Genomic DNA, 56,711 nt, shown 5'->3' on the forward strand with positions numbered 1-56,711 from the left:
CTAGGGTGAGGGGACGTACAACCCACACCACGGCGCCCTGGCGCCCCGGAGGTTCACCATGAACGCCAAGAACACCATTCTGGCCCTGTCTGCCCTGCTGCTCACGACCCCCACCACCCTCGCCCAGGGCCTCTCGACCCTGCGGATCATGGCGCCCGCCAGCCCCGGCGGCGGCTGGGACCAGACCAGCCGCGCCATCCAGACCGTCATGCAGGACGAGGGCATCGTCAAGCCCGTGACGGTATTCAACGTGCCCGGCGCGGGCGGCACCATCGGCCTGGCACAGCTGTACAACGCCAAGGGCGACGGCAGCCAGATGATGACCATGGGCCTCGTGATGGTCGGCGCGATCCTCACGAACTCCAGCAAGGTGGATCTGAGCCGCGTGACCCCCCTGGCCCGCCTGACCGGCGAGTACGAGGTGCTGGTCGTTCCCGCCAGCAGCCCCTACAAAACCATGAAGGACTTCGCCGCTGCGTGGAAGGCCAACCCCGGTCTGGCCGTGGCGGGCGGCAGCGCGGGCGGCACCGACCACATCCTGCTGGGCCTGCTGGCCAAGTCGGTGGGCGTGGATACCAAGAAAATGAACTACGTGCCCTTCAGCGGCGGCGGCGAGGCCCTCGCGGCCGTGCTGGGCAACCAGGTCGCGGGCGCCATTGCCGGGTACGGGGAGTTCGAGGCGCAGATCAAGGCCGGGAAACTTCGCCTGATCGGGATCTCCTCGGCCAAGCGCCAGGCGGGCATCGACGGCCCCACCTTCAAGGAGCAGGGCTTCAATGTCGAGCTGGCTAACTGGCGCGGTGTGGTCGCCGCCCCCGGCGTGAGCACGGCCGACAAGGACGCCATGATCGCCGCGCTGGACAAGATGCACGCCACCAAGGCCTGGCAGGACACCCTCAAGACCCGCAACTGGACCGACCTGTACATGAGCGGCAGCAAGTACTCGCTGTTCCTGAAGCTCGAAGCGGCCCGCGTGAAGGGCGTGCTGACGGACATCGGCCTGGTGAAGTAAGCCCGGCTTTCAGGGGCGGCGCGACCCGGCAGCCGGTCGCGCCGCTCCCTGTGATGCGCTGCGTCCACCGTCCTGACCCCGCGGCGAGCTGAGCCGTTCCGAGGAGTGTCCCCGATGTACGATCCGTCCATGTCCTCTTCACCCCCGCGCGTCCGGCCGGGTGTCAGCGTGCCCGACCTGCTGGTCGCGCTGGGCATCACCGTGATCGGCGTGCTGCTGCTGGTCGGCACGCTGAGCATTCCCTTCGGCATCAATGCGGTGGTGGGGCCGCGCGTGTTCCCGCTGATCGTGGGCAGCGGCACCCTGCTGCTGGGCCTGATCATGACCGCCCTGACCCTGCGCGGCGACCGTGCCGAACCGAGCGCCGAGGAGGATACTGATCCGGACGCGCCCGTCGATCTGTCGAGCCCCGGTGTCATTCTGGGCGGCTTCCTGCTGGGCAGCGTGCTGCTCGCCCCGCTGGGCTTCGTGATCGGCACGGCCATCATGTACTTCTCGGTGGCCTTCGCCTTCGGGGAGCGCCGCTACGGCCTGATGGCGTTGGTCTCGCTGATCGTGGCGCTCGTGACCTACGTGGTGTTCACGCGCGGCCTGGGCCTGACGTTGCCCGCTGGCCTGTTGAAAGGAATCCTGTAATGGACGCCCTGCATTCCCTGATGGCCGGGTTCGGCACCGCCCTGAGCCCTCTGAACCTGCTGTGGGCCCTGATCGGCGTGACGCTGGGCACCCTGGTCGGCGTGCTGCCCGGCATCGGACCGGCGCTGACCGTGGCGCTGCTGCTGCCCGTGACCGCAAAACTGCCGCCGGTCGGCGCGTTCATCATGTTCGCCGGGATCTACTACGGCGGCATGTTCGGTGGCAGCACCACCTCTATTCTGCTGAACACGCCGGGCGAATCGGCGAGCATCATCACCGCGCTGGAGGGCAACAAGATGGCGCGCAAGGGCCGCGCCGCCGCCGCGCTGGCCACCGCCGCCATCGGCTCGTTCATCGCGGGCACCATCGGCACCGTCCTGCTGACCTTCTTCGCGCCTGCGATTGCCGACGTGGCCGTGCAGATTCCGCCCAGCGCCAAGTTCGCGCTGATCATGCTGGCCTTCGTGACCATCAGCGCCACCTTCGGCGGCTCCCCGCTGCGCGGCCTGATCAGCCTGTTCTTCGGCCTGAGCATCGGCCTGATCGGCACGGACCTTCAGAGCGGCCAGGCACGCTTCACCCTGGGACGCCCGGAACTGCTCGACGGCATCGACTTCATCACCGTGGTCATCGGCCTGTTCGCCATCGGCGAGACGCTCTATGTCGCCAGCCGCTACCGCAAGACCCAGGACGTCATCAAACTGGAGGGCGGAGCCAGCATGACCCGCCAGGACTGGCGGCGCTCGTGGGGGCCGTGGCTGCGCGGCACGGCGCTGGGCTTTCCCTTCGGCGCGATTCCCGCCGGCGGCGCGGAGATCCCCACCTTCCTGAGCTATACGCTGGAAAAACGCCTCAGCAAGCACCCTGAGGAATTCGGCAAGGGCGCCATCGAGGGCGTGGCCGGGCCGGAAGCCGCGAACAACGCCTCGGCGGCCGGGGTGCTGGTGCCGCTGCTCACGCTGGGCCTGCCCACCAGCGCCACTGCCGCAATCCTGCTCGCCGCGTTCCAGCAGTACGGCCTGCAACCCGGCCCGCTGCTGTTCCTCACGAACGGCGACCTGGTGTGGGGGCTGATCGCCTCGCTGTACATCGGGAATGTCATGCTGCTGCTGCTCAACCTGCCGCTCGCGCCCATCTGGGCCCGGCTGCTGCTGATTCCCCGCCCGTTCCTGTATGCCGGGATCCTGGTGTTTAGCACGGTCGGCGTGTACTCGCTGAACAACAGCGTGTTCGACCTGTTCCTACTGGCCCTGTTCGGCGTGATCGGATACGGCATGCGCCGCTTCGACTTCCCGGTGACGCCCGCCATCATCGGCGTGGTGCTCGGGCCGACCGCCGAGACCTTCTTCCGCACGGCCTTGCAGCAGAGCAACGGTGACTTCACGATCTTCCTGCGTAGTCCCCTGACCGTGTTCATCCTGTTCATCGTGCTGCTCGCGCTGGTCGTGCCGCCGGTGCTGCGGGCGAGGGCACGGCGAATGGCGACACCTGCATAACACCGGGAATGACGCAATCGAGGCCGGACAGTTAATGTCCGGCCTCTTCTGCTGCCGGTCTCAGTCCTTCAATGCCGTCCACGCCGCCTGCACTCCGGCTCCACGCTCGAAGCTGGCTCCCAGTCCCTCGAAGGCGTCCTCCATGATCCCGGCGATGGCCAGGGCGTCGTAGCGGTCGGCGTAGCCCATGGTGCTCACGCGGAAGACGGTGTCCTCGTGGGGGGCCTGGCCGGGCAGGGCGCGCTGGCCCATCGCGGCGAGGCGGGCGGCGACCTGTCGGCCTGTGATTCCGGCGGGAGGCGTGAGCACGGCCACGGCGGGGCTGGTGCGCGGCGCCCAGGCGGGTGCGCCCAGGGCGGTGCCAGCGGCGATCAGGGCGTCGGTCTTGCGGCGCTGTTCGGCCCACAGCACGTCCAGCGGTACGGCCAGCAGGCGCTCCAGGGCGGTGCTCAGCGCGTAGATCAGGTTGATCGCCGGGGTCTGCGGGGTGTTTCCGGCCTTCTGTCCGGCGAGTTCGCGAGTCATGTCGAGGTAGAAGCCCTTCTCCGGGTTCCGGATCATGCGCTCCTGCACCTGTGGGCTGAACAGCACGAAGCCCAGGCCGGGCGGCGTGGCGGTGCCCTTCTGGCTGCCGGACACGATCACGTCCACGCCCCACGCGGCAGGCCGCAATTCCGCCACCCCGTAGGAGGTGATGCAGTCCGCGATGATGATGAGGTCCGGATTCTGTGCGCGGGCCGCCTGCGCGATGGCCTGGAGGTCGTGCAGCGCCCCGGTGCTCGTCTCGCTGTGCGTGATCAGCAGGGTGTGCGCGTCCCTGGCAGCGTCCGCGACCTCCTGCGGGTCGAGCACCTCGCCCCACGGCCGGGCCACGATCTGCGTGTCGTAGCCGAAGCGGCCGGCCATCTCGCCCCAGCGTTCGCTGAACTTGCCGGCTTGGGCGTTCACGACCTTCGCGCCGGGCGGTGTGGTGCTGATCAGCGCGCCCTCGAAGGCTCCGGTGCCGGACGTGGTGGTGATCACGGCGTCGTAGGGGTCGCCCAGCAGCTGCGTGAGCTGCGCGCGGGCCTCCATCAGCTTGGCGATGCCCTCCTTCGCGCGGTGGTGCATCTGCGGCTGTGCGAGTTGCAGCAGCACGTCCGGCGCGACCTCGACCGGGCCGGGCGCGATCAGGCGGGCGCGGTTCAGGGGGGTGTAGTCGGGCACCTGGGTTGGATCGGGGGCCAGGGTGGGCGCGGGCGCGATCTGGGTCATGCTTCCAGGGTAGTCCCCCGACGGTTCAAGGGGCGGCAGGCATCTGAACCACTGCAACCACAGTTTCCAGATATTCCTAGAAAGTCGTACGCTTCTGGCATAGATGGTTCTTTGCAGTTCATCGAGCGGGCGGGCGTGATGCTGGAGATGATCGGCATGCCGCGCATCTCCGGGCGCGTGCTGGGCGCGCTGCTGTGCGGGCCGCCGGGCGGGCACACGGCGGCCGAGCTGAGCACCCAGCTCCAGTCGAGCCGCGCGGGCGTGGGCACTGGGCTGAAGCACCTGACCCTGATGGAGCTGATCGAGCACGCCCCGAACCCCGGCGAGCGCGCCGACCGCTTCCGCATGCGGCCGAACGCCTGGGCGATCCTGACGGAACAGGGCAACCGCAAACTGGAGACCCTCGTGCAACTCGCGGACGAGGGTCTGGCCGCCCTGCCGCCGGGCGGCGATTCCGGGCCACTGCGCGAGATGGCGGCCTTCTACCGACTGTGGCTGGAGCTGTTTCCGAGCGTGCTGGCCGAATGGCACCGCGTCAAGGAGAGGACATGAACGCCATCGAGATCACGGGCCTAGGCAAGGAGTACGCGCCGGGCGTGGGACTGCACCCCATGACCCTGACCGTGCCCACCGGGGAGATCTTCGGGTTTCTGGGGCCGAACGGGGCGGGCAAGACAACGACCATCCGCACGTTGTTGGGCTTCCTGCGCCCTTCAGCTGGCGCGGCCACCATCCTCGGGCATGACGTCTGGACGCAGCGGGAGGCGGTGCACGCCCGCGTGGGCTACCTGCCGGGCGAGGTTCACCTGCGCCGCGAGTGGACGGCCGGTGAGCTGCTCCGGCGCACGGCATTTCTGCGCGGCAGTGTCGACACGGCATACGGAGTGGACGTGGCCCGGCGCCTAGAGCTCGACCTGACCCGCCGGGTCGGCACCCTCAGCAAGGGCAACCGGCAGAAGGTGGGCCTGACCGTGGCCCTGATGACCCGCGCGGACATGCTGATCCTCGACGAGCCCACCGACGGCCTCGATCCGCTGGCGCAGGAGACGGTGCTGGAACTGCTGCGCGAGGCGCGGGAGGAGGGCCGCACGGTGTTCCTGTCGAGCCATGTTCTGACCGAAGTGGAGCGCGTGGCCGACCGGGTAGGCATCATCCGCGCCGGTGACCTGATCCGGGTGGATGACCTTTCGACCCTGAAGGCCAGCCTGCCGCAGCGCCTTAGCGTGCGCTTCGCCGGGCCCCCTCGGCCCGATCTGACTACGCTGCCCGGTCTGTCGGACGTGACCGTGACCGGCACCGAGCTTCGCGGCCTGTGGCGCGGCACGCCCGACGACCTGATCCGAGCGCTGTCCACCGAGTCGCTGGCCGCCTTCAGCCTCACGCCGTCCACCCTGGAGGACGCCTTCCTGGACGAATACCGCAGCGGGGGAAGCCATGTGGCCTGAGGTGCTGCGGCAGGGACTGGCCGACCACCGCCGCTCGTGGCTGGGCTGGGCAGGGGGCCTGCTCGCCTACGCACTGCTGGTGCTCGCCTTCTACCCCACCGTGAAGAACGACCCGAGCGTGAACGAGATCGTCCAGAACCTCCCGGACGCGTTGAAAGCACTGTTCGGCACGGACTTCACCAGCCCGGCAGGGTATGTAGGCGGCCGGCTGTTCAGCCTGATGCCGGTGCTGCTGTCGGTGTACGCGGGCCTGACCGGCGCGGCCATGATCGCCGGGGACGAGGCGCGCGGCCTGCTGGAAGGGCCGCTGGCGCAGCCGGTATCCCGCGGCGCCCTGCTGCTGGGGCGCACGTTGACGCTGTTGATCCTGCTGCTCGCCCTGGGCAGCGTGCTGTTCGTGGGCACGTGGGGGTTCGGGCAGGCATTCCAGGCTCCCCTGCCAGCCGGGCGGGTGCTGGACACGGCCGCACTCCACACGCTGGGCGCGTGGGTCTTCGGGGCGCTGGCCCTCGCCTTGGGCGCCGCCACGGGCCGGGCGGGGCTCGCGGCGGCAGCCGGGGCAGGCCTCGGCGTCGGCCTGCTGGTGCTGCACACCCTGAGCGCCCAGGTGGCCGCCCTGCGCGATCTGGCCTGGCTGAACCCGTGGACGGTGCCGCTGCGCGATTCCCCGCTCCTGCACGCAGTGAGCGTGACGCCGCTGCTCGTGCCCCTGCTGGTCGGTCTTGCGCTGGCCTGGGGCTCGCTTCCATTCCTGAACCGGCGCGATGTCGGTCGCTGAGCTTCACCCCCTTTAGGAACACTGCCGTCAGGGAACCGCAAGAGCCAGAGATGAAGAGTGGATGAATGCCGCCCCGCGTCTCCGGTCGCCTCGCCCTGCTGGCTGCCCTGCTGGGCGTGGTCACGCCCGCGCAGGCCGACACCGTGGGCGTGACCGGCGTGACGGCCGCCGCACTGGCTGGACGGCCGTGGCCGCCCGCAGCGAACGCCCAGGTCACGGACGCCCTGACCTTCGCGCAGGTCGTGCAACAGGATTTCCAGGCATGTGGTCAGGACGCCCAGCCGGACCCCCGCCTGAATGTCCTGGCGGGACGACTGCTGCGCGGCAACAGACTCGACCGCGCGGCCTTCCAGGCGGAAGGCATGCCGGTCAAGTCGGCCGGAATGATCGTGGTGCCGAAACTGACGAGCTGGGAGAGGGTGCGGGACTCGCTGGCGAACCAGTGCGGGAACCGCGTGGGCTACCCGCGCTACGGCGTGGCGGTGGACGGCACCCGCGCCGCCCTGGTGTACGCCCGGCCCGCCGAACTCGACCTGTCGGCCCGGCAGGCGTGGAACGAGGCTGTGCTGCGTGGCCTGAACGAAGCCCGCCGCGAGGGGCAGCGCTGTGGCGACACCCTCTACCCCGGCACCGGTCCGCTGACCTGGGACGCGACCCTGACGCGCGCGGCCACGCAGCAGGTCACAGATCTCCCCAAGGTGAACTACCGGGGGCACATCAACCCCGTGACCGGCAGCACGCCGCCCATGCGCGCCCGAGCGGCCGGCTGGATCGACCCGGAGGTCGCCGAAACCCTCGCGTACGACGCCCTGACCCCCGAGGAGGCCGTGCAGACGCTGCTGGCCAGCCCCGCGCACTGCACGATCATCATGGAGCCGCGCTGGACGCACGTGGGAATGGACGTGAACAACGGCACCGGCACGTCGATCTTCACCACGTACTGGGCGCAGGTGTACGGGCGGTAAAGGGCGCCCCGGCCGCCCAGCGGTAGGCTCGGGCCATGCGAATCGTGATCGTGGGCGGCGTGGCCGCAGGAATGAGTGCCGCCAGCCGCGCGCAGCGGTTCAACCAGCGAGCGGACATCGTGGTATTAGACCGGGGCGACTGGGTCAGTTACGGCGCCTGCGGCCTGCCATACGTGCTGGGCGGCGACGTGGACGGGTTCGAGTCGCTGGTCGCCCGCACGCCGGAGCAGATGCGGGCGCGCGGCATCGGCGTCCGGCTGCGCAGCGAGGTCACGGGCATCGACGCGAAGGCCGCAACCCTGACCGTGCTCGACCGGGACGCGGGCCACACCGTCACCGAACCCTACGACCGCCTGCTGCTCGCCACGGGCGTCTCGGCGGTCGTGCCGGATTGGGCGAAGACCGAATTGAGCGGCGTCCACGTCCTGAAGGACATCCCGGACGGTCAGGCCATCGAGGCCAGCCTGAAGGGGGCTAGGCGGGCGTGCATCATCGGCGCCGGATATATCGGGCTGGAACTGGCCGAGAACCTGCGCGCCCGTGGGCTGAGCGTGGTGCTGCTGGAGAAGGGGCCGGAAGTCGCGGGCCGCATCCTGGACGTGGGCTACCAGCGGCGCATCCGGCAGGAGATCGAGGAACACGAGGTGGATGTCCGCTGCGCCACGACCGTGACCGGCCTGACCGGCAAGGGGGGCCGCGTGACCGGTGTACAGACCGACAGCGGGCTGGTGCGGGCGGATGTGGTGATCGTCGCCGTGGGCGTGAAGCCCAGCACAGCGCTCGCGAAGGCGGCCGGGGCCCGGATCGGCAAGACCGGCGCGGTGGCCGTGAATGCCCGGCAGGAGACCAGCGTGGACGGCATCTACGCCGCCGGCGACAACACCGAGGCGACGCACCGGGTCACCCGGCGCCGGGTGCACATTCCGCTGGGCCTGACCGCCAACCGCATGGGCCGCGTGGCCGGCGTGAACATGGCGGGTGGCGACGCGACCTTTCCCGGCATCCTGGGCACCGGCATCTTCAAGACCTTCTCGCTGGGCGTGGCCCGCACCGGCCTCACCCAGGCCGACGCCGACACCCTGGGCCTGAAGGCACACTCGGTGGACGTGAGCAGCACCGATCACGCCGGGTACTATGCCGACGCCCGACCCGTGCACGTGCGCCTGACCGCCGAGCGGGGAACCGGCCGCCTGCTGGGCACGCAGATCGTCGCGCACAACCACCTGTCGGCCAAGCGGGTGGACGTGGTCGCGGCCCTCCTGCAACAGCGGGCCACGGTGCAGGATCTGTTCGACTGCGACCTCGCGTACGCCCCGCCCTTCTCCAGCGTGTGGGATGTGCTGCTGGTCGCCGCCGACCGCCTGCACCGCGAGATTCGCGGGCACTGAAGCAGCCATGCCCGCCAAAGCATCTGTCTACGTGCCAGCCGACACGTACAGTCGCTCCTGCGGTAGCCTCGCACCCATGAACGATCCGTCTGCCGCCGTGACCGTAGCCTACCAGGGAAACCCCGGCTCGTATGGCGAGATCGCTGCCCTGAACGCCGTGCCCGGCGCGACAACCACGCGCGGCTACCCCACCTTCCACGAGGTCGCTCAGGCCGTCGAATCCGGCGAGGCCGGGTACGGTGTGCTGCCCGTCGAGAACTCGTTGATGGGCGCCATCCACCAGTCCATCGACCTGTTGAGCGAAACCGACCTGCACGTCACCGGCGAGGTCGTCGTGCGCGTCTCGCACTGCCTGATGGCGCTGCCCGGCGTGACCCTGGAGGAAATCCGCCGCGTTGCCAGCCAGCAACCCGCGCTGGATCAGTGCACCGTCCTGATCCGCAAACACGGCTGGCAACCCGTCGCCGCGCACGACACCGCCGGCAGCGCCAAGAACCTCGCGCAGAGCGGCGAGCGTGATCTGGCCGCCATCGCCAGCAGCCGCGCGGCCGAGCTGTACGGCCTGAACATCCTCCAAAGCAACATTGAGGACGAACCGTTCAACTTCACGCGCTTCATGATCCTGCACCGCCACGAACCGACGCCGTCGAGCGCGCCGCACAAGACCAGTCTGGTGTTCGCCGTGCGCCACACGCCCGGCTTCCTGGTCGAGACGTTGAACGAGTTGCGCGGCCTGAACCTGTCCCGGATCGAGAGCCGCCCCCGCCGTGACCGCGCGTGGAGTTACCTGATGTACGTGGACATCGAGGGCGACGCCCGTGACCCCAAGGTGGCCCAGGCGCTGGCAGGAGTGCTCCGAAAGGCCAGTTACGCGAAGATCATCGGCTCGTACCCGATGGCATTGGAAACGGTTGGGTAGGAGCCGGAGCCCGCACCCAACCGTTCAGACGGCCCGCCGCTCTACTTGACCGAAACGGCCACTTTGAACACGGCTGGAATGTTCGAGGAGTTCTTTCCAGCGATGTAAAGGTTCTGTCCATCCGAGAATAGGTTGGCGTAGGCCGGAAGTCCGCTGATCTTGGCGGGCGCCGTAGCCCAGACGTCCTTCAAAAGGTCGTAGATGTAGATGGAATCGCCTTGCAGGATATACAGATCGTCGCCCAGCACGGCTGTGTAGGCACTGTTATATTCGGAAGCAACCGTGAAAGGCGTGTCGGAGAGCGGAGTCCAGGTGCTGGTGGTGGCGGAGAAGTAGGCCATCTTCTTCGTCGCGCCCTCGCCGCCCAGAGCGTAGATTCGATCCTTGTAAACGGCCATCTGGCTTCTGTTGGTTGCGTACAGATAATTGGGAGCCGTGAACCATGAATCCTGAGCAATACTGTAGTATTTGAAAAGATTGCTGGGCGTTCGACCACCCAGGTAGTAAAGGTTGCCATTATAGTAGGTCACGCCAGCCTCGCCCGCATTGTCCTGGGCCGTACTCGGATAGTTGATGTTCGTCCAGACATTCGACGAGGCCGTGTATTTGGTGGCACCGTTGGCGATATAGAAGATATTGACACCGTCGCTCACCAGCTTGCTGCTGTAGCCACAGCCACAGACGTTGGCCGAGACAGCCAGCGGTGACGAGAAAGTGTTGGACGTGATGTTGTAACGGGTGAAGAACTGCGTATTCGCTGTGTTCGACCAGTTTCCGAAATAGATGCTGTTCCCGACGAGCACAGACAGCATCGGGTATGGGCCGGCATCATAGGTGCTCAGCGGCAGGCTGAGCTGAGTCGCCGTAAGCACAATGTCGTTGACTGTCTTCGTGGGTTTGGGCGTGGGATTCGGGGACGAGGTACCACATGACACTAGGCCCAACAACGCATACACAAGCAGTTTCTTCATCTCAATTCCCTCCCCAGGTGGTCGAAAAAGAATGGCTCCGTGGACGGCCGTGGACACGCTCCAGCCTCAGGAACTCACGCTAAGCGCCCTGTATCAATATCAATCCATGTATTTATTGTGCCGACAAGCATCCGGACATCTCAACCTCCTGTACATAGGCTGCGAGGGGACGAACCGGGGGGAAGTCGATCGTAGCATGTCCATTCTGGCCGCTGATGGGCTTCATTTTTACAGCCTAAGACAAGAGAGCAGCGACTCCCGAGGCCCACCGCACGCACTGGCCAAGTCCGATCAACGAGGATGCGGGCCCCCTACCGAATCAGTGGCCCGCATCCTCTCTGCAAATCATCTCAGCTCGCGCAGCGCTTCCCGCATGATCTCCAGTCCCGTCGCTGCCTCTTCCTGGGTCAGGATCAGGGGTGGACTGATGCGGATGACGGCCTCACCGCAGTCGAGATTCAGCAGGCCGCGCCGGAACATGGCCATGCTCGCCGCGTCGCGCAACTTGCCGTCGGGTCGGCCGTCCGGGGTCACGAACTCCAGACCGATGAACAGGCCCCCGCCGCGCACGTCGCCCAGGAACGGGAATTCCACCTGCATGCCCTTCAACTCGGCCATGATGAAGGCGCCCACCTCCGCGGCGTTCTGCATCAGGCTCGGGCCGCAGCCGGGGTGGGGCACCACGCCTTCCAGCAGATCCAGCGTCGCGTGCGCTGCCGCCGCCGCCACCGGGTTCCCGCCGTAGGTGCTGCCGTGTGAGCCGACCGGCCACGTCATCACGCTCTCCTTTGCCAGCATCGCGCTGATCGGCATGCCCGAGGCGATGCCCTTCGCCACCGTGACAATGTCGGGCTGCACGTTGCCGTACTGTTCGAACTGCTGGAAGGAGTACATCGTCCCCGTGCGGCCCATGCCCGCCTGCACCTCGTCGAAGATCAGCATGATGCCGTACTTGCCGCACAGGGCGCGCAATTTTGGCAGGAAATCGGCGGGCGGCACGATATACCCGCCCTCGCCCTGCATCGGCTCGATGATGATCGCCGCCACCTCGTCCGCCGGGATGATCGTCTGGAACAGCCCCTCGATGTGGTCGATGACCGCCTGACCGCAGGTGTCTGGAGTTGACCCCAGTGGAGGCCGAAACGGGTTTGGGTACGGCACGTGCGACACATTCGGCAGCAGCGGCCCGAACCCGCGTTTGTACTTCGTCTTGCTGCCGGTCAACGTGATCGCTCCGTATGTGCGCCCGTGGAACGACCCGATGGTGCTGATGATGTGCGACCGCCCCGTGTGGTTGCGGGCAAGTTTCACCGCCGCCTCCACCGCCTCCGCGCCGCTGTTCCCGAAGAACACGCGCCACTTCTCACCCGGCTTCTCCACGTGCTTCACCATGCGTTCGGCAAGGCTGGTCGTGATCTCCTGCGGGTAATCGGTGAGACAGACGTGCGTGAACTTCGTGATCTGCTCCTGCACGGCCTTCACCACGTGCGGATGCGCGTGCCCGGTCGTGGAGACCGCGATGCCCGCAAAGAAATCCAGCATGGTGTTTCCGTCCACGTCGGTGAGCCACACGCCTTCACCGTGATCCGGCACGAACGGATAGGGCCGCATGTATGAGGTCGACAGGTGCTGGGCATCGCGCTCCATGATCGCGGCGGTCTTAGGGCCAGGAAGGGAGGTCTTGAGTTCGGGCTGGCGGAGTTTGGGGAGGGTGGTCATGGAAACTCCTCTCTAAGGCATGAAATTGAATGATGAGCACGGACATCGATAAGTGGCGCTGCAGACTCTAAATCTGCGCTATGTCGCTATGGACAAGAATCAAGGGGAGCGAGCCGAGATTTAAACCGCTAAAATCTTCGAGATGTTGGTGGACACCGTGCGGTCTTTGGGAAAGATCAATGAGCATCCGAGAAAGCGTTCGCAATCCTGCCGCATTGCCTTGCAAGATGAAAACTTCATTATCTTCTCTAAAATCAATAGTCGCTCCGTCTTCCCACAACTGCTCAAATTCATTCGACATGGTTGCAGATTATCCGCCTGATAAACACTCACGCCAATAGAAAATTAGCCCACGTTGGCAAGGCCTACTTAATCTCCGCTCACCGGCACCGGCTCCTGAACCATCCCATCCGGCGCGGTGTCCGTGACCACCAGACTCTCCCCTATCCCGTGCGCGGCCCATTTGTCCTCGCGGCTGTTCAGGCGGTGTTTGGTCGCGCCGGGGCGGTTGCGGCTCTCGCTGAATTCACGGGGTTCAATGCTGATCCGCTCGCCTTCCATCAGGCCGTAGATGCCGCTCTGGCCGGGTTCCTTACGCTGCCAGTCGGCGGGCACGGCCATGTCAGGGCCGGTGTAGTCGGTGGGTTCGCTGTACGCGGCGATGTAGCCCTCGAAGTTCCGGAGGATGAGTTTCTCGGGGCTGTGCGATAGGACGTAGTTGGGCGCGACGGGGATCTTGCCGCCGCCGCCGGGCGCGTCGACGACATAGGTGGGGATGGAGTAGCCGCTGGTGTGGCCGCGCAGGCTTTCCATGATTTCCAGGCCCTTGCTAACGGTGGTGCGCAGGTGCCCGGCCCCGTGGACGAGGTCGCATTGGTAGATGTAGTACGGCCGCACGCGGATCTTGACCAGTTCCCGCAGGAGTTTCTGCATGACGACGGGGTGGTCGTTCACGCCGCGCAGCAGCACGCTCTGGTTACCAAGCGGCACGCCGGCGCGGGTGAGGCGGTCGCAGGCGTCTGCGACCTCCGGGGTGATCTCGCGGGGGTGGTTGACGTGGATGTTCATCCAGACGGGGTGGTTCTCGCTGAGCACGTCGCACAGTTCCTGGGTGACGCGCATGGGCATGAACACGGGCACGCGAGTGCCGATGCGGATGATCTCGATGTGCTCGATCTTGCGGAGTTCGGCCAGCAGGCAGCCCAGCACCTTCGGCGCCAGCGTGAGCGGGTCGCCGCCGGACAGCAGGACGTCTCGAACCTGTGGCGTGTTGCGCAGGTAGTTCAGTTGCGCCTCGTACTCGGCAGGGTTGAAGGTCTCGGCGGGATCGCCCACGATGCGGCTGCGGGTGCAGTAGCGGCAGTAACTGGCGCACTGCGTGGTGACCAGCATCAGCACCCGGTCGGGGTAGCGGTGAACCAGGCCAGGCACGGGGCTGTGCTTGTCCTCGGCCAGCGAGTCTTCCATCATGGACGTGAAGGATTCCAGTTCGTGGTGCGTGGGAATCACCTGTCGGCGGATCGGGCAGGTGGGATCGTCGGCGTCCATCAGCGAGGCGAAGTAAGGCGTGATGTCCAGGCGGAAGATGCCCTCGGCACTGGCGCCCCGGCGCTCGCTGTCGGTCAGGCGGATGACTTCCTCCAGCTCGGGCACAGTGTTGATGCGGTTTTTCAGCTGCCATTTCCAGTCGTACCACTGCTCGTCGGGCACGCCCTGCCACTTGGGGGCGCGGTGGTTCCTGGGGAGCATCTGTTGCGACCGGGTGGTCGCCTGGGGGTGCAGGGTATGGGTGCTCATAGGGCCTCCGGTGCGCCTGAGAGGGTGAATTGCTTGCCCCCATTGTCCGGTCACGGCCCCTCCGTTTTGAATGAGCAGCATGCCCTTCACATGCCACTTCCAGCGCACAGGAACCTCGCAAACGCCACTGTCGACCTTACGAATGCTAAGATGACCGGGTGCGACAGACCGGCGGCAGCCTCGATCCCCTCGACCACCGCATCCTGCAGGAACTCCAGACGGATTCCCGCCTGAGCATGCGCGAACTCGGCCGCCGCGTCGGACTCAGCGCTCCCGCCGTGACCGAACGGGTGCGCCGTCTGGAAGATGCCGGGGTAATCCTCGGCTACGGTGTGCGGGTGGCCAGCAAGCCCCTGGGCCGCACCATCACGGCGTTCATCGGCGTGCAGGACAGTGGGCGCAACGACCCCACCCTGGTGCGCTGGGCCACCAAGCACGACGGCGTGCTCGAATGCCACAGCGTGACTGGCGACAACTCCTGCATCCTGAAGGTCGCCGTGCCGGACGTGGGCGCGCTGGAAGCCATGCTGACCGACCTGATCGCCATGGGGTTCACCTGCGACACCAGCATCGTGCTGAGTACGCCGCTGGAAGGAAAGCTGCTGCTGCCGCCCAAATAACGTGCGGGCTGGCCCAGTTCACAGCTCGTCTGGGCCAGCCCGCACGTCCCCTGGATTCAGTCGGAGAGCATCAGACCGGTCACGGTGACCGAGCCCGCCCGGTCGGAGATCAGCAGCCCGGTACCGTCACTGACGAGGAAGCCCTGCCGGATGACCTTCGCCGTTCGGTCGCTCACCAGCAAGCCGTTCCGTCCGACCCTGGCGCGGTCACTGACGAGCAGGCCGTCACGGGTGACGGTCGTGGCCCGATCCGACATCATCAGGCCCGGAGTGGCACTGGCCGTACCGGCGCTGACGGCAACGAGGGTGAGGGCGACGAGGGCGGTCGTGGTCAGCTTCAGCATGGTGGTTCCTCCCGGTGGTGCGGACGTGGCGCGGCGCGCGGTGGTTGTCGTCCTTCTGGACTGAACTCTAGGTTCGGGGTCACTCAAAAACCAGGCACAGTTTTGAGCGAGTCCGAAACGCCCGCCTGTTACCCTGGGGGCACCGTGCTTGAACGCCTGATCATCGACGACCCGGACGTGATCGGGCTGCTGCTCGACCACCAGCGCACCCTGAATCTGCTGCCGTTCTTCCAGGCTCCGCACACCGTGGCCGACGCCGCCACCCATCGGGGCGTGAAGGCGAACCAGATGGCGTACTGGGTGAACCGCTACGTGCAGGCCGGCATTCTGGAGGGCGTGGGCGACGCGCCCCCCGCGCGCGGTACCCGGTCGCGTGGCCAGCTGTACCGCGTCACGGCCGCCGAGTTCGTGCTGCTGCCCGCCGGAGGCTATGCCGCCGAGGAGATCGTAGACCGCACCTACGGCCCAATGTGGGCTTCCCTGCGAGCAGCTGTCGCGCACGACACGGATCTGGTCGCGTCGCGCTGGGCGATCAGGATCTGGCTGTACCAGGATCGCCTGGTCACCCAGCAGGAAATTCCTGTGGATCTGATCGGCCAGGACATCCTGGTGCCCGAGGGCAACGCCCTGAACCTGTGGATGACGGCCCGGTTCGACGCGGCGACGTTGACGGAACTGCGCGCCGAACTGGAGGGGATCTTCAACCGGTATGCGACGCGCATCATCCGTGACCAGCCGGATCTGCCGCGCACAACCATGCACCTGGCCCTGGCCCGCAAGGTGGACTGACCCCGTGGTTCAGTTCCGTCCACCGGAGGCCAACGTGCCTCCACCTGATCCGGTGGGCCGTATCGTAGGCCATGTTGCGTGACCTTCAGGCCCTGTACGACCGTGATCTGTCGGTGCTGATCGAGGAGCTCCGCGCCTACCCGGACGAGGCGTCGCTGTGGCGGGTGGCGGGCACCATTGCCAATCCGGCGGGCACCCTGGCGCTGCACCTGATCGGGAACCTGTCGCAGTTCATCGGCGAGGATCTGGGCGGCGTGCCCTATGAGCGGGATCGTCCGGCCGAATTCTCGCGCCGTGACGTGCCGCTGGCCGACCTGGTGGCGTGGGTGACCCACGTCCGAACGCTGGTGAACCACACCCTGGAAGGGCTGGACGAGGCCCGACTGACGGCCGTCCATCCGCGCCAGCCGCCGGGCTTTCCCGAGGGCATGACCAGCGGCTATTTCCTGATTCACCTGCATGGACACCTGAACTGGCACCTGGGGCAGATCAACTACCACCGCCGACTGATCAGCTGAACTCCATCACTGGTACCGCCGCGCGACCTCTCGCCTACCTGAACCGATGCAGCGCTCAATTCCCGAGCTGACCCGGACTGCGGCCAGGGCCGCCATACCCAGCATGGCGCCGGGGCGTCCTCCACATCCCGCTCTCCGGATCGGTGGGGCCGGGTTCCCGCGCCATTCGGCACCACTCCAAGCAGCGCAGTCCCGGTTCAGCCCTGTCGGGTATGGTTCGCGTACCGGTGCAGGACATCCCAGCCCTGGCCTCCGCTCATGATCTCGCGCGCCCGGGCCACGCCGTCCCGGATCGACTCCACGGCACCCGCGGTGCGCAGGGCCGCCCCGGCGTTCAGGGCCACGATGTCCCGCTGGGCCGCTGTGCCGCCGCCGGTGAGCAGGGCGCGGGTGATCTCGGCGTTCTCGGCGGGTGTGCCGCCCACGATGGCTTCTCTGGGATGCATGTCCACACCGACCTCCTCCGGGTGCAGCTGCCGGTCGATGATCTCGCCGTCGCGCAGACCGGAGACAGTGTTCATGCCGGACACCGTGAACTCGTCCAGGCCGTCGCCGTACACGACGGTCGCTCCACCGGCCCCGAGCAGGCGCAGCACCTCGGCCAGCGTGCGGGTCAGGTCGGGGCGGAACACGCCCACGACCAGATGGGTCGCCCCGGCCGGGTTGCTCAGCGGTCCCAGGATATTGAACACCGTGCGGGAGGCCAGATCGGAGCGGACGGCCGCCGCATGCCGCAGGGCCGGGTGGTAGTTGCGGGCGAACATGAAGCCGATGCCGAGGGTGTCCACGGCGTCGGCCACGACCTCGGGACTGGCGTCAAGGTTCACGCCCAGCGCCTCCAGCACGTCCGCGCTGCCGGCCCGGCTGCTGGCGGCGCGGTTGCCGTGCTTCGCGACGGGCACGCCCGCACCAGCGACCACGAAGGCTGTCGTGGTGCTGATGTTGAAGGTGTGCGCGCCGTCGCCGCCCGTGCCGACCACGTCCAGCAGTACCGGGCGGGGCCGCACGTTCACACGCACCGCGTTTTCCCGCATGGCCTGCGCGAAGCCAGCAATCTCCGCCGGGGTTTCTCCCCGGACGCGCAGGGCGGCCAGCGCGGCCGACAGGCGGATGGAACTCATCTCGCCGGTCATGACCTCACGCATGAATGCGGCGGCGTCCTCCTGCGAGAGCTGCTCGCCGTTCATCAGGCGGGCGTGCATCATGCGGTCACCTCGCGGCGTTGGAACGCGCGCACCTCTGCCAGGAAGTTGCGGATCATGTCCATGCCCCGCTCGGTGGCGATGCTCTCCGGATGGAACTGCACGCCGTACACCGGGTACTCGCGGTGACGCAGGGCCATCACGATCTCCTCGCCAGGATCGGTCGTCCACGCGGTCGCCACGAGTTCCGGCGGCAGGTTCCGCACGATCAGCGAGTGGTAGCGGGTCACCGTGACGCCGTCCGGAACGCCGGCGAAGAGGCCGGTGCCATCGTGCCGCACGGAGCTGGTCTTGCCATGCACCGGTTGCAGGGCGCGGCCCACGGTCGCGCCGAAGGCCTCACCGATGCTCTGGTGGCCCAGGCACACGCCCAGCACCGGGTACTGGGGGCCGAGTTCACGGATCACGTCCACGCTGAGGCCCGCTTCCAGCGGCGTACACGGGCCGGGCGAGACCACGATGGCATCGGGATTCAGGGCACGTACCTCCTCAAGCGTGAAGGCGTCGTTGCGCCACACCGTCAGGTCGGCGCCCAGTTCGCCGAAATACTGCACGAGGTTGTACGTGAACGAGTCGTAGTTGTCGATCAGCAGGACGCGCAGGGGGGCCGGGGTCGCGGGTGGGTTCATCGGTTGACCTCATAGGGAAGTTGCAGTTCGTCGCCGATCACGCCCCGGATACTCCAGCGGGCGGGCGGCGTTTCCAGGAGGATCACCTCCAGGTCGTTCGGCGCGACTCCGGCGTAATCCTCCAGGGCGGCCTGAAGGGCCAGCAGGTAGGCGCGCAGGGTCTTGTCGGTGCGCCCGCTCATGAGGTGAATTTCCACGATCACGTAGGCGGCGCTGCGGTCGTCCGGGTGAATGAAGTCCGCACTGTCCAGGCCAATGAACCGGTGGTAGCGCTTGCCCTCGGGCAGTCCGAGTTCCTGCACGCTGGCGCGGTGGATGGCGTCCGAGATCTGCTGGCGCCGCGCGGTGATGAACTCAGTATGGCCGTAGATCTTGACGTGTCCCATCACAGTCCTCCCATGGTCACAGGCCCCCGGCGGCCAGCTCGACGGCGCGCATAAGGGCGGCAGCCTTGTTGCGCGTCTCCAGTTCCTCGCTGGCCGGGTCGCTGTCGGCGACGATGCCTGCGCCCGCCTGGATGTGCACGCGCCCGCCGGCGATCACCATGGTGCGCAGGGTCAGGGCCATGTCCATGCTGCCATCGAAGGCGATGTACCCGAAGCTGCCGCCGTACGGGCCGCGCCGCACGGGTTCCAGTTCGTCGATGATCTCCATGGCGCGGATCTTGGGCGCGCCGCTCACGGTTCCCATGGGCTGCACGCTCGCCAGGGCATGCAGCGGCGTCTGCCCCTCGCGGAGCTGCCCGGTCACGCTGGACACGATGTGCATCACGTGACTGTAGCGCTCGATGGTAAACGCATCCTGCACGCGCACGCTGCCGTACTCGCTGACCTTGCCGAGGTCGTTGCGACCGAGATCCACCAGCATCAGGTGCTCGGCGCGTTCCTTCTCGTCGGCGAGCAACTCGCTGGCGAGGGCGTCGTCGAGCTCAGGGGTCGCGCCGCGCGGGCGGGTACCGGCGATGGGCTTGGTCGTGACGGTTCGCCCGTCGCTGGCAAGCAGACTCTCAGGGCTGCTGGCGACCAGCGTGACCGGCCCGAGTTGCAGGTAGCCCAGGTACGGGCTGGGATTCACGCGGCGCAGCGCCCGGTACAGCGCGAACGGGTGCACGTCACCCAGATCGGCGCTGAATCGCTGGCTCGGCACCACCTGGAAGATGTCTCCGGCGCGGATGTATTCCAGGGCGCGTCCCACGGCGTCCTGGTAGCCCTGCGGCGTGAAGTTGCTGCTGAACTGAGGGGCAGGAGCGGGGTTCTGCCCCGGCACTTCGGGCAGGGGGCCACGCAGACGGCTGACCAGGGCCGCCACCTGGGCTTCTGCCTGCCGGGGCGAACCGGCCGCCGCCACCGCGATCAGGCGGTGTTTGAGGTGATCGTAGATGACCATGCCGCGCGGCGCAATGAAGCACGCGTCCGGGACATTCAGTTCGTCCGGGTTGGCGTCGGGCAGGCGCTCGTAGGCGCGGATGATGTCATACGCCGAGTACCCGACCGCGCCGCCCACGAAAGCGGGCAGGCCGGGCGGCACGGTCACCGGACGGATCGTGGCGGCGTACAGCCGGGCCAGCGGATCGGCGTCCGGCCCGTGGTGGTCGCCGAATACGCCGCTGCTGTACACCTGCCCGCCCACGTACTCGAAGCGGCCCTGCTCCCCCACGCCGATGAACGAGTAGCGGCCGAGTTTCTCGCCGGCCTCCACGCTCTCCAGCAGGAAGCTCACGGTCTCGCCCTGCGCGGCCTTCAGGTACGCGGTCACTGGGGTGTCCAGGTCGGCATTCAGTTCCGTGGCGGACAGGTGAACGGACAGGGTGGTCTGGGTCATGCGGCTCCTGGGAAACGTGGGCTGGCCCTGAGCGGCCGGTCTGGAGGCAAACGAAAACGCCCGGTGGGGTCATCCACCTGGGCGCGTCCTTGAAGGGGAATACGGCGCGTTACACCCAGGCAACCCTGGGCCACCACCACGCACCGCTCTGCAACATGCGCCGAGGATAGCGCGCCACCCCTATGTCCTCAAGGGGCCTTCAGATGCGAAGCTCTCCGTCCGCTTCCGCCGGGGTCAGTCCGGCTCCCTCGCCATCTTCCAGTGGCGCGAACAGGCGGTCGAGATCGGCGGCCGTGAGCTGGGTGGCGTCGCTCAGGCCGCCGTCCAGGACGGCGCGCGCCAGGGACGCCTTGCGGGCCTGGAGGTCGAGGATGCGCTCCTCCACGCTGCCGGCCGCGATCAGCTTGTACACGAACACCGGCTTGTCCTGCCCGATGCGGTACGCGCGGTCCGTCGCCTGATCCTCGGCCGCCGGGTTCCACCACGGGTCGTAGTGGATGACCGTGTCGGCCGCCGTGAGGTTCAGGCCCACGCCACCGGCCTTGAGGGTGATCAGGAACACGTGCGTTTTGCCCGCCTGGAAGTCGTCGATCTGCTGCTGGCGGTTCTGGGTCTGCCCGGTCAGCATGGAGTACGGAATGCCCTCGGCCTGCAGCCACGGTTCCAGGTGCCCGAGCAGCGTGGCGAAGGAACTGAAGATCAGGACGCGCCGGCCCTCCTCCAGCATCTGCGGGAGGTTGCCCTGCAACCAGTCGAACTTCGCGTTGCCCTGCACGCCGGCGGCCGCCTCCAGCTTCACGAGGCGCGGGTCGGTGACCGACTGCCGCAGCTTGAGCAGCGCATCCAGGATGGCGATGGTGCTGCGCGACAGGCCGCGCGCCCTCAGTTCCTCCTGCACGCGGCCCTGCATGGTCACGCGGACGGTCTCATACAGGTCGCGCTGGTCGCCGTCCAGGGTGACGCGCACGGGAATCTCGGTCTTGGGCGGCAGTTCCCGCGCCACGTCCCGCTTCTCGCGCCGCAGGATGAACGGCCGCACCCGCGCCGCCAGGGCCATGCGCCGCTGGGCGTCCCCGCGTTTCTCGATGGGCGTGCGGTACAGGTCGCGGAAGGTGCGCTCGTCGTGCAGCAGGCCCGGCGCGAGGAAGTTGAACTGCGACCACAGCTCGCCCAGGTGGTTCTCCAGCGGCGTGCCCGTGAGCGCCAGCCGGTAGCGGGCGTCCAGGCTGCCGGCCGCCTTGGCCGCCGCCGTCTTGCTGTTCTTGATGTTCTGCGCCTCGTCCAGGATCACCAGGTGGTACTGGAAGGCCGACAGATCCTCCAGGTCGCGTGGCAGCAGCGGGTACGTCGTCAGGATCAGGTCGTACTCCGGAATCAGCTCGAACAGCGAGCGGCGGTCCTTGCCGTGCAGGGTCAGCACGCGCAGGGAGGGCGCGAACTTCGCCGCCTCGGACTGCCAGTTGCCGATCACGGACGTCGGCGCGACCACCAGGCTGGGGCGGTCGGCCCGGCCGGACTCCTGCTCCAATAGCAGGTGCGCCAGGGTCTGCACCGTTTTCCCCAGCCCCATGTCATCGGCCAGGATGCCGCCCATGTCGTACTGGCGCAGGAATTGCAGCCACGCGAGGCCCTGGAGCTGGTAGGGGCGCAGGTCAGCGTGCAGGCCGGGTGGCGGTTCGACCGGGTCGATCCCGCCGAAGTCGCGCAGGCGGCGGCCCAGGTCGAGCAGGCGATCCGCGCCCAGCCAGCGGGCCTGCACGGCACTCTCCAGTTCGGCCAGACGGGCGGCGTCGAGCAGGGGCAGCTTCAGCGGGCCGGGCGGAAGGTCACGCAGGTTCAGTTCGACCAGCACGCTCAGGATGGCGCGGATGCGGCCCGCCGGGAGCGCCACACGGCGGCCGTCCGCGAGGGTCGCGGTGATGGTCTCGTCGTCCTGGAGCTCCTGCAGGGCCTCCGGCGTGAACAGTTCCGGCTGACGTGCAATGAGATCCGCGAGCACCGGGATCAGGCTGACCTGCTGCCCGTCGACGACGATCCCCAGATCGAGGGTGAACCAGCCGCCGGCGCTGTCGTCGGCGTGGCCGTACCAGTCGGTGATCTGCGCGAAGTTCAGCGGGAAGTCCGGGTGGATCAGGAGGGTGAAGCCCTGCGCTTCCAGATCCAGCCGACCGCCGCGCATGAAATCCGTCCAGGCCTCGTCATCGCTGAGGCCGAGCTGTTCGCCCAGATCGCCGGGCAGTGTGAACTCATCCTGGTACAGGTCTTCCAGGCGCTGGAACCCGGCGAGATGCAGGTCGCGGCTGGCGTCGCGTTCCTGCTGGGGGCGGCGGGTCACGCGGGTGAGGACGCCGTCGCGGTACAAGGTGGGGCCACTGCTGTGGGCGCCGTCTGGCACCGCCAGCCCCCCGTAGGCGTGGCGCAGTTCGGCGGCCGGGAACACGCGTGTTTCGGGTCGGCGGGCCCAGCCGTCGCGGACATACACGGTGGCCGTGCGGCCCGACAGGTGCAGTTGCGGCGTGTACGGCAGGTCCTCTTCGCGCACCTGCACGGTCTGCGGGATGGGCAGGTTCAGGCCGGAGGCCGTGATGGCGTGGGCCAGGGCCGTCGCCTGGGCGGGCGCGAGCGTCGGGCCGGACAGGAAGCGGGCGACCTGTTCTCCGCTGGCATTCACGTTCAGGCGGCCAAGCTCCGCGATGTCCGGCTGCACGGCCCAGGGGGGCGTGACCGGAAGCACCACGGCGCCCGGGGTCTGCGGAGCGCTCAGGGTCGGCGTCTGGGCTCCGCGCGCGTCGCTCGACCACGCGAGTTCGCCCGCCAGCTCGGGGCCGCGTCGCAGAAGCCGGTCGGCGCGCTCCCAGCACAGCCGGCCGGAGCTGAGCAGCGAGTCGATCAGCAGATCCCCAGCCGGGTGATCGGTCAGGGCATACAGTTCCTCGCCGTAGCGGCCCGGTTCGTGGGCGGGGGCGGTGGCCATGTCGAGCAGCCGCAGGATCCGGTCATCCCGGCGGACGAAGCCCGGCGCCGTCGACAGCGTGCGCGGAATGGCGTAGCGCTCCGCGCCGCGCAGATCCGGCACGTCGCCCCGGACGGGAACGCGCATGACCTGAATGGCCACCCGGCGGACGCTGCCGCTCCCGCTGGCGGGCGGCAGGAGGCGCAGCACGTACCGCAGTTCGAACTGCCGGCCCCGCGCCTGGCCGGGCTGTTCGTGGAAGGACGCGAGCCACTGCTGCGTGCGGGCGTCCAGGGTTTCCTCAGGCGTGGCTCTCGGCGTCGTGGTCACCGGAGCGGCCACCGGGCGCGGGGAGGACGGCGGATCCGTGGACAGCACGAGGGCCGCCACATGCCGGCAGCGGTAGCGGCCACAGGTGCAGGAGGACGCGCGCAGTTGCACGTCCGGCGGCGGGGTGAGTTCCACGCTGGCGTGGTAATCGGTGCCGCCGTCGTGGACGGTACCGGTGGCCCGCCAGCCGGCGTCCGTCCACTCCCGGGCAATGTCCTGCACGGCACCCTCACGCAGCGCGAGACCCTGCGCGGCCGTGTCCAGGCCGAAACCGGGCGGCAGGCGACTGAGCTTCACGTCCGGGCCGCCGGGCGGGCGGTCAGGGGCTTGAAAACAAACACGCCCCCGAGTCTAGCGCGCCTGAGATGACGAAGGTCTGAACGTGGCGCAGATCGGAGTCCGGAGGTCAGGAGGATTGGTACTGGATACGCCAGACCTTTCCGGCACCATCGTCGGTCAGCAGGAGCGATCCATCGGCCAGGACGACCAGATCGACCGGGCGGCCCTCGGTGCGCTGCCCGTTCAGGAAGCCCGTGAGGAAGTCCGTGACCTTGCCGCTGGCCGGGTCGACCGTGACGACCTTGTACCCGCTCTTGGCGCTGCGGTTCCAGCTGCCGTGCAGGGCGATGAACAGCTGGCCCTTGTAAGCGGCCGGGAAGCTGGATCCCGTGTACGCGGCGAGCCCCAGCGGCGCTGCATGGGCGGTGGTCAGGGCGAAGGCGGGCGTGGCGTTCGTGCACGTGGACGCACTCTTCTTGCCGAAGTCCTTGTCCCACACCTGCGCCTCACCGGGCTTGGTGGTGTAGCAGTAGGGCCAGCCGTAGAATGCGCCCGCCTTGACCTTGTAGAAGCCTTCCGGCGGGATGTCGTCCCCGAGGTTGTCGCGGCCGTTGTTGGTGGAGTACAGCGTGTCGCCCACCCACTCGATGCCCACCGGATTGCGCAGGCCCGAGGCGTAGACCTTGCCGTTCTTGCCGTCGGCGTCGTAGACCCAGATGGCCGCGCGTTTGGGATCACTCTCCTCGCAGACATTGCAGGAACTGCCGGCCGCCACGTACATCTTTCCGTCCGGACCGAACTCGACCGTGCGGGTGGAGTGCCCGCCCCCGCTGGGCAGGCTGAGCAGCGTTTCGGGCTGGCCGCTGGCCTTCAGGTCGCCGGGCTTGTACGCGAAGCGCACCACCTTGTCCGTCTCGGCCACGTACAGGTACCCACCGTGAATGGCCAGGCCGTGCGGCTGGTTCAGGCCCGTGACATACACCTGTTTGCTGTCGGCCTTGCCATCCTTGTTGGCGTCCGGCATGACATACACGCTGCCCGCGCCCATGTCGCTGAGCAGCACATCGCCATTGCTGGCCACCACCATGAAGCGCGGCTGCTTGAAGCCCGTGGCGTACTCCGTGACCTTGAACCCGGCCGGTGCCTTCAGGGCAGGCGTCGTCTGGGCGCTGGCCGGGGCGGGCACGGTGCAGGACACGGTCAGCAGGGCCAGGGTGAGCGGCCTCAGGAATGATTTCATGCGTCCAGTTCATCATCCTGGCGTGAGAACGGACGGGCAGCCCCATGAAGGCGGGAGGGCGCCGCGTTGAGGATCTGCCGGGGGTCGGGGAGTGGTTCAGGGCGCGTCGGTCGGCCGGTACTCGAAGGTCGCGCCCAGCGTCTCGAGGTGACGGAAAAACAGCGGGTAACTCTTGCGGATGTGGTGCGCGCCGGTGATCGTGAGTGGGGCCTCGGCCCGCAGGCCCAGCAGGGTGAGCAGCATGATCATACGGTGGTCGCCATGCCCGTCCGCCGTGACTCCGCCCGCGATTCCCTGCGAACCCGTGACGCTCAGTGAATCTCCGGTCTCGGCAGCGCTCAGGCCCAGGCGCTCCAGTTCGCCGCGGGTGTCGCTGATGCGGTCGCACTCTTTCAGGCGCAGCGTGGACACGTTCTCCCAGGTCGTGGTGCCCGAGGCGCTGGCCGCCGCTGCCGTGAGCGCCTGCACCGCGTCGGTGAAGCCGTCCCCGTCGCGCGTGACCGCATGCAGGGGCTGGCCGCCCCGCACGATCAGGGTGTCGCCTTCCCGGCGGATGTCCGCGCCCATCTCCTGCAGGACGGCCACGGCCTCGCGCTCGCCCTGCAGGTCACGCTCGCGCAGGTTCGAGAGGCGCAATTCGCCGGGGATCATGGCGGCAGCGGCCAGCAGGGCGGCAGACCCCGGGTAGTCGCCAGGCACCAGCACCCGACCCGGCCGGTAGACCTGCCCGCCGGGGATGTCGATGCGGCTCAGATCCTCCCGCGCGGTCGTCCGGATCCCGAAGGCCGCCAGGGTATCCAGCGTCTGCCGAAGTGGCGCGTGACTCTTGATGGTTCCCGTCAGGCGCAGGTTCAGGCCCTCGGGCAGCAACGGGCCCAGGAACATCAGAGCCGAGGCGTACTGGCTGGACTTCTCGGCCGCGACCTCGACCACGCCGCCCCGCACCGGGCCGCTGATCTGGATGGGCAGCCTGCCCTCCCGGCTGTCGACCTTCGCGCCCAGGCGTTCCAGCGCGGCCAGCAGGTCGCCCTGCGGCCGCTTGCCCAGCGACTCCGCGTAGTCCGTGACGAAGGTCGTGCCGGTGGTCAGGGCGGCCACGCCCATCAGAAAGCGGGCCACAGCGCCCGCGTTGCCGGGATTTAAGGTCACGTCCGCGCGCGGGGAGGCGCCGAAGCCCCGGATCACGGCATCGTCGCCGACCAGCTCGACTCCGGCGCCCCAGTCTTCCAGACAGCGCAGCATGGCCTGCGCGTCCTCGCTGGTCGCCACGCCCACCACCCGCGTCTCTCCCTGCGCCAGGGCCGCCGCGAGCAGGTAGCGGGTCGTGTAGTTCTTGCTGGGCTGGGCCCGCAGTTCCCCACGCAATTCCTTGACGGGGTGAACGATCACGTCGAACCGTTCGGGCAGACCATCGGCACTCATACAGCGAGGCTAGCGTCTGCGGCGCGCGGCGCTCTGGTGCGGGCAAGACAGCGGCCATCCAGGCTCAGCGGAGTGCAGGGCCGCGCCACCCTGTAGGACTGCGGGAATCGTCCAAAGCGGCCCGTTTCCGGGTGGGGTGAGCCGCCCGATCTGATCCGCGTGCCAACCGCTCACCGGCTGTCGTATCCCCACCCACCAGCCGGGGTCAGTATCCAGCCTTTCCGAAGGCAGTTCACACGCGCCCTGGCCCTCCCTGGCCTAGCCTGGAACGATGCCCACCTTCGCTCCTGGCCAGCGCTGGACGTACCACACCCGCCCCGGCGAGGAGACGTCCACCGTGCTGATCCTGGCGATGGAAACTGGCCCGGATGACGTGGCGGTGCACATCCGCCTCGACGGCCTGCGCCTGCGGAGTCCACACTTGGCGGGCGGCCTTCAGGAGGAACTGGCCCACTCGCCCGTCAGCGAGTCCGCCCTGCAGGCCTCGGTGATCGACCTGATCGAGGACGACGTGGTGCTGCCCGTGGATCAGGGTGGCCTGGAGCGCTGGCGGGACGCCTTCACGCGCGGAGAGGCCGGCGTCTTCACGCTGCCGGTCGCGGCCCTGGTGGACGCCGTCGAGCAGGCGATCAACACCACGCCCGACGCCGGCGGCCCCGCCCTGTTCCACAAGAGCAATCTGAAATAGGGCCCGGACGGGCTGCGACACGCGCCCCGCTGCCGTCGGGTCGGTCGTCTCCCCCACGACACGATGGTCTAACACGCCAAGCAGCAATAACCCCGCCGGTCAGGGCGGGGTCGGGAATGGGGGGAGGGTCAGTCGTCGGTGCCGACGGCCTGGGGCTGCGGCCTCAGGGTTCCGCCAGCCGCGTACGTGTGCTCCTCGACCAGCACGGTTTTCAGTTCCGGCTTGGATTCGGCCTTCATCGTGGCTATCGCGTCGCGCACGCCCTGGCCGAGGTTCGGATCGACCTTGTCGAGGTGGCCCAGGTAGCGATCCTGGATGAACGCCGGCGTGGCGCCCAGATGCCGGGCATAGTTGCCATACACGCGCTTCTGCTCGTCCGGTTTCATGAGGCGGAACAGGGCGCCGGGCTGCGCGAAGTAGTCCTCGTCCGTCTCGGGCCAGCCGTAACGGTCCGCAGCGCCGGTCAGTTTGCGGGGCGGTTCCTGCACCGCCTCGCCGGACGCGACCGGGCCGCCGAAGGAGTTCGGCTCGTACACCGGGGCATCCCCGAAGTTGCCGTCGAACCGCAGGTGGCCGTCCCGGTGGTAGGTGTGGACGGGCGCGACGGCCTTGTTCACGGGCAGTTCGGCGTAGTTGATGCCGATCCGGTAGCGGTGGGCATCGGCGTAGCTCATCAGGCGGCCCTGGAGCATCTTGTCGGGGCTGGCGCCGAAGCCGCGCGGCATGTTGTTCGGCTCGAAGGCGGCCTGCTCGATCTGGGCGAAGTAGTTTGTCGGGTTCTCGTTCAGCTCGAACTCCCCGACCTCCATCAGCGGGTAGTCCGCGTGCGGCCAGACCTTCGTGAGATCGAAGGGGTTGATGTGGTAGGTGTCGGCCTCGGCCTCCGGCATGACCTGGAGGCTGACCTTCCACTTCGGGAAGTCGCCGCGCTCAATGGCGTCGTGCAGATCCTGGAAGGCGAAGTCTGGGTTCTTCCCGGCGATCTCGGTCGCTTCCTCTTCCGTCAGGTTCTGCACGCCCTGCTGGGTGTGGAAGTGCCACTTCACGTAGACGCGTTCGCCCTTGGCGTTCCACAGGCTGTACGTGTGGCTGGAGTAGCCGTTCATGAACCGGTAGCCGCGCGGAATCCCGCGATCACCGAAGATGTACAGCGTCTGGTGCAGCGTCTCGGGGCGTAGGCCCCAGAAGTCGAACATCATCGTCTCGCTGCGGCGGCCCGTGGCCGGGTGGCGTTTCTGGCTGTGGATGAAATCCTGGAACTTGACGGGATCGCGGACGAAGAACACCGGGGTGTTGTTGCCGACCAGATCCCAGTTGCCGTCCTCGGTGTACATCTTCAAGGCGAAGCCGCGCGGGTCACGCACGGTATCCGCGAAGCCCTTCTCACCGGCCACGGTGGAGAAGCGCGCCAGCATGCGGCACTCGGTGCCCTCCTTCTGGAACAGATGCGCGATGGTCAGTTCGGGAATGGCGCGGGTGACGCGGAACGTGCCGAAGGCGCCGCTGCCCTTGGCATGCACGACCCGTTCGGGGACGCGCTCACGGTTGAAGTGCGCCATGCGCTCGAGCAGGTGGTGATCCTGCAACAGCACCGGTCCGCGCGGCCCGGCAGTTATGGAGTTCTCGTTGCTGGCGACCGGGTCGCCCTGCGCGTTGGTGAGCGCCGTGGTGCTCTTCTTCGGAGTTTGCAGGTCAGTCGGTTCGCTGGGTTTGAAGGTCTTGTCGTCGCTCATGGCTACTCCTGGCACTCGGGAAACGGCGGCCAATCCGGGTCGGATCGACTCGACCTCAATCCTAAACAGGAAACGTTCTCAACAGGATGAACCGCATCTCAAGACACGCTGGGTCAGCGGCTCAGCTTGAACGCCCGCCCACCCTCGTACATCAGGTGCACGCTCACCGCGCCAGCCAGCACTTTGACCTCACAACTCGTCACGCCAGGTGGCAACGCTCCCGGCTTCACCTGCCCACACCCCACCGAGTACGACGCGTTTGGCGACGGGTTGCCCGCCAGGACGGCCTCACGCACGCTGCGGGCGTAGTCCCGCGCTCCCCGCCCCTGCCATGCCAGCACGGCCACCATCATCCCGATTCCGGTCACGAAGGCCAGCAGGATCAGCCAGAACGTCCGGGCCGTGCGCCGCCTCATCTCCGGCGTGACCTCGCGCTGCGGCAGGGCGTTCAGGGGGTTGGATGGAGGACGGCTGGCCATTTCCCGAGCCTACCCTGACGTGCCCCGGGCTGCCAGGACAGTAAACTGCCCCGCATGAGCAAGGTCATCATCATCGGAGCGGGCGGCGTCGCGAACGTCGTCGCCAAGAAATGCGCGCAGAACGACACGGTGTTCACCGAGGTGCTGATCGCCACCCGCACCGTCAGCAAGGCCGACAAGATCGTCGCGGAGATCAAGGAACACCTGCCAGGCAGCAAGGCGGTCTTCAGCACAGCGACCGTCGATGCCGACAACGTGCCGGAACTGGTCAAGCTCATCACGGACTTCGGGCCGGTCATGGTCATCAACGTGGCCCTCCCCTACCAGGACCTGACCATCATGGACGCCTGCCTGGAAACCGGCGTGCACTACCTCGATACCGCCAACTACGAACCCAAGGACGTCGCCAAGTTCGAGTACTCGTGGCAGTGGGCGTACCAGGAACGCTTCCAGGAGAAGGGACTGATGGCGCTGCTCGGCTGCGGCTTCGACCCGGGCGCGACCCAGGCGTTCACGGCATTCCTGGCCAAGCACCACTTCAACGAGATTCACGAGCTGGACATCGTGGACTGCAACAACGGCGACCACGGCAAGGCGTTCGCCACGAACTTCAACCCCGAGATCAACATCCGCGAGATCACCGCCAACGGCCGCTACTGGGAGAACGGCCAGTGGGTCGAGACCCAGCCGCTGGAACTCAGCCAGGACATCTACTACCCCAAGGTCGCCACCCGCAAGAGCTTCGTGCTGTACCACGAGGAACTCGAATCCCTGGTCAAGCACTTCCCCACCATCAAGCGCGCGCGGTTCTGGATGACCTTCGGCGAGAACTACATCAAGCACCTGAACGTCCTGGAGGGCATCGGCATGACCAGCATCGAGCCCATCGACTTCCGGGGCCAGAAGATCGCTCCGATCGAGTTCCTGAAAGCCGTGCTGCCCGTTCCCGAGAGTCTCGCCGCGAACTACACCGGCCAGACCTGCATCGGCGTGCAGGCCAAAGGGCCGGGCAAGGACGGCCAGCCCAACGTGCACTTCGTGTACAACGTCAAGGATCACGTCGAGTGCTACCGCGAGGTGCAGGCGCAGGGCGTGAGCTACACCACCGGCGTACCCGCCATGATCGGCGCGATGCTCATGCTGAACGGCACGTGGATGCAGCCCGGCGTGTGGAACGTGGAACAGCTCGACCCCGACCCCTTCATTGACGCCATGAACACCTGGGGCCTCCCGGTGGACGAGCTGGCGGGGATTGAGCTGGTCAAGGACTGAGTCCTCAGGCCTCGGGCCGGTTGCCGCCGTGGCGACCGGCCCCATTCATTCCCTGAATTGCCCTCAACGGACGGTGTCCGTGATGTACAGCACCGGCTTGCACTCGTCCACGCCGGTCAATTCGATGTCACTGCGCCGATTCGCTGCCCAGGCATCCCGCGTGAGGCGCCAGCGCTTCAACACAGCCGCCTCACCGCGACGCGTCGCCCAATCCGAGCCGTCGGGCTGGTATCCCATAACCTCCGACACCCGGTTCGACGCCACATTGTCGAAGAACGCCTCACTGGTCGCCTCCGACGCCCCGAAGCCTTCAAAGGCCAGGTGCAGGATGGCGGCCCTCATCTCGCGCCCCAGGCCCCGATGCCGGACACCCGGCGCCAGCCAGGAGAAGGTGCTCACCGTACGAAATGAATCGAACTCTCGGCCCAGCAGATCCTGCATGCCGACGGCCTGCCCCTCCACCATGACCGCGAAATACAGCCGCCACGAATCCGGGCGCACCGTCCCACGACCGCGCCAGATGGCCTGAAGCCACCTGCGTTCCCGCCCAGGATTGTCGTCGTACAGCGACATGGGATCGTCGAACGGGAAAGGGGGCGACCCGGCCACGCCCGCACGAACCACGGGAAGCAACTGGGTCAGCAGATCATCGGTGGCGCCGTGCAGCTCCAGCAGGGGCGTGCTGATCTTGAGGTTCAGCGGCGGGTAGAGGTCGGCAGCCATGGCCACAGGAGGGCACAGATCGGCGGGCGACGCCATGCGCGAAACAGCTTAAGGAAGGCCGCTGTCCCGGGCGGTCACTCCAGCCCATCCAGTCGCTTCCACCCGGTGCGAAGGCTGAGCCACGTTCCACACACGGTTGCCAGCCCCAAGCCGATCAGGCCGAGTACCCCTTCCAGGGTGCCCAGCGAGCTCAGCCCCGGGTACAGGTCGGGGCGCAGGACACTGCCGGCGGCGGGTTTCGCCAGCAACAGCAGGCACAGCACCGAGTACGCGAGGCTGAGGCCCATGAAGGCGAGGCCGCCGGCACTGACGCCGATCTCGGCGGGATTGTCGGCGTCGAACTTGGGGGCGGCGGCACCCAGGCCGACGCCCAGGGCGGTGATGACGAAGGCACTGCTGAGGCTGACGAGCACGCTCAGGAGCAGCAGCGTGGGGCCGAGGCCCATGGATTTCGCGCTGGCGATTCCCATGACGAGGCCGACGGTCAGAGTGACTGGCAACACGCCCAGGAACTTGCTCAGGACGATCTGCCGGGGGTCGATCGGCGCCGTTCGCAGCAGCCAGTACGCCCTGGCCTCGGTGGACACGGCGGGGAACGCGAGCCGAACGGCGATGCCCGAGATGATGAAGCCCTGGAACGCGAGCTGGATGTACCCGAGAATGCCCCGGAACTGCGGGATGGGGATGGGCACGGCCTTCACGCTGACGAGGTACACGCCGGCCAGCGCGGCGACGACGAGCAGCTGGCTCCACTGGGTGGGGTCGCGCAGGGTGACGCGCAGATCCTTGCTGGCGAGGCTGCCGCCGGGGCCGAGGCGGGTGAGCAGACGTTCCGCACCCTGTGCCCGCTTCGGCGTGGGATCGAGTTTCGGCGTGCTGGAGTCGAGCGCCCGCGCCCAGCCCTCCTGATAGGCCTTGGTTGCAAGGAGGGTGGCGGCCAGCAGCAGTCCGATGGTCAGCACAAGCAGCGGAACCAGCGGGGCGGCGAGATGCCCGTGCGCGGCCTGCCAGATGCCCTGGGCGGCCCACGACGGCGGCAGGAAGGGGCTCGACGGCCCGGCAAACGACTTCAGGAGTTCCTGGAAGCGTGTCGGATCCTGCATCTTCTGCACCAGAATCTCGGGGCGCAGGGCGCGGATGGCATACACCAGGCCGGCGCTGAGGAGCACGCCCAGCGCGGTGCTGACCTCACGGACACGGCCGACCGGGGCCACGCGCATGAGGCCCACGGCGAGCAGCGCCCCCAGACCGACCGGGGCGGCGAAGGTCAGGAGGTCTGCGAGGATCATGACCACGTAGGCCCAGGCGGGCGCGTGGAAATACACCGCCACGGTGAGCAGCAGCGGGATGGTCAGGAAGACCGGCACCAATGCGGCGTTCAGGAAGGTCTCGCTGACCTTCAGGGCGAACACGCGCCACGTGGGCAGCGGCTGGGTGAGCAGGAAGTTCAGATCGTCGCTGAGGTACAGCGTGCTGATGGCGGCGGTGGTGGCGCTGAAGGTCACTCCGCTGCCCAGGGTGATCAGGCCGATCTCCAGCACGCGGGCGAACACGCTCAGACCGATGTCGCCGAAGGTGCCGAGGAAGGTCAGGGCGCGCCACACACCGTAGACCTCCGCCCACACGAGCAGAACGCCCAGCAGGATCAGGAAGGCCAGGCCGGGTCTGGACGCCCCTTCCAGGGTGTGCCGCAGAGCGGTGGCCTTCAGGGTCAGCAGGCTGGCCGGCCGGAAGCGGCGGGCGGTGGTGGGCACGGGCGTGGTGATCATGCGGGCGGCGTGGCCTCGCGGCGGCGGGCTTCCTCCTCCTGCTCCTCCTCGATCAGGCGGAAGAAGATGCGCTCCAGGCTGTCGCCGTCCACGCCGCCCGCTTCAGTGCCGGTGCGGGCCCGCAGGTCGTCCATGGTGCCCTCGCCGAGCACCTTGCCCCGGTCGAGCACCACGATCCGGTCGCACACGGCCTCCGCGAGCGGCAGGGAGTGCGTGGTCAGCAGCACCGTGCGGCCGCGGTCGGCGTGCGCGCGGAACAGTTCCCGCACCTGCCGCGCGGCGTGCGGGTCGAGGCCCACCATGGGTTCGTCCACGATCAGCACCGGCGGGTCTGGCAACAGCGCGGCGATAATGGCGACCTTCTGCCGCATCCCGTGCGAGTACGTTTCGATCAGTTCGTTGCCGAAGTCGGTGAGGCGGAAGAAGTCCAGCCAGCGGTCGATTTCCGGGTCGGCCGCGTCCACCCGGTACAGCTGGGCGACGAAGCGCAGCAGTTCCCGCGCGGTCAGCTTGCCGTACAGGTAGGGGCGATCCGGGATGTACCCGAAGGCCGCCTTGGCCTCCACCGGCTCCTTCCACACGTCGTAGTCCTGCACGCGCACCGTGCCGCTGCTCGGGCGGGTCAGGCCGACCAGGGCGCGGATGGTGGTGGTCTTCCCCGCCCCGTTGCTGCCCAGCAGCCCGAAGACCGCGCCGGGCTGCACGGTGAAGCTCAGGTCGCTGACGGCCTCGTGCCGGCCGTAGCGTTTGGTGTAGTGGCTGACCTCGATCACCCGTTCAGCTTAGGCCCGCGCGTCTGACCGGCGCGTCACGCGCCCGGACGCCCCGGGCGGCGGTCAGCAGGCCGCGATGGGCTGGCCCGACCAGTCGAGCGTGAGGTGCTGGGCCTGCTGCCATTCCTGGAGCGAGTAGTGCGCGCGGGCCAGGCTGGCGAGGGTGTGGTGGGCCACCGCCACCGCCCGGTGCATCTCCCGTTCCGAGATGAAATTCGCTTCCCGCGCGGCGAGCAGTTCGTCCGTATCGACAATTTCGGCCATCAGGCCGTCGTGCAGGACGATGTCGAGGTACAGGTCGCGCACCGTCCACACATCCCCGTCACGGGTGATCTGCGCCACGTCCAGGTAGTAGTCGTGCTCGCGCCGGCCATGAAAGTGGTAGCGGCAGACCACCAGGTGCTGGAGGGGCAGCAGGTGCGCCTGCCACTGCCGGATGCGCGGGTGCGCCACGAAGTCGCGGTCGACGTACAGGCCGACGGGCGTTTCACGGTAGGCACGGACGGGACGGATGCCGGTGTTGGTGTGGTGCTGGAGGGCCTGGACGTCATGCCGCTCTTCCTTGATCGGATGCGCGGTCTCGGAAAGCGCCGACGTCTGCATACGCCAGCCTACCCGAGACCGCCTGACAGGTTCATGAACTGGCTAGCCGCTGAACGCCTGCAGGTCAGGCCTGGGCAGACGGGCGGGCTGACGGGCAATGCGACCACGTCGAAGAAACGATCCGGAGGCCCCGGCACCTTCATGGTTTGCCCATGAACACAGGGTCAGTGCTGGGCGCCGCCGATCAGCGGCAGGGCTTCCAGGCCCGCGAAGTCAGACGGAATGTACAGGCTGCCCTCTGTGATCCCCTGCTCGGCGATGGCGTCCAGTCGGGCTGCCAGGGCGGCGGCGTCCATGGTTCCATCCAGGAACTCGCGGTGGGCGCCGATCACTGCCGTGACCTGTTCAGGGGTCTCGTGCACGAATTCCAGCCGGTAATCCCGCAGGCCCGCGTCCAGCCAGAGGGGCAGGTGCGGGGCACCCACCTGGGCACGGCCCTCGAACACCGTGTTGCGGCAGCCGACATCCGCCATGACGGGATGTTGCACGCCGCGATCATCGCGCAGGGCGATCTTGTGGGTCTCGCAGGGGTGGCCGCAGTTCGTGTAATCCGTGCCGGTGCTCAGGAAGCGGCAGAACACGCAGTGCTCGGTATGGAAGACCGGCAGATGCCCGTACGCGATGACTTCCAGCCGGTCCGGGCCGACCAGACCAGCGAGTTCCGTGGTCTGCGCTGCGTTCAGGTCGTGGGTGGGCGTCAGGCGGGTCAGCCCCAGCTCCAGCAGGGCGCGGGCGGTCAGGACGTTCGCGGCATTCAGGCTGAAGTCCCCCGTGAGCGGGGCGTCCGTGGCCCCCTGCAGGCCCTCCAGCAGGCCACCGGACCGGACCAGCAGGCCCGCGTCCAGCGACAGCAAGAACTTCTGGAGGTTCTGCTCGGTGGGCTTCAGGATGCGTGGGCTGGCCACACGAACCTCGATGCCGGCGGCCTTCACGCGTTCCACACTGGGTTTGAGGCCGTACAGCTCCAGGTAATCCAGCGTGATCGAGTCCGGGCGGGTGTCGAGGGCGGCCTCCAGCTGCTCGGGCGTGCGTACCAGGACGTGCAGGCGCGCGTGGCCCGGAACTTTTGCCCTATCCGGCGCGGGCAGGGCCGCCAGCGTCGCGTCGAGCTGCGGACGGATCCTCCGCTCGGGAGCTGCTCCGCGCGCTTCTGTGAGCTGGGCGACCGCGTCCCGGCGCAGGGCGTTCAGGCTGCTGACGGGCAGGAAGCCCTCGCCGCGCAGACCCGTGCTCAGCAGGTTCAGGTGGTAGCCGGTGCCACCCAGCTTGCCGAGTTGCTCACGCAGCGTGCCCTCGTCGAGCGCGCGGTTGCGGGCGGGGGCCAGCGGATCGGGCAGCGTGGCGGTTGCGCTGATGCCGTGCTCGTCCGTCAGGGTCAGGGCGGGGCGCTCCCCCACGTACCCGCGGAAGTGCGCGGCCACCGGGCGGGTGTACACGGGGTCGCCGGCTTCCGTGAGGGGCTTGACCCGCGCGTCCAGGGTGGGGTCGTGCGTGCGCCACACCGGGTCGCCCACGCGCACGCGGGCAGGATCGACGGCGCCGCGCCCGAAACGCAGTTCGTACGTGCCGCCCGCGTGAATGTCCTCGGTCTGCGCGCCGCCCTGCCACAGGCCGTACAGGAACCCGCCCTCCTCGCGCCCCTCCGGGGCGCGCCAGTTGGCAGGGTCGAAGACCAAGCCGTCACCGGGCTTAATGGGCTCGGACAGGGTCACCAGCACGCCGCGTTCGGCCGTGCCAGTGACGGTGGCCACGCGCACGCCCCGGTGGCGGGGAGCGCGGCCCCGCACCACGGTCTGGTGGTTGGTGCCCGCCATGAAGTGCGGCCCGAGTCCACGCGAGTACACCTGCTCCAGGTCGCGCTCCTCCTGCTGGGTGACGCTCAGGGGCAGGCCCGCCCACGCTTCGTCAACGGCCTTGCGGTACGCGGCGGTGGTCAGGGCGACGAACTCGGCGTCCTTGTAGCGGCCCTCGATCTTCAGGCAGTTCACGCCGATCCGCACGAGATCCGGCACCTGATGCAGCGCGTACAGGTCGCCGGGCGACAGCAAGTAACGGGCGTCGCCCAGGTCGCGGCGGTGGCCGTCCACGTACAGGTCGTACGGCAGGCGGCACGCCTGCGCGCACTGCCCCCGGTTGGCGCTGCGCCCACCCCAGGCCTCGCTGGAAAAACACTGTCCGGAGTAACTGACGCACAGCGCGCCGTGCACGAAGGTCTCCAGCTCCAGATCCGTCTGGGTGGCAATCCGCTCGATGTCCCGCAGGCTCAGTTCGCGGCCCAGCACCACGCGGCTCGCGCCGAAGCGCCGAGCGTGCTCGGCCCCCTCGGCAGACGTGACGCTCATCTGCGTGCTGCCGTGCACGGGCAGATCCGGGCAGATGTCGCGGATCAGGCGGGCCACGCCGTGATCCTGCACGATCAGGGCGTCCACGCCGGCCTCGGCCAGCGTCATGACCTGTCGTTCGGCCTGCCGCAGTTCCCTGTCGAACACCAGCACGTTGAAGGTCACGAAGGCCTGCACCCCGCGCGCGTGCAGGCCGCGCATGATCTCCGGCAGCGCCTCGGCCTCGAAGCCGACCTTCGCCCGGGCATGGAAGCCGGCGCCCGCACCGTCCGAACGCCCGTGGCCGAAGTTCACGCCGAAGAACACGGCGTCCGCCCCGGCTTCTACAGCGGCGCGCAGTTGCGGCTCACCGCCCACGGGGCTCATCACTTCGGGTTTCACGCGGGGCCTGGGCATAACGCGCCAGTGTAGCGGGTCAGGGGATGGGTGGTGGGCGACGCGCCCCACACTTGCCCCTCAGGTGGTCGGTGCGGGGCGCGCGGTGTGGCCGGTCAGCCGCTGACGCCGCTGTGTTCCGCGCTGCTGCCGACGGCCGGAGCCGTCCACTGCGTGGGCGTGTGACCGGCGCGCACCAGCAGGACGGGAACCGGCGCGGCGTGCACGACTGCCTCGGCCACCGAGCCGATGAGCACGCGGCCCAGGCCGCTGCGGCCGTGGGTGGACATCACGATCAGGTCAGCCCGTTCGGCCGCGACCGCCTTGAGGATCATCTGCGCCACACTCTGGCCCTTCGCGGCGTCGATCCGCACGCGGGCGCCGGGAACGCGGCGGGTGAGGTCGGCACGCACGGCGTCCGCCTCGGCGGCGAGGGCAGCGGGATCGGAGACGGGGGCGTAGGCGAATTCGCCCGCGAGGGCCAGGACGGGATCCACCTGCACGTACAGCGTGACGAGTTCGGCGTGCAGGGCGTCCGCGAGCGGCCGGGCGTGGTCGAGGGCAAGGTGGCCGAGATCGCTGCTGTCGGTGGTGACCAGAATGCGTGTCATGGTGGTTCCTCCCGCCCTGAGCGTCCGCCCGCGCCATTACCGGAGGATTACGGCGTGAGCCACCGGGCCGCCGCGCGGGTGGCGAGCGGCATGAACAGGTACGTCATGGACGGCACGATCACGAGCATCTGCGCCAGGGCGCGCAGCCCCAGCGGCCACGACGCGACGTGCGGCAGCAGCAGCAGGGTCACGCCCACGCTGACCGGGTACAGCACCAGCAGGGTCAGCAGGGCCATCTTCCAGCGGGGCGGCTGGCGCAGGGTGGGCGCGGCGGGCGGCGTGAACCAGAAATCCAGTCCCGGCTGCCGCTCGAAACTGAGCTGGTCGTCCACCAGTCCGGAGATGGTGTCCAGCCACAGGCCGCGTTCCGGCGAGAGTTCCCACGCGGCGGCGCTGCCCAGCGAGTCGAAACGCGCCACCACCGTGTACTCGCCACTGCCGCCCGTGGGCCGCAGGATGCCGTTGCCGCGGAAGCCGGGGACGCGCGTGAGCAGGTCGCCCAGGCGTTGCAGGGCCTCCTCGTACGCGCCCTCCTGGCCGGGGCGGATCCGGCGGCGCACGACCAGCGTGACGGGATCGGTGGGCGGCGAGTCGGGCAGCGTCACGCCGGCCAGCATATCGGCCTGGGCGGGCGCGCTACGCTGCCGGGCATGATGCGCGTCGTGTTTGTGGGGGATGTCTTCGGCCAGCCGGGCCGCCGGGTGCTGGCCGCGCAGTTACCGCACCTGAAACGAAGTGCTGACTTTGCCATCGTGAACATGGAGAACTCGGCCGGGGGCTTCGGCATGCACCGCGAGGCCGCCGATGGAGCGCTCGCGGCAGGCGCGGACTGCCTGACGCTGGGCAACCACGCGTGGCACCACAAGGACATCTACGCGCTGATGGGCGACGAGGTGAAATACCCCATCGTGCGGCCCCTGAACCTCAGCGATCCGGGAGCGCCCGGTGTGGGCTACCGCTCCTTCGACGTGAAGACCGGCACGGGAACGGAGCGGCTCACGGTGGTGAATATCCTCGGTCGGGTGTTCATGGAAGCGGTCGCCAATCCCTTCCGGGCCATGGACGACCTGCTGGAACGGGCCGACCTAGGCGCGGTGTTCGTGGACCTGCACGCCGAGGCGACCAGCGAGAAGCAGGCGCTCGCGTGGCACCTCGACGGCCGGGTGGCCGCCGTGATCGGCACGCACACCCACGTGCCCACGGCGGACACGCGCGTCCTGCCGGGTGGCACGGCCTTCCAGGCGGACGCGGGGTTTACCGGCCCGCACGACTCCGTGATCGGCTCGGAGGTGCACGGCCCGGTGCAGAAGTTCCTGACGGAGCGCCCGCACCGCTTCGGGGTGGCGGCGGGCCGGGCGGAACTGAATGCGGTCTTTGTCCAGATAGAGGCGGGCAAAGCGGTGGGGGCGGAGCGCTACCGTTACGTCGAGGAATGAACGGCTGGGCGGAGAGCGCCGCCTGTCCCGTTGCACGGCGGCCCGTCCGGGGCGGCATACCGTAACGCACAGTCCCACGCAGGGCCTGGTGGGTGGGGAGGACTGAAGCCATGAGTATCCGGAGCGATGTAAATCTGCTGGGCCGCACGCTGGGCACGGTATTGAAGGAGCAGGAGGGCGAGGCCTTCTTCGATCTGGTCGAGCGCACGCGCGCCCTGGTGCGCGAGGTGCGGGCGGGCGGCGACGACACGGAACTGCGCGAGATGATCGGGGGCCTGTCCGGCACGGACGCCGGGAATCTGGCCCGGGCCTTTACGTGGTACTTCCAGCTTGTGAATCTCGCCGAGGAGTACGAGCGGGTGCGGGTGCTGCGCGCTGTGACGGGCGTGCGTCCGCAGAGTCTGGAACAGGCCCTGACGGACCTCAAGGCGCAGGGCCTGAGCGCGCAGGACGTCGAGGCGCTGATCGAGCGGGTGGATCTGGGCCTGACCTTCACGGCTCACCCGACCGAGATGCGCCGCCGCACCATCCGCAACCACCTGGTCGAGGTGGCCCGCGCCATTCCCGACCTGTCGGACGAGGGCGCGCTCGATCAGGTGACGGCCCACGTCGAGGCGATGTGGACGACCCCCGAACTGCGCCGCCTGAAGCCCACGGTGCTCGATGAGGTCAAGGGCGGCCTGAACTACATCACCAGCATCGCGCGGGCCCTGCCGGAACTCCAGCGGGACCTGCGCCGCGCCTTTAAGCAGGTGTACGGCGTGGATTCCGAGGCGGCCGTACCCCTGCACTTCTCGTCGTGGATGGGCGGCGACCGCGACGGCAATCCCTTCGTGACGCCCGAGGCGACCCGCGAGGCCCTGGAAGTTCACCGCGAGCGGGCCCGTGAACTGCTGCTCGAGGCCGTGCGGCAGGCGTACGCGGACCTCAGCCAGGAGGAAGGCGGACACGAGGGCTACCGCGACGAGCTGCGCAGCATCCACAACGCCGTCCGCGATGGGAAACCGGTGGAACTGGGCGCCCGGCTGGAGGCGCTGCACGAACGGCTGCACGCCGACGGCCAGCACCGCTCGGCCGACACGCTGCTCACGCCGCTGCTGGTTCTGACGCGGGTCTTCGGGCAGCACCTGGTGAGCCTAGATCTGCGCGAGCACTCGGCGCAGACGGGCGCAGCCGTGGCGCTGCTGCTGCGCGACGCGGGCGTGGAGGCCGACTACCTGGGGCTCGCGGAGCATGCCAAGCAGGAACTGCTGGCCCGCGAGCTGCGCTCCCGCCGCCCGCTGTGGCCCGCGGGCGAAGCGCTGCCGGACGAGCTGGAAACGGCCATCGGCCCGATCCGGGAGGTGCAGACGGCCGCGCGGATCTCGGGGCCACTCGCCTTCGGCCGCTACATCGTGTCTATGTCCGAATCCGTCAGCGACGTGCTCGAACCGCTGCTGCTGGCCCGCGAGGTGGGGTTCAAGGTGCTGCCGGTGCCGCTGTTCGAGACGCTGGAAGACCTCGACAACGCCCCGCATGTCGTGTGGGAGCTGCTGAGCCTGCCCGAGTACCGCGCGGTGCTGGGTGATGGTGTGCAGGAGATCATGCTCGGGTATTCCGACTCGAACAAGGACGCGGGCTTCCTGGCGGCCAACTGGGCGCTGCACGAGGCGCAGCGGAAGATCAGCGACGTGTGCCGCAAGGCCGGCGTGCACTGGCGCTTCTTCCACGGGCGCGGCACCAGCATCGGGCGGGGGGGCGGCCCGGCGTCCCGCGCGATCCTCGGGCAGCCGGCGGGCACCATTGACGCAGGGCTGCGCATCACGGAGCAGGGCGAGGCGCTGGCCGACAAGTACTCGCACCCGATCCTGGCGCGCCGCAACCTGGAACAGGCCCTCTACGGCCTGCTGCTGGCCGCTGCCCGCACCAACGACGACCTGAATCCCGTCTGGACGGACGCGCTGGAACGCGCCGCGAAGGCCAGTGCCGCTGCGTACCGCGACCTGGTCGACGATCCGGGCTTCCTGCCGTTCTTCGAGGCGGTCACGCCCATCCACGAGATCGCCCGGCTGAATATCGCCTCGCGCCCGGTCCGGCGGCCCGGCGCGCCCACACTGCACAACCTGCGCGCCATTCCCTGGGTGATGAGCTGGACGCAGAACCGCGCGAACCTGCCCGGCTGGTACGGCCTGCGTGAAGGCCTGAAGGTGATCGGGCCGAGTCTGGCCAAGGAGATGTACGCCGGGTGGCCCTTCTTCCGCACGGTGCTCGACAACGCGCAGATGAGCCTCGCCAAGAGCGACCCGTTGATCTTCGACGAGTACCTGCGGCTGGTGGGCGAACACCCGCTGGCGGAACAGGTGAAGGTCGCCTACCAGGACACGGTGGCGCTGGTGTCCGGGGTGGTCGGCGCGGAACTCCTCGGCAACGAACCACGACTCAAGGAGAGCATCAGCCTGCGCAACCCGTACATCGATCCCATCCACCGCATCCAGGTCGAGCTGCTGCGCCGCGCCCGCGCGACCGAGGGGGGTCTGGACGAATTCGAGCGGCCCCTGCTGCTCAGCATCCAGGGCATCGCGGCGGGGGTCCGCAACACCGGCTGACCTCAGGACTCAGTGTGCGGCCAGGACAGCGCTGTCCTGGCCGCACGCCTCCATCACCATGTGACCGCCCTGCCATAGGCCAGGAGAGGCGAACGGGCGGCCCGACTGTTTTGCGCTGGCACGGCACCGGGCGCGGCGTGAGGGCAATGAAGGTCAGGGTGAAGTCGGTCACCGCGACGGGTGTGTAAATCTCGCCCACCGGAATGAACAGGCTCTCGCCCGGCCCCTCTTCCACGGTCTGGTTCCCCACCGTGACCCGCATGATGCCGGCGTGCATCACGCTGACCTCGGCGAAGTCGTGCACGCTGTCCACCGACGTCTGTCCGGCCGCCCAGCTCCCCACGGCGATCTGGCCGGCCAGGGTCGGAAGACGGTAGCCAGCGTTGGGGGCCGGGGAGTGTTTTTCCGTGTCACACAGTGTCCGGCCACCCGGATCCTTGGCGCCGGACTCGTCTGAGGGCCGATATCCCGACGCTATCCGCGCGCCAGCAGCACGAAGCTGAGGGTCACGTCCTCGACGACCTCCGCGCTGTGCAGTTCGCCTGCTGGGATAAAGGAGACGTCCCCGGCCCGCAGGGTGGCGGACGTGCCGCCGCTGGTAGCCCGGAGCACACCGCGGTGGATGAAGCTGATCTCGTCCTGTTCGTGCGTGGTGGGGGGCAGGATGGTGCCGGCTGGAAAATGGATGGAACCGACCTGTGCGGGAAGGCCGATCAGGTCGGCGCGTTGGCCGGGAGTCAGTGAATGGAGTTCCACCCGCCCAGCCTGCGCCGCGCGGGACGCCGACGCAAGGGTGGGCAGGCACTACCATGCGCGTATGCGCTCACTTCTGCTGGGTGCGCTGCTCGCCGTGGGTGTGGCGGGCGCGCAGACCTCGTCCCTTCCGTCCTTCGAGGGCCAGGTGATCTACCAGGTCATGCCGGACCGCTTCGCCGACGGCACTCCGGACAACAACCAGGGCGTGAACCTGAACGACCCGCGCGCATGGCATGGCGGGGATCTGGCGGGCCTGACCGGGAAGCTCGACTACATCCGGGCGCTCGGGGCCACCGCCGTGTGGCTCACGCCGGTCTACCAGCAGCAGGCCGTGAATTCCTTCGACACGGCGGCCTACCACGGGTACTGGCCGGCGGACTTCCGGGCGGTCGATCCGCACTTCGGGACACTCGCGGACTTTGGGACGTTCGTTCAGGCAGCCCATGCGGACGGCCTGAAGGTCGTGCTGGATCAGGTGATCAACCACTATGGGTACGAGGCCGCGGCCGTGAAGCTGCGCCCGAACTGGTTCACCACGGACGCCGACTGTCAGGCGAGCACCGAGAAGGACATCGACTGCCCGCTGGCGGGCCTGCCGAACCTCAAGCAGAGCAACCCGGAGGTGCGTGACCTGCTGCTCGGCAACGACGACTTCTGGCGCTCGCAGGGCGTGGATGCCTTCCGCTACGACGCGATCAAGCACGTCGAGCGGCCGTTCCTGAGTACGCTGTTCGCGAAGGATCGCACGGCCGGCACGTGGACGCTGGGCGAGTGGTACGACGCCGACACTGGCACGGTCGCGGACTGGCAGAAGGCGGGCCTGGATTCCCTGTTCCTGTTCAGCCTGCAGGGTGCCATGAAGGCGTCGATCATGAACGGGCAGGGACTGGACGCGGTGCGGGCCGTGCTCGACCGCCAGGGGGAACTCGTGCGGCCCGGCGAGGTCGCCCTGTTCCTCGACAACCATGACCTGCCACGCTTCGCCCAGGGCAGCCTGTTCGAGGACGTGGGACGGGAACGCACGAAGTACGGTCTGCGCGCCCTGATGACCCTGCGCGGCGTCCCCGTGATCTGGCAGGGCACCGAGATCGCCATGCGCGGCGGGGCCGACCCGGACAACCGGCGCCAGATGCGCTTCGAGGCCCAGTGGACGCCCGACGAGAAGGCCGTGTACGACGTGACCCGAGATGCCATCGCCGTGCGCAGGGCCAGTCCGGCCCTGAGCCGGGGCTACCTGAAGCTGCTGCCGGTGCCAGACGCCAGCGCCGGCACCCTCCTGCTGTTCACCCGCACGGTGGACGGGCAGCGCGTTTTGGCCGCGTGGCACAATGGAAAATCCCGTACGACCTACAGTCTGAAACTCGCCGGGCTGGACCTGAGTGTGGGCGACCTGAGCGCCGTGAAGTCCCTGTTCGCCGGTCAGGACGCGAAGGTCAGCGTCAAGGGCGGCTACCTGCACCTGAGCCTGCCGCCCCAGGATGCGGCCGCCTTCACCCTGCCCTGACGTCCATCACGACAGCAGCGGCCTGGGAACACTCCAGGCCGCTGCGCCACCCCGTGGTTCAGGGAATGCGGTCGATCTCGGACAGGGACGTCGAGGTGGCGTCCACCCGCTGCCGCTGGAGTTTCAGCAGTTCATCCTGATCGAGGGCGGTGTGGGCCATCACGATTGTCTCGCACAGCAGCATCATGGACGCGCTGACGCTGCCGGGCAGGCACTGGGTGCCGGACTGGCGCAACACCACGCCGCTGCGGCCATCGGTCAGCACCAGCACCTCGGGGCCGACCAGCATGCCCGCCACATCCGGCACCCGCCACGTGCGGGCGCGGGACGCCATCAGTTCCGCGCGCCAGTCGTCGGCCGACGCGCCCTGCCCGGCGCCCGGCACCGGCACCCCGTCGCAGAAATCGTGCAAGAGGTCGTGGATCACCTGTCCATCTTCGGGCGACAGGCGGATCAGGGTGCGCACGAGGTCATCGCGCTCCAGGTCGCCGCCCTGCCACGCGAGGATGCGGGTGCGGATGGCTTCGGAGGTCAGTGTGGTGTCTGGCATGGGAGTCACGGTGTGTACAGGAATAGAGGCGGAAGTCGGCGGTCTGACGCACTCTAGCGCGGCCTGGACCGGCGAGCGGAAGCCCGGCTAACCGACCCGCGCGTCGTCTGGCCGGCGGATGCTCAGCACCCGGCTGGCCCCGGTCTGGTCGGTGGTCACGCCCCACAGGGCCTGCGCGACCTCCATGGTCGCCTTCTGGTGTGTGACAAGAAGGAACTGCGCGCCGCGCGCGCTGAAGCGTTCCAGGAAGGCCGTGAAGCGCCGGATGTTCGCCTCGTCCAGGGGGGCGTCCACCTCGTCGAGCACGGCCAGCGGCAGGCCGCCCGCGCTGCCCTCGCCACCCGCGTGGTTCAGCGCGAACAGAAAGCCCAGGCCCGCCATGGTGCGTTCCCCGGCCGACAGCAGCGTCATGGAGCGCGTGCGTTTGCCCCTGGGCTGCACGGCCAGCCGCAGCCCGGTCAGGCGGCCCGTCGCGTCCTCCTCGGCTTCCAGGTCGCCCTCGCCGCCCAGGAGTTCAGCGCTGTACTCCTGAAAGGCGGCATTCACGCGGACATACGCGGCGCGCGTGGCGACGCCCTCGGCGACCTCCAGCTCGGTGAGGTGCGAGCGCAGTTCCTGGGTGGCATCGGTCGCGTCCTGCACCTCGGCCTGCTGGGCACTCAGGGACGCGAGGGCCTCGGCGTGCTCGGTCTCGGCGCGGGCGTTCACGGGGCCGAGGGTGTCCAGATCGGCGCGGGCACGGTTCAGGGTGGCCGTCCATTCGCGGGGCGTTCCTGGCGGCAGCGCGCCGGGCGGGACATCTTCCAGGCTGCCCTGCCGTCGGGCAATCAGCAACCGCTGGTCATCCAGGCGGGCGCGGAGCTTGTTCTGCGTGCCGATCAGCGTGGCATAGGTCTGGGCGGCGGCCTCACGCGCCTGCTCGGCGCGCGGGAATTCGTGCTCGTCCAGGCTGCCCAGGCTCAGCTCGCGGCGCGCGACTTCAGCCTGCGCGGCCTCCAGATGCGTCTCCTGCGTGGTGGCCGCTCGGGCGTTCGCGTCCAGGCGGGTGCGCAGAGCGGCGGCGCGGGCCTCGGCGGCCCGCCAGGCCCGCCACGCGGCATCCAGTTCCCGTCCCAGCGCCAGGGTCTCGGCGCTGGCCCGCTCGGCGGCGCGACCCGCCTCGGCCGCCTGACGGGCCGCCAGCGCTTGGACGTCCAGGGTCTCCAGATCCACCGGAGGGTGTAGAGCGCCGCCGGGCTCCGGCAAACCAGTCGGCGTGAGGCGACCCAGCAGGCGTTCGCGGGTGGCGTCCAGGCTGCGCGCCTGCGCGTCCAGTTCCGCCACGCGGCGTTCGGCATCGTTCTCCTCGCGGGCCGCGCGTTCACGGGCGGCGAGCAGCTGGTCATGCTGGGTGCCCGCGGCGTCGAGCATGGCCCGCGCGGCCGCGAGTGCCGTATCGAGGGTTCCGCTCTGCACGCTGGCCGCTTCCAGTTCCGCGTCGAGTTCCTGGAAGCGGCGCTGATCCGTCAGCACGCCGCCTGCCGCGTCGCGCAGGCGGCCCCCGGTGATCGCGCCGCCCGGTTCGACGAGTTCGCCGTCCAGCGTGACCAGTCGTGGCCGGCTGGAATGCGCCCGCGCCAGCCGGTTCGCGGTTCGCAGGTCGTCCACGACCAGGGTATCGGCCAGGATCGCCTCGGCGACCAGGGGGGGATCGCTGGGGCACAGGTCGGCGAGGTTCCCGATCACGCCCGCCTCGCGCAGGAGGGCCGCGTCTCGGCGGGGCCGGGCACGGATCAGGTCGAGCGGCAGGAAGGTGGCCCGGCCGCCCGCGCGCTTCAGTTCATCGATGATCTCGCGGGCATCGTCGGCCCGCTGCACGACCACCTGTTCCAGGCGGCGGCCCAGCGCGGCGCCCAGCGCGACCTCGTAGTCGGCCGGAACGCTGAGCAGATCCGCGACGGAACCGACGATGCCCGGATGGTCGAGCCGCAGGGCGTTCCTGGCGCCCTCACCGTAGCGCGCGTAGGAGTTCAGGGCGGCTTCCAGACGCTCCCGCTCACGGCGCAGCGGCGCGAGGCTGGCCTGGAGGCGGGCCAGTTCACCGCTCAGGTGGCGCTCGCGGGCCGTGTGGGTCTCACGCTCGTCGCGCAGGGCGGCGTAGGCGTGCTCGGCGTGTTCGCGGGCCACGCGGGCGAGGTTCAGGCGCTCCCGGGCCGCCTCCAGCGTGTCCAGTACCTGTTCGAGGTTGCCCTGCGCCCGGTCGAGTTCGGAGCGCAGCGTCTCGCGGCTGGCGTCCTCGCGGGCATGCAGTTCCGCCGTGCGGGCGGCCTGAACCCGCGCGGCGTTGAGGGTTGCGTCCAGGGCGCGGGCCTGTCGCTCGGCCGCCTCGGCATGGGCGCGGGCATGCGCGGCGCCGGCCTCCAGGGCCGCGAGATCCGGAGCGGCCTCGGTGGGCGCGCTGGAAGGCAGGCTGGCCAGTTCGGCAGCCAGCGCAGTTCCCTCCTGCCGGAGGTGGTCGCGGTAGCGTTCGGCCTGCGCGGCGGCGTCACGGGCCGCGCGCAGGGTGTCCAGCGCTCCGGCGTGGGCATCCCGGCGGGCGCGGGCGTCCTGCGCCGCCTCCCGGGCGTCCTCGACGGCGCGGGCGGCCGCCCGCACCTCGGCCCCTAGGACGCCGCTGCGGGCCTCCAGGGTCTGCACCTCGGTCTCGGCAACGTGGATCTCGCGGCGCAGGCCCGCCTGCCGTTCCCGGCGCAGGGCGTCGTCCAGCAGCAGGACGGTCGCTGTGAGCTGCCGGTGGGTACGGGCACCCTGCGCGGCGCGTTCCAGACGGGCGACCGCAGCCTCACGCTCGCCCAGCAGCAGGCGCAGGCTGTCCAGGTGCGCATCGGCCTCGCGCAACCGCGCCTCGGCCTCCTGGCGGGCACTCACCGCGCGGGACAGGCCGGCCGCCTCCTGCAGGTACCCGAGCAGGGTGCGGCCCTCGGCCTGCACGACGCCGCTCACCTCACCCTGACCGATCACGGCCAGACCCCCCGGCCCCAATCCGGTACCACGCAGGGCCCCCTGCACGTCGCGGACGCGGGCGCTGCGGCCGTTCAGATCCTGCTCGCCGGTGCCGTCGCGGTAGACCCGCCGCGAGAGATTCACACGGCCTTCTGGCGTGTAGAGTTCCACCTGGACTTCCGCGAGTCCCAGGGGGGCCTTGCCGCCGCTGCCGTGGAAGATCAGCTCCGTACCGCGTCCGGCCCGCAATTCCCGCGCGCGGGCGTGGTGCGTGGCCCAGCGCAGCGCCTCGACCACGTTGCTCTTGCCGCTGCCGTTCGGGCCGATCACGGCGCACACGCCGGGGCCGAACTCGAGGCGGGTGCGGTCGGCGAAGGATTTGAACCCCTGAAGGGTGATGGACTGCAGCATGAATGTGGGGAACACAGAACGTTCGGGGGTGGGCTGGGCGACCTCCCCGCCGGCACCGTTCAGGGAACCCGTCCTCCTGTACCCACCCCGGTCACTGATCGGCACAGTCCTGGCGGGTGAACGGCTCGCGCAGATCCATGTGGCCCAGCGTCTCGACCGGCTTGCCGTTCAGCACGAAGCTCACGTCCTGCCCCCGCGTGTCGAGCAGGGTGCGGGTGATGGTGCACAGCAGCATGCGCTCGCCACTCGTGCCGTACCGCAGGGTGCTGTATGCGGCGGGAAGATCCACGTAGTAGTGCGTGCCGCGGACATAGACCTTCGGCGTGGCCGTCCCCCTGGGCACGGCACCGAGGTGCCCGGACTGGCTGGGGCCGGCCGCCCACACGCCCAGCGTGGCCTGGGCGATGGCGGCGGGCGTGCGCTGGGTGACCTGCACAGTGCGGGTCTCCGGGATCAGACGCTGCACCTGCGCGTCGGTGAAGTACACCTTGAGGCTCAGGGCCGTGCGCTCCGCGAGCTGGAGTTTCGGGGCGTCCGGTGCGGGCGGCACACGCTGCACCGCCTGGGACGCCAGCACCGCCACCGCCAGCAGAATGGCGCTCAACACATTGAACAGCGACAGCAGGCGCCTCATGGCGTGCTCCCGGGCGTCGCGGCCGAGAGGTTCGCGTTGTTATTCGCGCGGGCCGTGAGATAGACGGCCACCGAGCGGGCCACGGCGGTCGCCATGACCTCCAGGCGCGAGGGAACCCCCAGATTCGCCAGATCCGAGGCGCTGTTCACCCAGCCGAGTTCCAGCAGCAGCGCCGCCTGCGGCGCCTCGCCCAGAGTGATGCTGCGCGTGGTGCCTTCCCGCCGCGCGCTGACGCCGCCGCCCTTGAGTTCACCGCGCAGCAGGTCGCCCAGCCGACGGGAACTGCCGGTGCCCGCCACGACCAGGGCGCCGTACGGCGGGGCCTCGCCCGCGCGAATGTCGTTCACGATCTGTGCGCTGGCGCGGCCGGTCTGCTCGTACACGGTCACGCCGCTGCGGGCCGAGTTCGGGAAGCGGCCGAGATCCAGCGCGATGTAGACGTCGCTCTGGCGGGCGAGTTTAAGGGTGTCGTCCAGGCTCAGGGCGCTGCTGGGATCGCGCGTCACCTGCACCTGCCAGCCCTGCTTGCTGAGGAGTTCCGCCGCCCGGCGCGCGACGTCCAGGGTGGAGTCGCGGCCCACGCCGGGCACGCGGGCCGGATCGAGCACGATCAGGGGCCGGGTCACGCGGGTCAGCAGGTCGGGACTGCTGCGTGGTACGCCCGGACCGGCGTCCAGCACGATCCGTACGCCCGTCTCCCGGACGACCTTGAAGGTGCGGTAGCCGTCGGTGGCGGGCAGGGGCACGGTCAGGGTCAGGTCGCTGCCGACGCGGGCGACCTCGGCGCTGGGCACGAAGGCCCCGCGCGTCGTGTACCGGCGCGCCTGACCGCTGAGGCTGCGCAGGGTAAGCACCACGCTCGCGCCGCGCCGTTCGTCCACGACGTCCACGTCACGGCTCAGATCGAGCACCAGCCGGTCGCTGTCCTTGCCCGAGCGACTGCTCACGCCCAGCAGTTGCGCAGGCGCCAGCGTGAACGAGCCGTTCTGGTAGGTGGCCCCCAGGCCGCTCGCAAGCGTGTCCAGCGGCAGGTAGAGGTGGCCGTTGACCAGCGTGGCAGACCGGGCCTGTCGGCGCTCGGTATCGAGCTGCACGGTGTTGAAGTCGGTCGTGGCGCGGCGCTGGTTCTCGTCGAGCGGCAGCAGCAGCGTGTGGCCCAGGCCGGTCACGGTTACGATGCCGTCTCCCTGCGTGATCTTCAGCAGGCGGCCCAGGATGGTATCGCTGGCGTACTCGGCGCCGTACAGCTGGATACTCTGCACGGTCTGGCCCGCGAGGTTCAGCTGCGTGAACGCCACCTGCGCGCCGCCCAGCCCGGCCAGCAGCGAAGCGGCGAGCGCGGTGCCGCCCAGTAGCACCAGGAACCTCAGGCGGGAGGACAGGCGTGGAGAAAGGGATCGGATCACAGCTCGCGCAGCTCCCGCCGCATGGTCTTGTCGGCCTCCGCGCGGCGCTTGTCGTGCAGCTTCTTGCCGCGTGCGAGGGCCAGTTCGATCTTGAACACCCGGCCCTTCTGGTACAGGCGGGTGGGCACCAGGGTCAGGCCCTTCTGCTCCAGGCCGCGCCGGAGTTTCATGATCTCCTCGCGGTGCAGCAGCAGGCGGCGGGTGCGGCGGGGCTCGTGGTTGTTGTACGTCGCTTCCATGTAGGTCGGGATGTACAGGCCCTCCAGCTCGATGTTGCCGCCCGTCAGGCGGGCGAAGGCGTCGCGGAAATCCACGCCGCCCGCCCGGATGCTCTTGACTTCGCTGCCCGTCAGGGAAATGCCCGCCTCGAAGCGCTCCAGCAGTTCGTACTCGTAATGAGCGCGGCGGTTCGTGTACACGCGCGGCATTCTAGCAGGCGAGCCTGAGAAGGCCGTCCACCATCCGGCCTACTTGCGGGGCGGCTGGCTGGGCCGCACTTCCACCCGGCTGGGCAGCGTCCGCTCCGGCATCTTCAGCAGGTTCACGGTGAGCTGCGCGATGTCCTCCGGCTGGATCTTCCAGGCATCGGCGTCCGACGGCGTATGCCCGGCGAAGTGCGTGGCGACGCTGCCCGGCATGATCTGCGTGACCTTGATGCCGTGCTGGCGCAGGTCGAGCGTCAGGACTTCCGAGAGGCCGTTCAGTCCGAACTTGCTGGCGTTGTACGCGCCGCCGCCCGCAAAGGGATTCTTGCCCGCCAGGCTGGACAGCGTGAAGATGTAGCCACCCCTGACCTTGAGGGCGGGAATGGCGGCCTTGACGGTGTAGAACGCGCCGCTGAGGTTCGTGTCGATCACGTCCCGCCACTGCTCGATGGTCAGATCCGCGACGTTGGCGAAGTTGCCCACACCCGCATTCACGAACAGCACGTCCAGCCCGCCGAAGGCTGCCACGTGCGCGTCCACCTCGCGTTGCAGCGCGGCCGGGTCGCGGACATCGCACACCACGCCGCGCGCGCCGTGACCGATCTTCGTGGCGGCGTCCGCGATCTCTGGGGCGCTGCGGGCCGTGATGGTCACCGCGTAGCCGGCCCTGGCGAGCGCCTCGGCCACCGAATAGCCGATGCCCTTGCTGGCCCCCGTGATGAAGGCGCTCCTGCCCGTGGTCGTGGTGTTCCCTGTCATGACGCGACCGTAGCACGCGTGCCCGGCGCCGATTGCTGCCGCGCACGCGAACGCCGGGCAGCGGCGCTCAGGGCAGCTGCGCTGCGTAGAAGTCCACGATGCCGGCCGCGATCGCCTGCGCGAACCGCTCCTGCCCGGCCACGCTCTGCAGCACCCGCAGGTTCCCGGCGTCGGTCAGGTAGGCCGTCTCGACCAGAATGCTGGGCTGCGCACTCGGACGGGTCAGGGCCAGGAACGCGCCGCCCTTGAGGCCCTCGCCGGGGCCGAGTTCCGGCAGGGTGCGCCGCAGGCTCGCGAGCACCCGGACGGCCACGGCCTGGGCCTGCGGGTGCGTGTAGTAGACCTCCGGCCCCCGGAGACCGCGCGGATCGCGACCGTCCGGCAGGGCATTGGCGTGGATGCTGACCAGCAGGTCGGCGCGGGCCGCCTCGGCCGCCAGGCCCCGCTCGTACAGGCCCAGCGTGACGTCGGCGGTGCGGGTCAGCACGACCGTGGCCCCCTGCGCCCGCAGCAGCGCCGCGACCCGCAGGGCGATGGGCAGCACGAGGTTCTTCTCCGGGGTACGCAGACTGCCCGCCCCGCCCTTCTGGTTTCCGCCGTGGCCGGGATCGAGGGTGATCACACGCCTCTGGAGGGGTCGCCGGGAATCGAGCGTGGGCGGGCGCCGAACCGTCACGATCAGATCGCTCCCCTCGTAGCCCGTCTGGAAGCCCCAGGCCTGTCCCGCCGCGAGCGTCAGGGTCACGAGCGTGACACCCGGCAGTCCGGGCTGCACGTCGACGCTGCGGAGCAGGGGATCTGTGATGTCCGCGAGGCCACCCAGCGGCGTGGCAAAGGTGCCGTACAGCGTGAGGAGCAGCTGCGAGCCGCCCGCGCGCTGCTCGATGGAGTAGGGCACCCGCACGCCCCCGAGGGGCACGCGCACCCGGAGATCCCCCGACACTGCCGGCGGAACCGGGTCGGGTGCGTCGGGGATCGGCAGAGGGGTCAGGTCAGGAACGGCTTCCGTCGCTCCCGCCGCGACAGGGGCAGGAGTCGCCTGGGCCAGGAGCAGCGGGGACGGACGTGGGCTCGGCATGGACGCGAGTTCGACCGGCCCGTCCAGCGTGATCATCCCGCCGAGCGCGACCCCCAGGCGTCCCGCCGTCAGGTCGAGTTGCGCGGCGGTGGCCAGCGCCGAGAGCCCCGGCGCGAGCCGCACCCGCAGATCCTCGCCGACCCGGCCCACTGCCGTGAAGGTCATGCCGTCGCGCGGGTACAGCAGGGGTTGACCGTCCAGATCGGTCAGCAGGGTCACGGCGTCGTTCAATGCCTGGCCCTGCACGGTTCCCGCCCGCTCGGTGGCGAGGCGCGGACCGGCGGGCGTACTGGTCAGGCGGCCGGGCGCGGTGGCCGTGACCGTCTTCCCGTCCCGGCCGCGCAGGCTGACGACGACAGCAGCGTCCAGAACGCGTGCCGTGGACGGCAGGGTGTAGACGGCCGCGTAGGTTCCGGTCGGCCCCTCGGTCATGGGCACGGGCGGGCTGCCGGCCAGGCGGTACGTGGCCCGTCCGCCCGGCGAACCCTGGAACGAGACGCGGATGGTCCGCTCGTCGGGGAGGTCGTTCGCGGCGTCCCAGTACGTCCGGGACAGCCTCGGCGTGACGCTGCCCGCGTCGATGGCCGTGGGCCGGGCCGGCCACACCCGGGGGGCCGGGCGGGTCACGCGCAGGGTGCCCGTTCCCGACTTGCCCCCGCGGGTCGTCAGGAAGTGCAGGGTGTTCACGCCGGGACGCAGCGGCCACCACTCCATGAACAGGCCGTCCGGGCCGACCGTCACGGCCTTGCCGTCGATCCGCAGGTCGGCCCCTGGACTCACGCTGCCCTCCAGGATGACGTGGTCGAAGGGTACGGTCGCGCCGGGATCCGGATACGCGACGAACACGTCAGGCGCCCCGGATGGCGTGGCGGGAGCCGCCGCCTGCCCTCCTGACAGGGTGAGGAGCAGAAACGCGGCGAGCTGCCGCATGGACGGGCGCATCCGACAGGTGTAGCACGGGCTTCGCGGCAGCAAATGAGCCGGCCCGGCCGCCGCGGGGGCGTATGCTGGGTGGACTCATGAACGACGTGCTGGTAGAGACGTACGAGGCGGCCCTGCCCGAGTACGAACGCCTGCGTGACGCGGCCGTCGCGCACACGAACGCCCTGCTGGCCCCCTCCGGCCTGAACATCCACCACGTCACCGGCCGCGTGAAACGGCCCCTGAGTCTGGCGGACAAGTTGCTGCGCAAGCCTGGTCAGTACCACACGCTGGACGAGGTCACGGATCTGGTCGCGGTGCGCGTCATCACGTACTTCGAGTCGGATGTGGCCACCGTGTCCAGGCTGGTCGAGCAGGCCTTCGACGTCGACTGGGAGCATTCCATCGACAAGAGCAAGATGCACGACCCGGATCGGTTCGGGTACATGGGCGTGCATTACGTGGTGCGCCCGCGACCGGATGGAACCGACGGGAGTGCCGTCCCGGATCGGCAGTTCGAGATCCAGATCCGGTCGATCCTCCAGCACGCCTGGGCCGAGATCGAACATGACCTGGGGTACAAGAACCGCGCGGCCGTGCCGCGGGAGGTCAGCCGCCGCTTCTACCGGCTGGCGGGCCTACTGGAAATGGCCGACGAGGAGTTCATGACCCTGCACCGCCTGTCCCAGCATTACGCCTCTACGCTGCCCGAGCGCGTGCGCGACACGCCCGACAGCGTGTTCATCGACGCGCAGAGCCTGACCTTCATGATGGAAATGCCGCCGGTCAGGACGCTGGACGAGCAGGTGGCCGGCGCGCTGAACGTGCTGCTGCTCACCGGCTGGCCCGACCCGGAACGCCCGCAGCGGCTGGCGACGCTGCTGCAGTACGTGGGCGTGAACTCGGTGGGAGCGTTGCAGAAGGAGCTGCGCCGGCACGGTTCGGAGATCGTGGCCTTCGCCGCCGAGCTGATGCCGCGCCTGCGCGACGTGTGGTTCCCGGTCGGGGGCGTGCGGCCCGGCACCAGCGTGGTGCACTTCGCGCTGATGCGCGCCTGCGCCAACCCGTCTCTGAACCCGCAGGAGATCGTGCAGGCGCTTGATCTCAGCAGCGTCCGCGCGACCGCCCACCTCGTGGACACCGTGCGCGCGACGTATGCCGAGGTGACCCGCTCCCGCGCGGGCTAACCCATTGCTGCACCCGGGATTCGCAGGCCAGGCCAGTGGTGCAGGTGGGTGGGACTGGCCAGTTGGGCCATCGAACCGAGCTGCGGGTCAGCCGCTCCCAGTGCCGTTCGCCCGCAGGGCCGCGAAGGTGTCGCGCAGGACTCGCCGGGCCTCGTGGGCCCGCACGCCGGTCGTGACGGTAGGCCGCACTCCCCAGTGGTGCGCCAGGACATCGGTGACGCCGCCCAGCGCACCCGCCTTGGGATTCGCCGCGCCGAACGCGATGTGACCGATCCGGGCTTCCAGTGCCGCGCCCAGGCACATCGGACACGGCTCCAGCGTGACGACCAGCGTGCAGCCGGTCAGGTACGGCGTACCGAGCGTCGCGGCGGCGTTCCGCAGGGCCTCCAGCTCCGCGTGGCGGGTCATGTCCGCGTGCTCGCGGCTGCGGTTGCGGCCCCGTCCGACCACCGCGCCGTCCGATCCCAGCACGACCGCACCGACCGGCACCTCCTGCGCAGCGGCCGCCTCGTGGGCCAGGGTCAGCGCCTCCCCCATCGCCGCATGCAGGGGCTCGACGGATTCGGCGGTTCGTTCGCGGGCGCCCACCGCCCAGATGGGTGCAGTCAGGCCCACCCACTGCACCGCTCCGTTCTCGTCCACGATCACGGACACGCGGTCCCGGTCGCCGCGCGGCACCCGGCGATCCGTGAGCACGTCGCTGAGCTTGCGGGTGCCGCCCGGCAGGTGGATGCGGTCACCGGCCTGCCGGGTGCGGAGCGTCCAGCCGTCCGGCAGCGAAAAGGCTGGAGCTGCACCCACCGCCGAATCCAGGTGCAAGTGGCTGCCCGTGACCGTGACGTCCCGGCCACCCGGCAGCGTGAGGTGTGCGGTCTGACCTCCTTGCAGCGCGGCGGCCAGGGCTTCCACCTGTGGGGCATGGACGTCCTGCCGGGCAGTTGCGAGTTCCTGACGCACCCAGCGGCGCAGCACGGCCAGCGACATCCGCGCTCGCGGCGCATGTGGAGTCAGCTGCCGCGCCGCGCCCTGCAGGGCCGCGTCGTCCTGGGCCTGATAGCGGGCCAGCCGCGCGAGGGCCACCTCCAGACCGGGAAACCGCTCCTCCAGCTGCGGCATCACCTGCGCCCGCACCCACGCGCGGGTGTAGGCAGGATCGGCGTTCGACTCGTCCTCACGCCAGTCCTGACCCTGGGCACGCAGGAAGGCCTCGATCTCCTGGCGGCCCACGTCCAGCCACGGGCGACGCAGGGGGCCGCGCTCAGGCTGGATGCCGCCCAGCACGGCCTCTCCTCTCAGCACCTGCATCAGCACCGTCTCGGCCTGATCCCGCCGGGTGTGGGCGGTCAGGATCGTGTCGGCACCGTGGGCACGTGCCACCCGTGCCAGGAATTCGTAGCGGATGCGCCGGGCGGCGTCCTCCACGTTCCAGCCGCGCCGCGCCGCCACGGCCGCCACATCGACCCGCGTGGTCTGGAAGGGCACGTCCAGCCGCACGGCCAGGGCCGCCACCCACCCGGCATCTTCAGCCGATCCGCGGCGCAGTGCGTGATCAAGGTGCGCCACCACGACCCGCACCCCGCCGTGGTGCAGGGCGAGCAGCAGGGCCACGGAGTCCGCACCGCCCGACACGCCCGCGACCACCCGCCGACCCGCGAAGCCGGCCAGGGGGCGGGCCAGCGCAGGAGGTACGCCGGCCAACGGAGAACGGAGAGCGGCACGTTGCACAGGCCGCATTGTAGGAAGGCGGAGCCATCCATGCCGACCTGGGTTTACGGAGCCGATCACCCCCGCCGGGCGCGGTCTCAGGTTCACGGTCTTTCCAGGGGAAGGCCGGTAGACTGTGGGCATGAGTGTCCGTCCTGGTGCCCCCGCACCCCTGTTCGAGAAACGCAGTGACGACGGTCGGGTGATTCGACTGGCGGACCTGCGTGGACGCTGGGTGGTGATGTTCTTCTACCCGCGTGCCCACTCGGCCGGCTGCTCGATCGAGGCGCAGCGCTTTGAGGCGGCGCTGCCGGAGTTCGAGCGGCTCGGCGCCGTGGTGATCGGCGTGAGCACGGACACCGAGGCCAGGCAGGCCCGCTTCCGGGACACCTGCTCGCTCAGCTATCCGCTGCTGCCCGACAGCGACCGCAGCGTGTGCCGCGCGTACGGGGTGCTCGGCCCGCTGGGGGGGCTGCTG

At 69.1% G+C, this 56,711-nt stretch carries 50 protein-coding genes (1 of these 50 cut by a window edge); 19 read left to right on the top strand and 31 right to left on the bottom strand.

What is annotated here, in order from left to right; genetic code table 11:
• Window positions 1–58 precede the first annotated feature (58 nt).
• The 3 genes from E7T09_RS05875 to E7T09_RS05885 all read left to right on the top strand — a co-directional run bounded on the left by E7T09_RS05875 (window position 59) and on the right by E7T09_RS05885 (window position 3,144).
• A complete protein-coding gene (locus E7T09_RS05875) occupies window positions 59–1,012 on the top strand; it encodes a tripartite tricarboxylate transporter substrate binding protein (RefSeq protein ID WP_136388145.1) in 954 nt (317 codons plus the stop codon).
• Window positions 1,013–1,141: 129 nt separating this feature from the next.
• Complete coding sequence (locus tag E7T09_RS05880; protein WP_136388146.1) at window positions 1,142–1,648, top strand: tripartite tricarboxylate transporter TctB family protein; 507 nt, start codon at window positions 1,142–1,144, stop codon at window positions 1,646–1,648.
• Window positions 1,648–3,144 (top strand): tripartite tricarboxylate transporter permease, encoded by a 1,497-nt coding sequence (locus E7T09_RS05885; RefSeq protein ID WP_136388147.1) that lies wholly within the window; start codon window positions 1,648–1,650, stop codon window positions 3,142–3,144. Before E7T09_RS05880 ends, E7T09_RS05885 begins: the two co-directional genes overlap by 1 nt.
• A gap of 60 nt (window positions 3,145–3,204) precedes the next feature.
• On the opposite strand, the gene E7T09_RS05890 is transcribed toward E7T09_RS05885, so the two are convergent.
• Window positions 3,205–4,398: an aminotransferase class V-fold PLP-dependent enzyme gene (locus E7T09_RS05890; RefSeq protein WP_136388148.1), complete on the bottom strand. Its 1,194-nt coding sequence runs from the start codon at window positions 4,396–4,398 to the stop codon at window positions 3,205–3,207.
• Between the two features lie 111 nt (window positions 4,399–4,509).
• Between E7T09_RS05890 and E7T09_RS05895 the strand changes: the two genes are divergently transcribed.
• From E7T09_RS05895 to E7T09_RS05920, 6 genes are all read left to right on the top strand, one after another.
• On the top strand, window positions 4,510–4,950 hold the full coding sequence (locus tag E7T09_RS05895; protein WP_136388149.1) for a GbsR/MarR family transcriptional regulator: 441 nt from the start codon (window positions 4,510–4,512) through the stop codon (window positions 4,948–4,950).
• Complete coding sequence (locus E7T09_RS05900) at window positions 4,947–5,843, top strand: ABC transporter ATP-binding protein (RefSeq protein ID WP_136388150.1); 897 nt, start codon at window positions 4,947–4,949, stop codon at window positions 5,841–5,843. Before E7T09_RS05895 ends, E7T09_RS05900 begins: the two co-directional genes overlap by 4 nt.
• On the top strand, window positions 5,833–6,621 hold the full coding sequence (locus E7T09_RS05905) for an ABC transporter permease subunit (RefSeq protein WP_136388151.1): 789 nt from the start codon (window positions 5,833–5,835) through the stop codon (window positions 6,619–6,621). The genes E7T09_RS05900 and E7T09_RS05905 overlap by 11 nt, the downstream gene beginning before the upstream one ends.
• 65 nt (window positions 6,622–6,686) lie before the next feature.
• Window positions 6,687–7,586, top strand: a complete 900-nt coding sequence (locus E7T09_RS05910; RefSeq protein ID WP_136388152.1) for a CAP domain-containing protein — start codon at window positions 6,687–6,689, stop codon at window positions 7,584–7,586.
• A 35-nt stretch (window positions 7,587–7,621) separates the two neighbouring features.
• Window positions 7,622–8,974, top strand: coding sequence for an FAD-dependent oxidoreductase (locus E7T09_RS05915; protein WP_136388153.1), 1,353 nt, complete (start codon window positions 7,622–7,624; stop codon window positions 8,972–8,974).
• A gap of 76 nt (window positions 8,975–9,050) precedes the next feature.
• Complete coding sequence (locus E7T09_RS05920) at window positions 9,051–9,893, top strand: prephenate dehydratase (RefSeq protein WP_136388154.1); 843 nt, start codon at window positions 9,051–9,053, stop codon at window positions 9,891–9,893.
• 41 nt (window positions 9,894–9,934) lie between these two features.
• Here E7T09_RS05920 and E7T09_RS05925 read toward each other — a convergent pair whose 3' ends face one another.
• The 4 genes from E7T09_RS05925 to E7T09_RS05940 form a co-directional block, all read right to left on the bottom strand.
• Window positions 9,935–10,864 (bottom strand): hypothetical protein, encoded by a 930-nt coding sequence (locus E7T09_RS05925; RefSeq protein ID WP_136388155.1) that lies wholly within the window; start codon window positions 10,862–10,864, stop codon window positions 9,935–9,937.
• 345 nt (window positions 10,865–11,209) lie between these two features.
• The gene (locus E7T09_RS05930) at window positions 11,210–12,583 is read right to left on the bottom strand and encodes an acetyl ornithine aminotransferase family protein (RefSeq protein WP_136388156.1); all 1,374 of its coding nucleotides are present in this window, start codon (window positions 12,581–12,583) and stop codon (window positions 11,210–11,212) included.
• A gap of 67 nt (window positions 12,584–12,650) precedes the next feature.
• Window positions 12,651–12,884 (bottom strand): hypothetical protein, encoded by a 234-nt coding sequence (locus E7T09_RS05935; protein ID WP_136388157.1) that lies wholly within the window; start codon window positions 12,882–12,884, stop codon window positions 12,651–12,653.
• Between the two features lie 68 nt (window positions 12,885–12,952).
• On the bottom strand, window positions 12,953–14,380 hold the full coding sequence (locus E7T09_RS05940) for a KamA family radical SAM protein (RefSeq protein WP_136388158.1): 1,428 nt from the start codon (window positions 14,378–14,380) through the stop codon (window positions 12,953–12,955).
• Window positions 14,381–14,538: 158 nt separating this feature from the next.
• On the opposite strand from E7T09_RS05940, the gene E7T09_RS05945 reads away from it, so the two are divergent.
• Window positions 14,539–15,000 (top strand): Lrp/AsnC family transcriptional regulator, encoded by a 462-nt coding sequence (locus tag E7T09_RS05945; protein ID WP_136388159.1) that lies wholly within the window; start codon window positions 14,539–14,541, stop codon window positions 14,998–15,000.
• 56 nt (window positions 15,001–15,056) lie between these two features.
• Here the strand turns inward: E7T09_RS05945 and E7T09_RS05950 are convergent, their stop codons facing one another.
• On the bottom strand, window positions 15,057–15,344 hold the full coding sequence (locus E7T09_RS05950) for a hypothetical protein (RefSeq protein ID WP_136388160.1): 288 nt from the start codon (window positions 15,342–15,344) through the stop codon (window positions 15,057–15,059).
• Window positions 15,345–15,488: 144 nt separating this feature from the next.
• Here E7T09_RS05950 and E7T09_RS05955 point away from each other — a divergent pair, with 144 nt between their 5' ends.
• Window positions 15,489–16,133, top strand: a complete 645-nt coding sequence (locus E7T09_RS05955; RefSeq protein ID WP_136388161.1) for a hypothetical protein — start codon at window positions 15,489–15,491, stop codon at window positions 16,131–16,133.
• A gap of 71 nt (window positions 16,134–16,204) precedes the next feature.
• A complete protein-coding gene (locus E7T09_RS05960; RefSeq protein WP_136388162.1) occupies window positions 16,205–16,651 on the top strand; it encodes a DinB family protein in 447 nt (148 codons plus the stop codon).
• Between the two features lie 197 nt (window positions 16,652–16,848).
• On the opposite strand, the gene trpD is transcribed toward E7T09_RS05960, so the two are convergent.
• From trpD to aroA, 7 genes are all read right to left on the bottom strand, one after another.
• Complete coding sequence (gene trpD, locus E7T09_RS05965; RefSeq protein WP_136388163.1) at window positions 16,849–17,856, bottom strand: anthranilate phosphoribosyltransferase; 1,008 nt, start codon at window positions 17,854–17,856, stop codon at window positions 16,849–16,851.
• Window positions 17,853–18,482 carry an aminodeoxychorismate/anthranilate synthase component II gene (locus E7T09_RS05970; protein ID WP_136388164.1) on the bottom strand — a complete coding sequence of 210 codons (630 nt, stop codon included), beginning with the start codon at window positions 18,480–18,482 and terminating at the stop codon, window positions 17,853–17,855. The genes trpD and E7T09_RS05970 overlap by 4 nt, the downstream gene beginning before the upstream one ends.
• Entirely contained in the window at window positions 18,479–18,868 is a 390-nt protein-coding gene (locus E7T09_RS05975) for a tautomerase family protein (RefSeq protein ID WP_136388165.1), read from the bottom strand. Before E7T09_RS05975 ends, E7T09_RS05970 begins: the two co-directional genes overlap by 4 nt.
• Window positions 18,869–18,884: 16 nt before the next feature.
• A complete protein-coding gene (gene trpE / locus E7T09_RS05980; protein ID WP_136388166.1) occupies window positions 18,885–20,303 on the bottom strand; it encodes an anthranilate synthase component I in 1,419 nt (472 codons plus the stop codon).
• Window positions 20,304–20,502: 199 nt separating this feature from the next.
• The gene (locus E7T09_RS05985; protein WP_136388167.1) at window positions 20,503–23,883 is read right to left on the bottom strand and encodes a DEAD/DEAH box helicase; all 3,381 of its coding nucleotides are present in this window, start codon (window positions 23,881–23,883) and stop codon (window positions 20,503–20,505) included.
• Window positions 23,884–23,992: 109 nt separating this feature from the next.
• Window positions 23,993–25,105: a sorbosone dehydrogenase family protein gene (locus E7T09_RS05990; protein WP_136388168.1), complete on the bottom strand. Its 1,113-nt coding sequence runs from the start codon at window positions 25,103–25,105 to the stop codon at window positions 23,993–23,995.
• A gap of 96 nt (window positions 25,106–25,201) precedes the next feature.
• A complete protein-coding gene (aroA, locus tag E7T09_RS05995; RefSeq protein WP_136388169.1) occupies window positions 25,202–26,527 on the bottom strand; it encodes a 3-phosphoshikimate 1-carboxyvinyltransferase in 1,326 nt (441 codons plus the stop codon).
• Window positions 26,528–26,798: 271 nt separating this feature from the next.
• On the opposite strand from aroA, the gene E7T09_RS06000 reads away from it, so the two are divergent.
• Window positions 26,799–27,215, top strand: coding sequence for a hypothetical protein (locus tag E7T09_RS06000; protein ID WP_136388170.1), 417 nt, complete (start codon window positions 26,799–26,801; stop codon window positions 27,213–27,215).
• Window positions 27,216–27,343: 128 nt separating this feature from the next.
• On the opposite strand, the gene E7T09_RS06005 is transcribed toward E7T09_RS06000, so the two are convergent.
• A complete protein-coding gene (locus E7T09_RS06005) occupies window positions 27,344–28,948 on the bottom strand; it encodes a catalase (RefSeq protein ID WP_136388171.1) in 1,605 nt (534 codons plus the stop codon).
• Between the two features lie 113 nt (window positions 28,949–29,061).
• Window positions 29,062–29,427, bottom strand: a complete 366-nt coding sequence (locus tag E7T09_RS06010) for a hypothetical protein (RefSeq protein WP_136388172.1) — start codon at window positions 29,425–29,427, stop codon at window positions 29,062–29,064.
• Window positions 29,428–29,481: 54 nt separating this feature from the next.
• Here E7T09_RS06010 and E7T09_RS06015 point away from each other — a divergent pair, with 54 nt between their 5' ends.
• Entirely contained in the window at window positions 29,482–30,699 is a 1,218-nt protein-coding gene (locus E7T09_RS06015; RefSeq protein WP_136388173.1) for a saccharopine dehydrogenase family protein, read from the top strand.
• A gap of 63 nt (window positions 30,700–30,762) precedes the next feature.
• On the opposite strand, the gene E7T09_RS06020 is transcribed toward E7T09_RS06015, so the two are convergent.
• The 7 genes from E7T09_RS06020 to E7T09_RS06050 all read right to left on the bottom strand — a co-directional run bounded on the left by E7T09_RS06020 (window position 30,763) and on the right by E7T09_RS06050 (window position 38,500).
• Complete coding sequence (locus tag E7T09_RS06020) at window positions 30,763–31,422, bottom strand: GNAT family N-acetyltransferase (RefSeq protein ID WP_136388174.1); 660 nt, start codon at window positions 31,420–31,422, stop codon at window positions 30,763–30,765.
• A gap of 74 nt (window positions 31,423–31,496) precedes the next feature.
• Complete coding sequence (locus tag E7T09_RS06025; RefSeq protein WP_136388175.1) at window positions 31,497–33,191, bottom strand: hypothetical protein; 1,695 nt, start codon at window positions 33,189–33,191, stop codon at window positions 31,497–31,499.
• On the bottom strand, window positions 33,188–33,964 hold the full coding sequence (locus E7T09_RS06030; protein WP_136388176.1) for an ABC transporter ATP-binding protein: 777 nt from the start codon (window positions 33,962–33,964) through the stop codon (window positions 33,188–33,190). Before E7T09_RS06030 ends, E7T09_RS06025 begins: the two co-directional genes overlap by 4 nt.
• A 63-nt stretch (window positions 33,965–34,027) precedes the next feature.
• A complete protein-coding gene (locus E7T09_RS06035; RefSeq protein ID WP_136388177.1) occupies window positions 34,028–34,567 on the bottom strand; it encodes a DUF402 domain-containing protein in 540 nt (179 codons plus the stop codon).
• A 164-nt stretch (window positions 34,568–34,731) separates the two neighbouring features.
• On the bottom strand, window positions 34,732–37,305 hold the full coding sequence (locus E7T09_RS06040) for a U32 family peptidase (protein WP_168734713.1): 2,574 nt from the start codon (window positions 37,303–37,305) through the stop codon (window positions 34,732–34,734).
• A 95-nt stretch (window positions 37,306–37,400) separates the two neighbouring features.
• Complete coding sequence (locus E7T09_RS06045; protein ID WP_136388178.1) at window positions 37,401–37,895, bottom strand: universal stress protein; 495 nt, start codon at window positions 37,893–37,895, stop codon at window positions 37,401–37,403.
• A 47-nt stretch (window positions 37,896–37,942) separates the two neighbouring features.
• Window positions 37,943–38,500: an antibiotic biosynthesis monooxygenase gene (locus E7T09_RS06050; RefSeq protein WP_240741636.1), complete on the bottom strand. Its 558-nt coding sequence runs from the start codon at window positions 38,498–38,500 to the stop codon at window positions 37,943–37,945.
• Window positions 38,501–38,545: 45 nt separating this feature from the next.
• Between E7T09_RS06050 and E7T09_RS06055 the strand changes: the two genes are divergently transcribed.
• Both E7T09_RS06055 and E7T09_RS06060 read left to right on the top strand, forming a co-directional pair.
• The gene (locus tag E7T09_RS06055; RefSeq protein ID WP_136388180.1) at window positions 38,546–39,331 is read left to right on the top strand and encodes a TIGR00282 family metallophosphoesterase; all 786 of its coding nucleotides are present in this window, start codon (window positions 38,546–38,548) and stop codon (window positions 39,329–39,331) included.
• 110 nt (window positions 39,332–39,441) lie between these two features.
• Window positions 39,442–41,916, top strand: a complete 2,475-nt coding sequence (locus tag E7T09_RS06060; protein ID WP_136388181.1) for a phosphoenolpyruvate carboxylase — start codon at window positions 39,442–39,444, stop codon at window positions 41,914–41,916.
• Between the two features lie 474 nt (window positions 41,917–42,390).
• Here the strand turns inward: E7T09_RS06060 and E7T09_RS06065 are convergent, their stop codons facing one another.
• Window positions 42,391–42,672 (bottom strand): cupin domain-containing protein, encoded by a 282-nt coding sequence (locus tag E7T09_RS06065; protein WP_168734714.1) that lies wholly within the window; start codon window positions 42,670–42,672, stop codon window positions 42,391–42,393.
• Between the two features lie 61 nt (window positions 42,673–42,733).
• Here E7T09_RS06065 and E7T09_RS06070 point away from each other — a divergent pair, with 61 nt between their 5' ends.
• Window positions 42,734–44,176, top strand: coding sequence for an alpha-amylase family glycosyl hydrolase (locus E7T09_RS06070; protein WP_136388183.1), 1,443 nt, complete (start codon window positions 42,734–42,736; stop codon window positions 44,174–44,176).
• 58 nt (window positions 44,177–44,234) lie between these two features.
• Here E7T09_RS06070 and E7T09_RS06075 read toward each other — a convergent pair whose 3' ends face one another.
• The 7 genes from E7T09_RS06075 to E7T09_RS06105 form a co-directional block, all read right to left on the bottom strand.
• Window positions 44,235–44,726, bottom strand: a complete 492-nt coding sequence (locus E7T09_RS06075) for a hypothetical protein (RefSeq protein WP_136388184.1) — start codon at window positions 44,724–44,726, stop codon at window positions 44,235–44,237.
• 87 nt (window positions 44,727–44,813) lie between these two features.
• Complete coding sequence (locus E7T09_RS06080; protein WP_136388185.1) at window positions 44,814–48,119, bottom strand: chromosome segregation SMC family protein; 3,306 nt, start codon at window positions 48,117–48,119, stop codon at window positions 44,814–44,816.
• 91 nt (window positions 48,120–48,210) lie between these two features.
• Window positions 48,211–48,753: a GerMN domain-containing protein gene (locus E7T09_RS06085; RefSeq protein WP_136388186.1), complete on the bottom strand. Its 543-nt coding sequence runs from the start codon at window positions 48,751–48,753 to the stop codon at window positions 48,211–48,213.
• Entirely contained in the window at window positions 48,750–50,159 is a 1,410-nt protein-coding gene (locus tag E7T09_RS06090) for an N-acetylmuramoyl-L-alanine amidase (RefSeq protein WP_370293732.1), read from the bottom strand. The genes E7T09_RS06085 and E7T09_RS06090 overlap by 4 nt, the downstream gene beginning before the upstream one ends.
• Complete coding sequence (smpB, locus tag E7T09_RS06095; RefSeq protein ID WP_136388187.1) at window positions 50,156–50,587, bottom strand: SsrA-binding protein SmpB; 432 nt, start codon at window positions 50,585–50,587, stop codon at window positions 50,156–50,158. The genes E7T09_RS06090 and smpB overlap by 4 nt, the downstream gene beginning before the upstream one ends.
• Window positions 50,588–50,626: 39 nt before the next feature.
• Window positions 50,627–51,343, bottom strand: coding sequence for an SDR family oxidoreductase (locus E7T09_RS06100; RefSeq protein WP_136388188.1), 717 nt, complete (start codon window positions 51,341–51,343; stop codon window positions 50,627–50,629).
• A gap of 67 nt (window positions 51,344–51,410) precedes the next feature.
• A complete protein-coding gene (locus tag E7T09_RS06105) occupies window positions 51,411–53,363 on the bottom strand; it encodes an N-acetylmuramoyl-L-alanine amidase (RefSeq protein ID WP_240741637.1) in 1,953 nt (650 codons plus the stop codon).
• A gap of 77 nt (window positions 53,364–53,440) precedes the next feature.
• Here E7T09_RS06105 and E7T09_RS06110 point away from each other — a divergent pair, with 77 nt between their 5' ends.
• Window positions 53,441–54,529, top strand: a complete 1,089-nt coding sequence (locus E7T09_RS06110; RefSeq protein WP_136388189.1) for a GTP pyrophosphokinase family protein — start codon at window positions 53,441–53,443, stop codon at window positions 54,527–54,529.
• 87 nt (window positions 54,530–54,616) lie between these two features.
• Here the strand turns inward: E7T09_RS06110 and tilS are convergent, their stop codons facing one another.
• A complete protein-coding gene (gene tilS, locus E7T09_RS06115; protein ID WP_240741638.1) occupies window positions 54,617–56,254 on the bottom strand; it encodes a tRNA lysidine(34) synthetase TilS in 1,638 nt (545 codons plus the stop codon).
• 121 nt (window positions 56,255–56,375) lie between these two features.
• Here tilS and E7T09_RS06120 point away from each other — a divergent pair, with 121 nt between their 5' ends.
• Window positions 56,376–56,711, top strand: the 5' portion of a protein-coding gene (locus tag E7T09_RS06120) for a peroxiredoxin (RefSeq protein ID WP_136388191.1). 153 nt of this gene lie beyond the right edge of the window; only the first 336 of its 489 coding nucleotides appear in the window; its start codon is at window positions 56,376–56,378; its stop codon lies off the right edge, out of view.

The sequence above is a fragment of the Deinococcus sp. KSM4-11 genome (assembly GCF_004801415.1).
Classification (GTDB): domain Bacteria; phylum Deinococcota; class Deinococci; order Deinococcales; family Deinococcaceae; genus Deinococcus.

Bases quoted from the DNA above. Each gene is read 5' to 3' on its own strand.
- E7T09_RS05875 (WP_136388145.1), top strand. From the start codon at position 59: ATGAACGCCAAGAACACCATTCTGGCCCTGTCTGCCCTGCTGCTCACG.
- E7T09_RS05880 (WP_136388146.1), top strand. From the start codon at position 1,142: ATGTCCTCTTCACCCCCGCGCGTCCGGCCGGGTGTCAGCGTGCCCGAC.
- E7T09_RS05885 (WP_136388147.1), top strand. From the start codon at position 1,648: ATGGACGCCCTGCATTCCCTGATGGCCGGGTTCGGCACCGCCCTGAGC.
- E7T09_RS05890 (WP_136388148.1), bottom strand. From the start codon at position 4,398: ATGACCCAGATCGCGCCCGCGCCCACCCTGGCCCCCGATCCAACCCAG.
- E7T09_RS05900 (WP_136388150.1), top strand. From the start codon at position 4,947: ATGAACGCCATCGAGATCACGGGCCTAGGCAAGGAGTACGCGCCGGGC.
- E7T09_RS05905 (WP_136388151.1), top strand. From the start codon at position 5,833: ATGTGGCCTGAGGTGCTGCGGCAGGGACTGGCCGACCACCGCCGCTCG.
- E7T09_RS05910 (WP_136388152.1), top strand. From the start codon at position 6,687: ATGCCGCCCCGCGTCTCCGGTCGCCTCGCCCTGCTGGCTGCCCTGCTG.
- E7T09_RS05915 (WP_136388153.1), top strand. From the start codon at position 7,622: ATGCGAATCGTGATCGTGGGCGGCGTGGCCGCAGGAATGAGTGCCGCC.
- E7T09_RS05920 (WP_136388154.1), top strand. From the start codon at position 9,051: ATGAACGATCCGTCTGCCGCCGTGACCGTAGCCTACCAGGGAAACCCC.
- E7T09_RS05925 (WP_136388155.1), bottom strand. From the start codon at position 10,864: ATGAAGAAACTGCTTGTGTATGCGTTGTTGGGCCTAGTGTCATGTGGT.
- E7T09_RS05930 (WP_136388156.1), bottom strand. From the start codon at position 12,583: ATGACCACCCTCCCCAAACTCCGCCAGCCCGAACTCAAGACCTCCCTT.
- E7T09_RS05935 (WP_136388157.1), bottom strand. From the start codon at position 12,884: ATGTCGAATGAATTTGAGCAGTTGTGGGAAGACGGAGCGACTATTGAT.
- E7T09_RS05940 (WP_136388158.1), bottom strand. From the start codon at position 14,380: ATGAGCACCCATACCCTGCACCCCCAGGCGACCACCCGGTCGCAACAG.
- E7T09_RS05950 (WP_136388160.1), bottom strand. From the start codon at position 15,344: ATGCTGAAGCTGACCACGACCGCCCTCGTCGCCCTCACCCTCGTTGCC.
- E7T09_RS05960 (WP_136388162.1), top strand. From the start codon at position 16,205: ATGTTGCGTGACCTTCAGGCCCTGTACGACCGTGATCTGTCGGTGCTG.
- trpD (WP_136388163.1), bottom strand. From the start codon at position 17,856: ATGATGCACGCCCGCCTGATGAACGGCGAGCAGCTCTCGCAGGAGGAC.
- E7T09_RS05970 (WP_136388164.1), bottom strand. From the start codon at position 18,482: ATGAACCCACCCGCGACCCCGGCCCCCCTGCGCGTCCTGCTGATCGAC.
- E7T09_RS05975 (WP_136388165.1), bottom strand. From the start codon at position 18,868: ATGGGACACGTCAAGATCTACGGCCATACTGAGTTCATCACCGCGCGG.
- trpE (WP_136388166.1), bottom strand. From the start codon at position 20,303: ATGACCCAGACCACCCTGTCCGTTCACCTGTCCGCCACGGAACTGAAT.
- E7T09_RS05990 (WP_136388168.1), bottom strand. From the start codon at position 25,105: ATGAAATCATTCCTGAGGCCGCTCACCCTGGCCCTGCTGACCGTGTCC.
- aroA (WP_136388169.1), bottom strand. From the start codon at position 26,527: ATGAGTGCCGATGGTCTGCCCGAACGGTTCGACGTGATCGTTCACCCC.
- E7T09_RS06000 (WP_136388170.1), top strand. From the start codon at position 26,799: ATGCCCACCTTCGCTCCTGGCCAGCGCTGGACGTACCACACCCGCCCC.
- E7T09_RS06005 (WP_136388171.1), bottom strand. From the start codon at position 28,948: ATGAGCGACGACAAGACCTTCAAACCCAGCGAACCGACTGACCTGCAA.
- E7T09_RS06010 (WP_136388172.1), bottom strand. From the start codon at position 29,427: ATGGCCAGCCGTCCTCCATCCAACCCCCTGAACGCCCTGCCGCAGCGC.
- E7T09_RS06015 (WP_136388173.1), top strand. From the start codon at position 29,482: ATGAGCAAGGTCATCATCATCGGAGCGGGCGGCGTCGCGAACGTCGTC.
- E7T09_RS06020 (WP_136388174.1), bottom strand. From the start codon at position 31,422: ATGGCTGCCGACCTCTACCCGCCGCTGAACCTCAAGATCAGCACGCCC.
- E7T09_RS06025 (WP_136388175.1), bottom strand. From the start codon at position 33,191: ATGATCACCACGCCCGTGCCCACCACCGCCCGCCGCTTCCGGCCGGCC.
- E7T09_RS06035 (WP_136388177.1), bottom strand. From the start codon at position 34,567: ATGCAGACGTCGGCGCTTTCCGAGACCGCGCATCCGATCAAGGAAGAG.
- E7T09_RS06040 (WP_168734713.1), bottom strand. From the start codon at position 37,305: ATGCCCAGGCCCCGCGTGAAACCCGAAGTGATGAGCCCCGTGGGCGGT.
- E7T09_RS06045 (WP_136388178.1), bottom strand. From the start codon at position 37,895: ATGACACGCATTCTGGTCACCACCGACAGCAGCGATCTCGGCCACCTT.
- E7T09_RS06055 (WP_136388180.1), top strand. From the start codon at position 38,546: ATGATGCGCGTCGTGTTTGTGGGGGATGTCTTCGGCCAGCCGGGCCGC.
- E7T09_RS06060 (WP_136388181.1), top strand. From the start codon at position 39,442: ATGAGTATCCGGAGCGATGTAAATCTGCTGGGCCGCACGCTGGGCACG.
- E7T09_RS06070 (WP_136388183.1), top strand. From the start codon at position 42,734: ATGCGCTCACTTCTGCTGGGTGCGCTGCTCGCCGTGGGTGTGGCGGGC.
- E7T09_RS06075 (WP_136388184.1), bottom strand. From the start codon at position 44,726: ATGCCAGACACCACACTGACCTCCGAAGCCATCCGCACCCGCATCCTC.
- E7T09_RS06080 (WP_136388185.1), bottom strand. From the start codon at position 48,119: ATGCTGCAGTCCATCACCCTTCAGGGGTTCAAATCCTTCGCCGACCGC.
- E7T09_RS06085 (WP_136388186.1), bottom strand. From the start codon at position 48,753: ATGAGGCGCCTGCTGTCGCTGTTCAATGTGTTGAGCGCCATTCTGCTG.
- smpB (WP_136388187.1), bottom strand. From the start codon at position 50,587: ATGCCGCGCGTGTACACGAACCGCCGCGCTCATTACGAGTACGAACTG.
- E7T09_RS06100 (WP_136388188.1), bottom strand. From the start codon at position 51,343: ATGACAGGGAACACCACGACCACGGGCAGGAGCGCCTTCATCACGGGG.
- E7T09_RS06105 (WP_240741637.1), bottom strand. From the start codon at position 53,363: ATGCGCCCGTCCATGCGGCAGCTCGCCGCGTTTCTGCTCCTCACCCTG.
- E7T09_RS06110 (WP_136388189.1), top strand. From the start codon at position 53,441: ATGAACGACGTGCTGGTAGAGACGTACGAGGCGGCCCTGCCCGAGTAC.